This window comes from Tabrizicola sp., from assembly GCF_016793705.1.
Classification (GTDB): Bacteria; Pseudomonadota; Alphaproteobacteria; order Rhodobacterales; family Rhodobacteraceae; genus Tabrizicola.
In genome coordinates this window covers 1-55159 of record NZ_JAEULO010000064.1, presented here as the reverse complement: position 1 = coordinate 55159, position 55159 = coordinate 1, and the positions used below count along the sequence as shown (strand labels likewise).

Sequence of the window (55159 nt, the reverse complement as noted above, 5' to 3'; positions counted from 1 at the left end):
GCCGAGGGTGCGGAAGTCGTAGGAGAACTGGGCGATTTCCTTCGAGGGGAACTGCGCCATCATCACGCTGATTTCCAGGGTGAGGGTCCAGAGACGGGTCGCGTGGATATAGGCCTCGGCGTCGAACTTGCCGTCATGGTGGAAGGTCAGCAGGTTCATCGACGCCAAGTTGCAGGCGGTGTCGTCGAGGAACATGTATTCCGAGCAGGGGTTCGAGCCGCGGATCGGGCCGTCCTCAGGGCAGGTGTGCCAGGCGTTGACGGTGTCGTGGAACTGGATGCCTGGGTCGGCACAGGCCCAGGCGGCGTGGCCGATCTGGTCCCAGAGCTCGCGGGCGGAGACGGTCTTGGCGATCTTGCCGTCGGTGCGGCGGATGAGTTCCCAGGGTTTGTCTTCGCGGACGGCGGTCAGGAAGGCGTCGGTCACGCGGACCGAGTTGTTGGAGTTCTGGCCGGAGACGGAGATGTAGGCCTCGGAGTCCCAGTCGGTGTCGTAGGTGGGGAATTCGATGCTGTCGAAGCCCTGGCGCGCGTATTGCAGCACGCGGTTGGTGTAGGTGTCGGGGATCATCGCCTTCTTGGCGGCCTTGATCGCGGCTTTCAGCGCGGGGTTCTTGGCCGGATCGGTCGCGTCGGCTTCCGCGCCGTCCCACTGGCGGATGGCGGCGAAGATGTCGTTCAGGCGGGCCTCATGCATCTTGGACCCGGCGACGAGGGAGGCGACCTTCTGCTCCTCGATGACCTTCCAGTTGATGAAATCCTCGATATCGGGGTGATCCATGTCGATGATCACCATCTTGGCGGCGCGCCGCGTGGTGCCGCCGGACTTGATGGCGCCCGCCGCACGGTCGCCGATCTTGAGGAAGCCCATCAGGCCCGAGGACTTGCCGCCGCCCGACAGTTTCTCGCCCTCGCCGCGGAGGGAGGAGAAGTTGGTGCCGGTGCCGGAGCCGTATTTGAAGAGCCGGGCCTCACGCACCCAGAGGTCCATGATGCCGCCGTCACCCACCAGGTCGTCCTTGACCGACTGGATGAAGCAGGCGTGCGGCTGGGGGTGTTCATAGGCGGAGGCGGATTTGGTGAGCTTGCCGGTGGCGTGGTCGACGTAGAAATGGCCCTGCGACGGGCCGTCGATGCCATAGGCCCAGTGCAGGCCGGTGTTGAACCATTGCGGGCTGTTCGGCGCGGCCATCTGGCGGGCCAGCATGTAGCGCATCTCGTCGTAGTAGGCTTTCGCGTCGGCTTCGGTGGTGAAATAGCCGCCCTTCCAGCCCCAATAGGCCCAGGCGCCGGCGAGGCGGTCGAAGACCTGCTTGGCGCTGGTCTCGCCCACCATGCGCTTGTCTTCGGGAAGCTGGGCCAGTGCGGCCTCGTCGGGGACCGAGCGCCAGAGGAATTCGGGGACGCCCTTTTCCTTGACCTTCTTGAGCACGGCGGGGACGCCTGCCTTGCGGAAATACTTCTGGGCCAGCACGTCGGAGGCGACTTGGCTCCAGCCTTCCGGCACTTCGACGGCCTCGTTGCGGAAGACGATCTTGCCGTCCGGGTTTCGGATTTCAGAGGTGGTGAGGACGAAACCCATCGCCCCGTAGGCGCCGGTGGCTTCCGTGGTGAACTTCCGCTCGATCTTCATGCCCCTGGTCTCCCGTTTTTGCGGCCCTTGCGGCCGAGAATTGACTAAACCAGGCAGGGACCATGTTCCGGCGCAGCCTTAGGCAAAACGTTTCCGGTCCTGACGGTACGGGCCGCCAAGAGGGTCGCATCCGATTGGGATGCCCTTTTTGTGAAGCGTTCTGCCTGTTGCTGCGGCACTAGATTTTGTGGTTGCCCCTGCCGCTTTGTCAAAGTGTCGTAATCCCGTGGTTCGATCAACGGGAAAATTGCACGCGGAAGCAGATTTTCGGCTTGACGTTTTTTCGGTCACATCACGGGAACGTCAGCACACGCGAGCGGAGCATGTGGACATCCCTGGGGACAGGGTTCGCGCAGTTTGTGAAGAGCGGCGGATTTGCAAGCATTGCGGCCCGCTTGGCGCGCGACCTTCAGCGACCCACAGGAGCGGCCCCTTGTCAACGAAGCGATTCCGCCCGACCGAACCTCAGCGCGTGGCCGGGGCCGGACGGTTGATCAGCACGATCCCGGCGGCGGCCAGTGCAGCGGCGAGGAGAATCGGCAGACCGATGGTTTCGCCGAAGAGGAGCGCACCCAAGAGGATCGCGAGGATCGGGGTCAGGAAGGAAAACGAGGCCACGGTCGAGGCCGGGTAGACCGAGAGGAGCCAGAGCCAGGCGATGAAGCCCCCAGCCACCACGATGGAGGATTGGAAGACCAGACCCACAATATGTAGTGCTTGCAGGTCGCGGATCAGCGGGCCGAAGAGGGGTGCGGCGAGAAGCAGGATCGGGGCCGAGACGAGGACCATCCAGAAGAGCTGCATCTCGGGCCCCTCGGCCCGCATGACCGGGCGGCGCGCGATATAGGCGGTCAGCGCCCAGCCCCAGGCGGCCCCCAGGGCGCAAAGATCGCCCGCAAGACTCGCCTCACCGGTCTTGGGGCGCGAGAGGATCGCCACGGCGCAACCTGCGAAGGCGAGCGCGAGGCCCGCGGCCTTGGTGCCGGTGATCCGCTCGCCCAGGCCGAAATGGGCCAGCAGCGCGAACCAGACCGGCATCGAATACATGATGAGCGAGGAGCGCCCGACAGTCGTCAGGTCGAGAGCGAGGAAGAGAAACAGGAATTCGGCGGCGAAGATCGCCCCCATCAGCAGGCCGCTGCCCCAGGCTTCGCGCCGCAGGCGCGGCGGGCGGCCCTTCCAGACAAGCCAGGCCCAGACGAAGCCGACGGCGAGAAGCGAACGGAGACCGGCGAAGAAGACCGGTTGCAGCCCTGCATTCACCAGCTTGATGATGACCTGGTTGACGGCGAGAAGGCCCTGCACGCCGAGAAGCATGGCGACGCCCACACCGTCGAGTCTCGATTTGCGCATCTTTCCCCCCTGCCCGGCCCCCCTTTTGCATTGACCGGACGGCGGCGGCAAGGAAGGCTGGGTGCTGAACCGAAACCCCGGGGAGGTGCGTGATGAGTCTTGGAAAGACACTGCTGAAAGTCGCGATCGGCGTTGCGATCGTGAAGGGTGTGACGGCCCTGACCAAGGGCGGCGGCGCGGCGGCCGAACCCTCGGGCGGAACCACGACGGCGGGCCGTGGCACGCGCTATGACGGCCAGACCAAGGGCGGGCTTGAGGATATCCTGGGCCAGGTGCTTGGCGGCGCCAGCAAGACCTCGACCGGACGCACATCCGGGACGGGCGACCAGGGCGGGCTGGGTGATCTTCTGGACCAGATTTCGGGCCAGAAGCGGCAGTCGCCGCGCGCGACGGCACCGAAAGGCGGGCTGGACGATCTTCTGGGCGAGCTGACGGGCCGCGGCCGGACGACGGAGCAGAACCGGCCGCAGCAGCCACGCCGCAGCGGGACGGGCGGCAGTTTCGACGGCGGATCGGGCGGCGGGGTCGGCGATCTGCTGGACCAGGTGATGAGCGACCGCAAACCGGGCGGGCCGATCACCCTGCCGGAACCGGAGCGCGAGCAGGAGCTGTCGGCGGCGCTGATGCTGCGGGCTGTGATCCAGGCGGTGAAATGCGACGGCGAGCTGGACGACGATGAGCGTCAGCGCCTGATGCAGGCGATGGGCGAGGCCGACCAGCGCGAGGTTCAGGCGGTGCAGGCGGAACTGAACCGGCCGATGGATGTCGTGGGGCTGGCGCGGTCGGTCCCGGCGGGGCTGGAGCCGCAGGTCTATCTGGTGTCGCTGATGGCGATCAACCTGGACCAGAAGGCGGAAGCCGAATACCTGCACAAGCTGGCCGGGGAACTGGACCTGTCGCCCGACCAGGTGAACGCGATCCACGACAAGGCGGGGGCACCGCGGCTGTATCGGTAACAAATCAGGCATTTCGCTGGGTTTCCTTCGTCGGGCGGGCATTGTAGGCCTTGGCGCTGCCCGCCCTTTTGGAGCCTGCCATGACCGCCCCCGCACCGCACGCGGCCGACAACACCCGCGCCGCGCTGATGATGGTGGCCTCGATGGCGTTCTTCGCCGTCGAGGACCTGTTCCTGAAGCGGTCGGCCGAGGCGCTGCCGCCCGGTCAGGTGCTGGCGCTGACCGGAGGGGCGGGGGCGCTGGTGTTCTGGGCATTGGCTGCCCGGCAGCGCCAGCCCGTCCTGTCGATGGATGCCCTGCGCGGCATTGCCCTGCTCCGCTCGCTGGCCGAGGCGGGCGCGGCGGTGCTGTATATCCTTGCCCTTGCGCTGGCCCCGCTGACGATGACGGCGGCGCTGTTGCAGGCCTCGCCGCTGGTGGTGGTGGCGGGGGCGGCGCTGTTCCTGGGCGAAGAGGTTGGCTGGCGGCGGTGGGCCTCGGTCCTGGTGGGTTTTGTCGGAGTGCTGGTGATCCTTGAGCCCTGGGATGCGGCATTCGACCCGACGGGGCTGCTGACAGTGGCCTGCGTTCTTGTCCTTGCGGTGCGCGATCTGTCGACGCGGGCCATTCCGGCGCGGATCGGGACGTTCCAGGTGGCGACCTGGGCCTATCTGGGGCTGGTGCCCGCCGGGGCCGCGCTGATGGCGGGGATGGGACAGGGTTTCGTCTGGCCGACGCCCGGACAATGGGCGGGGCTTGGCGGGGCTCTGGTCTCGGGCCTCTTCGGCTATTACGCCGTCGTCGCGGCGATGCGGCTGGGCGAGGTGTCGGTGGTGGCCCCGTTCCGCTACACCCGGCTGGTCTTCGCGCTGGTGATCGCGATGATCTTCCTGGGCGAACGGCCTTCAGGATCGACGCTTCTGGGCGCGGCCATCGTGGTGGGTTCGGGGCTTTACGCCTTTGCCCGCGCGCGCAAACGCGCTTCCCTCATGGCCTGAGGCGGGGTAAAGGGGCCGGTGAGAGCACCCATTCGGCCTTGAGGAACCCCCATGAGCACGATCATCGACATTCACGCCCGCGAGATTCTGGACAGCCGGGGCAACCCGACGGTCGAGGTCGACGTCACCCTGGAAGACGGCAGCATGGGCCGGGCGGCGGTGCCCTCGGGCGCATCGACCGGCGCGCACGAGGCCAACGAGCGGCGCGATGGCGACAAGGCGCGCTACAAGGGCAAGGGCGTGCTGGAGGCGGTCGCGGCGGTGAACGGCGAGATCGCCGAAGAGATCGTGGGCTTCGATGCGACCGAGCAGGTCGGCATCGACCGCACGATGATCGAGATGGACGGGACGCCGAACAAGTCGCGGCTTGGGGCGAACGCGATCCTCGGCGTGTCCTTGGCGGTGGCGAAGGCGGCGGCGGAGTTCACGGCGCAGCCCTTGTACCGCTATGTCGGCGGGACCTCGGCACGGGTGCTGCCGGTGCCGATGATGAACATCATCAACGGCGGCGAACATGCCGACAACCCGATCGACATCCAGGAGTTCATGATCATGCCGGTGGGTGCCTCCGACATCCGCGAGGCGGTGCGGATGGGGTCGGAAGTGTTCCACACGCTGAAGAAAGAGCTGCAGCAGGCGGGTCACAACACCGGGATCGGCGACGAGGGCGGCTTCGCGCCGAACCTGAACTCTGCCCGCGATGCACTTGATTTCATTCTGAAATCGGTCGAGAAGGCCGGGTTCAAGCCGGGCGAGGATATCTACCTCGCGCTCGACTGCGCCTCGACCGAATACTTCAAGGGCGGCAAGTATGAGATGAAGGGCGAGGGCAGGTCGCTGTCCTCGGTCGAAAATGTCGAATTCCTGGCGGGCCTGTGCAGCGACTATCCGATCATCTCGATCGAGGATGGCATGGCCGAGGACGACTGGGATGGCTGGAAGATGCTGACCGAGGTGCTGGGATCGAAGATCCAGCTGGTCGGCGACGATCTGTTCGTGACGAACCCGAAGCGGCTGGCCGAGGGTATCCGCAAGGGCATCGCCAATTCCATGCTGGTGAAGGTGAACCAGATCGGCACCCTGACCGAAACCTTGCAGGCCGTCGATATGGCGCATCGCGCGGGCTATACCAATGTGATGAGCCACCGCTCGGGCGAGACCGAGGATTCGACGATTGCCGACCTCGCGGTGGCGACGAACTGCGGGCAGATCAAGACCGGGTCGCTGTCGCGATCGGACCGGCTGGCGAAATACAACCAGCTGATCCGCATCGAGGAAATGCTGGGCGAGACGGCGGAATATGCCGGGCGGTCGGTGCTGAAGGGCTGACGGTCGGGGCCGGAGTTTTCGAAAACTCCGGTCCGGTTTCTTCGAAGAAATCGGCGGGGCGCCTCACGAGGGGCGCCCGTTTCTATTGGAAGCGCGCGGGGCGGAAATCGGCCAATAGTGGGCTTTCCGGGCCGCCGGTGATCTCTTCGGCCAAGAGTTCCGCCGCCACCGGGGCCAGCGTCGCGCCGGAATGCATCACCGCGATCCAGAGGCCCTTAAGCGGCCCCTGCCCCACGACCGGCAATCCGTCGCCCGGCACCGGGCGCAACGCCATGGCCTGATGGGCGAAGTGGATGTCGTGACCGGGAAACAGGGCGCGGAGGCGGGTCAGGGTCGCGTTCACCACCACGGGGAAAGAGCCCAGCGTCTCGGCATGGTCACCCTGATGCCCGGCGGAGGCGGGGGCGATCAGGTGCCCCTTCGCGTCCTGACGGACCTCCTGATCGGGGGTGGCGAGGACGACCGGACAGATCGGCGGCAAGGCATTGGTCGCGATCATCAGTCCGGGACGTTGCAGCATCGGCAGGGTAAAGCCGAGCGGCTCCAGCAGTTCCGGGGTGCCCGTGCCGGTGGCGAGGATCACCCGGTCGGCAGGCAGGGGGCCGAGGTCGGTGAGGACGCCGGTCGCCCTGCCCTTCTTCTCGGTCACGGACTGGACGGTGGCGCGGACCACCGCAGCGCCGGAAGCGGTGATCAGGGCACGGGCCAGGATCGCGGGGTCGGCCACGCCCTCTTCCGGAAAGAAGAGCGCGGTGTCGGGGACGGGTCCGAGGGCGGGAAGGCGGTCGACAATCTGCGACCTGATCAGCCGTTCGACCTTGTAGCCGAGCGCCAGAAGATCGGCGGCGGTTTCTTCCTGCGCGTCTCCGGTCGCTTCGTACCAGAGGCAGCCTTGCCAGGTGGTCGGCAGGCCCGGAAGGGCTTCGGTCAGGCGGCGGTGGGCGGCCATGCCTGCGTGTCGCAGGTGATAGTGTGAGTGATTCAGGAAATACGAGGCATTGAGCCAGCCGAAGCTCGCCGCCGAGGCGAGGCCGCCTTGGGCATGGGTCGAGACCAGGGTCACATCCTCGCCGCGCCGGAAGAGCTGGAAGGCCAGCGCCGCGCCGGTGATGCCGGCGCCGATGATCAGGGTCTGGGTCATGGGGCGGAGGCTGGCATGGGAAGGCTGGGTTGGCAACGGGGGGTGGGCTGCGCTAGGTCTTCGCCATGCTGATCCTTCTGAACAAGCCCTATGACGTGCTCTGCCAGTTCTCGCGCGAGGGGGAGCGGGCGGTGCTGGCGGATTTCGTGGCGGTGAAGGGGGTCTATCCGGCGGGGCGGCTGGATCGGGACAGCGAGGGGCTGCTGGTGCTGACCGATGACGGGAAGCTGCAGGCGCGGATCGCGGACCCGAAGCACAAGCTGGAGAAGACCTATCTTGCGCAGGTCGAGGGGGTGGTGACGGAGGCCGCGCTGGAGCGGTTGCGGGAGGGGGTGGAGCTGAACGACGGGCCGACCCTGCCGGCCAAGGCGCGGGGGGTGGCGGAGCCCGCATGGCTCTGGCCGCGGGTGCCGCCGATCAGGGTGCGGAAGTCGGTGCCGGACGGGTGGATCGAGCTGGTAATTCGCGAGGGGCGCAACCGCCAGGTGCGGCGGATGTGTGCCGCCGTTGGCCTGCCCTGCCTGCGGCTGATCCGCTGTCGGGTGGGCGACTGGACGCTGGAGGGGCTTGCTCCGGGTGAGTGGAGGGAAGCATGAGCGCCGAGGAGATCATCCGCAGGCTGGAGCTGGCGCCGCATCCCGAGGGCGGCTGGTATCGGCAGACCTGGGTCGGGCCATTGGTCGATGGGCGGGCGAGCGGGACGGCGATCCTGTTCCTGCTGAAGGCGGGCGAGCGGAGCCATTGGCACCGGGTCGATGCCGACGAGATCTGGCTGTGGCATGCAGGCGCTCCGCTGATACTGTCGCTGGGGGAGCACTCTGCCAGCGATGTGCGGCTGGGACCGGATGTGCTGGAGGGTGATGTGGTGCAGGCGGTGGTTCCGGCGGGATGGTGGCAGGCGGCGCAGTCCGCGGGGGAGTGGACGCTGGTCAGTTGCACCGTCTCGCCCGGGTTCCGTTTCCAGGGGTTTGAACTGGCGTCTCCGGGCTGGGAACTGAAGTCATGAGGGATCACCGGGAATTTCTGGCCGGCGTTCCGACCGAGTTGCGCGAGGCGATGACCGCCCGCTCCGACAGGGCGGGCCTGCGGCATCTGGCGCTGCATGTGGGGCTGATCCTGCTGGCGGGCGGGCTTATCGCGGCGGGTGTGCCGGGGTGGTGGGCGCTGTTGCCGGTTCAGGGGGTGTTGATCGTCTTCCTGTTCACGCTGGAGCATGAGGCGACGCACAAGACGCCCTTCGCCTCGCTCTGGCTGAACGAATGGGCCGGGCGGCTGGCGGGGTTCCTGCTGCTTCTGCCCTTCGAGTGGTTTCGCTATTTCCATCTGGCGCATCATCGCTGGACGAACATCGACGGGAAGGACCCGGAGCTGGCCAGCGAGAAGCCCGCGACCCTGCGGGAGTGGGGGATCCATGTCTCGGGCCTGCCGTATTGGGGATCGGGGCTGCGGCTGATCGCAGCGCTGGCGCGGGGCAAGGTCGAGGGCGAGTATCTGCCGTTGAGCGCCAAGGGCCGGATCGTCACCGAGGCAAGGGTCATGGTGGCTGGTTATGCGCTGGCGGGGCTGACGCTGGTCTGGACGCCCTTGCTGCTGTGGGTCTGGGTGGTGCCGGTGCTGCTGGGCCAGCCCTTCCTGCGGCTGTATCTGCTGGCGGAACATGGCGATTGCCCGCGGGTGGCGAACATGTTCCAGAACACGCGCACGACCTTCACCAACCGGATCGTCCGGTTCCTGGCCTGGAACATGCCCTATCATGTGGAACATCATGTGTGGCCAGCCGTCCCCTTCCACCGCCTGCCCGAGCTGCACGGGCTGATGCGGCAGGATTTGCAGGTGACGGCCGAGGGCTATGCGGGGTTCACGAAGGAGTATCTGGCGCGGCGGCTCTGAGGCTGCGGCCGGTCGCCGGGTCGGACAGCGCGGATGCGCGCCGCGCGGGGATATTTCGGCAAAGATGAAAGGCGGGACCGATGCGGGATTGTGCGGGGCACAAGAACGAGGTGGTTGTCGGTCGGGGGATTGGGTAGGGGAGAAGCATGAGCGACACCACCCCCCTGCCCCGTCCGACTGCCTCCGGCGGCGACAGCCTCTCGGGCTTTCTCTATGCGCTGGCGGCCTATCTCCTCTGGGGGTTCCTGCCGCTGTACATGAAGGCCCTGGCGCATATCCCGCCGCCCGAGGTGATCGCGCATCGGGTGCTCTGGTCGGTGCCGGTGGCGCTGGTGGTGCTGTGGTGGACGGGGCGGACGGCAGACCTGCGGGCGGCGCTGGTATCGCCCCGGATGCTGGGCATGGGCGCGATGACCGCGGCGCTGATTTCCGTGAACTGGGGCATCTATGTCTGGGCCATCGGGTCCGGGCATGCGCTGGACGCGGCGCTTGGATATTACATCAACCCGCTGTTCTCGATCTTCCTGGGCGCCGTGCTCTTGGGCGAGCGGATGGGCCGGACGCAGATGGCGGCGATTGCGCTGGCGGTGGTGGCGGTCGGCATCCTGACCTGGGATGCGGGGCGGCTGCCAGTGGTCGCGCTGGGGCTGACGCTGACCTGGGGGTTCTATGCCTACCTCAAGAAGCGGCTGCCGATCGGGCCGAACCAGGGCTTCACGCTGGAGGTGTTGATCCTGTTGATCCCGGCGATCGGTTACATGGTCTGGCTGGCGGCGCAGGGCACGTCGCATTTCCGGCAGGGCGTGGTATGGGACGATGCGCTGCTGCTGGGCTGCGGGCTGGTGACGGCGGTGCCGCTGATGATCTACGCCAACGGCGCGAAGCGGCTGACGCTGTCGACCATCGCGATCATGCAGTACATCGCGCCGACGATGATCTTCCTCACCGCGGTCTTCATCTTCGACGAGCCGTTCAGCAAGGTGAAACTCTTGGCTTTCAGCCTGATCTGGGCGGCGCTGGTGATCTATTCGGCCCCGATCCTGGCCGGGCGGCTTAGTCGGGCCGGCTGATCTGGCCGCCTCCGACAAGGGCCGGCGCACCGGTCGTGTCGGGGCTGGAGGTTGCCATCTTGCGCAGGACGCGGACGGCGAGGAAGGCGAAGGCCTGGGCCTCCAGCATGTCGCCGTCGAGGCCCACATCCTCGACCGGCAGGATCGGGCAGGGGATGCGGCGGCGGAGTTCGGCCATAAGGGTGGGGTTGTGGCGGCCACCGCCGGTGACGAGGATGCGGGTCACGGGGGCGGGGAAATGGATTTGCGCGGCGGCGACGCACGCCGCGGCGATGGCGGTCAGCGTGGCGGCGGCGTCTGCGTCCGACAGCATCTCCAGCCGGTCGATCAGGCCGTGGAAATCGTTGCGGTCGAGCGATTTCGGCGGGGGAGCGTCGAACCAGGGGTCTTTCAGGACCGAGGCAACGAAGTCCTCGTCGACCTCGCCTTGAGCGGCAAGCGCGCCGCCCTCGTCGTGGGAGTGGCCGAGCCGGTCGCGCGTCAGGTCGTTGATTGGCGCATTGGCGGGGCCGGTATCGAAGGCCATCAGCGCGCCGGGGCTTTCCGGGCCGGGGGCGGTGGGGTCGATCCAGGTCAGGTTGCCGACACCGCCGAGGTTGAGGAAGGCCAGGGGTTCGGTCGCGCCGATGTGGCGGGCGAGCGCGTAGTGGTAGAAGGGGGCAAGCGGCGCGCCCTGCCCGCCGATGGTGACGTCGGAGGAGCGGAAGTCCCAGACCGTCGGCAGGCCCAGAAGCTGCGCCAGCAGCGCGCCGTTGCCGCATTGGTGGGTGCCCCGGCCCTTCGGGTCATGCGCGAGGGTCTGGCCGTGGAAACCCAGAACTTCGGCGCCGGAGAAGCGGGCGAGGACTTCGGCATGGGCGGTCTCGACCACCTCCGCCGCAGCCTCGACCTGTGGATCGCCGGGCCATTGGCCGAGGGCAGCGCGCAGGGCCTCCTGCTCCTCGGGCGTGTAGGGGCGATAGGCGGCGGGGCCGAAGGCGAAGACCGCGTGGCCATCGGTCTTGATCATCGCGGCGTCGACCCCGTCCAGCGAGGTGCCGGACATGGCACCGAGTGCCCACAGAGCCCCGTCCTTCCGCATCTTCCCTTGGAACCTTCGCACAGATATACCGCGCGCATCCTAGACCGAGGCGGCCATGAACTACCATCCGAAATCTGACTTCATGCGCGTGATGTTCGAGCGCGGCTTTGTTGCCGATTGCACGGATTATCAGGCGCTTGACGAGGCATTGGTGAAGGGTGTGCTACCGGGCTACATCGGCTTCGACGCAACGGCGACGTCGCTGCATGTCGGCAGCCTGATCCAGATCATGATGCTGCGCTGGTTGCAGAAGTGCGGGGGCAAGCCCATCGTGCTGATGGGCGGGGGCACGACCAAGATCGGCGACCCGTCATTCCGTGCGGACGAGCGGCCCCTGCTGACCGATGCACAGATCGCATCGAACATCGAGGGGATCAAGAAGGCGTTCTCGCCTTATGTCCGCTTCGGCGACGGCCCGACCGACGCGATCATGGTCAACAACGCAGAATGGCTGGACGCGCTGAACTACATCGGTTTCCTGCGCGACATCGGCCGACATTTCAGCGTCAACCGGATGCTGTCCTTCGAGAGCGTCAAGTCACGGCTGGACCGGGAGCAGAGCCTGTCGTTCCTGGAATTCAACTACATGATTTTGCAGGCCTATGACTTTTTGGAGCTGCACCGCCGCTATGGCTGCCTGTTGCAGATGGGCGGGTCGGACCAGTGGGGAAACATCGTCAACGGCGTCGACCTGACCCGCCGGGTGATCGGGGGGGAGGTGTTCGGCCTGACCTCGCCGCTTTTGGCGATGAGCGACGGGCGGAAGATGGGCAAGAGCCAGTCAGGAGCGGTCTGGCTGAATGGCGACCTGTTCAGTTCCTACGAGTTCTGGCAGTTCTGGCGCAATGTCCCGGATGCCGATGTAGGCCGGTTCCTGAAGCTTTACAGCGAGTTGCCGGTGGCCGAGTGCGACCGGCTGGGCGCCTTGGGCGGATCGGAGGTCAATGAGGCCAAGATCGTGCTGGCGAACGCGGTGACGACGCTGTTGCACGGGGCCGAGGCAGCTGCGGCCGCCGAGGCCACGGCGCGGGAAGTGTTCGAAAAGGGTGGGATCGGGGACAATCTTCCGACCGTCACGCTGGAGCCCGCCGAACTGGCCGATGGCGTGGGGATCGTGCAGTTGTTCGTGCGCGCGGGTCTTGCGGCGAGCGGCAAGGATGCGAAGCGCCTGATCGCGGAGGGCGGAGCGAAGGTGAATGACGAGATCATCACCGACAGCGGCTTGCGCTATGGCGCGGGACATCTGGCCGAGCCGATGAAGCTGACCGCAGGCAAGAAGCGGCACGCGCTGGTGGTGCTGGGGTAGGACTGCGGGGTGGGCAACTTGCCCACCCCGCTGTTCGCTCACTCCTGAACCGTGACCTTGGTCATCACGTCGGGCGTCGCGGGCGGTTCGCCGCGCTGGATGGCGTCAACGACATCCATCCCCGAGATCACGTTGCCGACGATGGTGTATTGGCCGTCGAGGAAACTTGCATCGCCGAAGGTGATGAAGAACTGGCTGTTCGCGCTGTTGGGGTCATTCGCGCGCGCCATGCCGACGACTCCGCGCTGGAAGCTGGCCTTGTCGGTGAACTCGGCCGGGATGTCCGGCTTGTCCGAGCCACCCATACCCGCCATCGAGGTGTCGGACCCGGCCTTGCCATACTGCACATCGCCGGTCTGGGCCATGAAGCCGTCGATCACGCGGTGGAAGACAACATTGTCATAGGCGCCTTCCTTGGCCAGCGCGACGATCTGCGCAACATGCTGGGGAGCAAGGTCGGGGAGAAGGTCGATCACCACGGTGCCGTTGGCCGCGCCCGCGACCTCGATCGTGAGGTTCGGGCCCGGGCCGTCGGTGGCTTGTGCGAAGGCGGGGGCGGCGAGGGCCGCAAAGGCGGCGGCGAGGATCAGGTTACGCGACATCGGCAGCCACCCGGACAGTGACCATGCGGTCGGGGTTCTGCGGCGGTTCGCCCCGGGTGATCTTGTCGACATGCTCCATCCCCGAGATCACACGGCCATAGACCGTGTACTGGTTGTTCAGAAAATGGTTGTCGCGGAAGTTGATGAAGAACTGGCTGTTGGCCGAGTTCGGGTTCTGCGAGCGCGCGGCGCCAAGCGTGCCCCGGTCATGCGGCAGTTTGGAGAACTCGGCCGGAAGGTCGGGATACTGCGAGCCGCCCGTCCCCGCCCGGCGGGGATTGTAGCTGGGGCTTTCCATGTTGGCGTTCTCCACATCGCCGGTCTGGGCCATGAAGCCGTCGATCACCCGGTGGAAGGCCACGTTGTCGTAAGCCTTGTCGCGGGCAAGCTGCTTCATCCGCTCGGCATGTTTCGGTGCCACGTCGGCGAGCAGCTCGATCACCACTTCGCCGTCCTTCAGCGTCAGGATGATGGTGTTTTCTGGGTCCTTGATGTTGGCCATCGGGGGTTCCTCAAGTTTCGGTCGGGCGTGACCGTAATGGGGGCATCCGCCCAAGGGAAGGGCAAAGCGTCGGAAGCGGTTGACGTAGGCGTGATCCCCGCGCCAAAAGCGGGCAGGCTTACAGAGATGGAGATGGCGATGCCCTGGAAAACGCTCGACGACATGGACCTGAAGGGGAAAGTGGTGCTGGTGCGGGTCGACATCAACGTGCCGATGGAGGCCGGGAAAGTCACCGACATGACCCGGATCGACAAGATCAAGCAGACGGTGGAGGCGATCGTTGCCAAGGGCGGCAAGGTGGTGCTGCTCGCGCATTTTGACCGGCCGAAAGGCAGGGTGGTGCCGGAAATGAGCCTGTCGCATGTGGTCGATGCGCTTGCGGGGTCGCTGGGGCGGAAGGTGGTGTTCGGCTCGGACTGTGTGGGCGAAGCAGCGGCAGCGGCGATCGCCAAGGCGGGACCTGCGGAGGTGGTTCTGCTGGAGAACACCCGCTTCCATCCGGGTGAGGAGAAGAACGATCCCGAGCTGGCGGCGCAGATGGCGGCCCTGGGGCAAGTCTTTGTGAATGATGCGTTTTCGGCGGCTCATCGCGCCCATGCCTCCACAGAGGGGTTGGCGCAGCTTCTGCCCTCGGCGGCGGGACGGCTGATGGAAGCGGAGTTGCGCGCGCTGGAGGCGGCGCTGGGGTCGCCGCAAAGGCCGGTGGTGGCGGTTGTCGGGGGGGCGAAGGTTTCCACCAAGATCGAGCTCTTGGCAAACCTGGTGACGAAGGTCGACCATCTGGTGATCGGCGGGGGGATGGCGAATACCTTCCTTGTCGCCGAGGGGATCGAGGTCGGCAATTCGCTGGCCGAACGCGAGATGGCCGAGACGGCGCGGGAGATCCGGCACCGGGCGCAGAAGGCGGGCTGCCAGATCCATCTGCCGGTGGATGTGGTCGTCGCGCGGGAGTTCAAGGCGGGGGCGGAAGCCCATGTGGTGAGCGTCCACAAATGTCCGCCGGATGCGATGATCCTGGATGCCGGGCCGCAGACGGTGAAGGAGCTGGAGGGGGTGTTCGCATCCGCCAGGACCTTGATCTGGAACGGTCCTCTGGGAGCTTTCGAGATCGAGCCGTTCAATGCGGCGACTTTTGCTGCAGCGCAGGCGGCAGCGCGGTTGACCCGTGAGGGGAGGCTCATTTCCGTGGCAGGCGGCGGCGATACCGTTGCGGCGCTGAATGCGGCGGGGGCGGCGGAAGATTTCACCTTCATCTCCACCGCCGGGGGGGCCTTCCTGGAATGGATGGAGGGCAAGGAATTGCCGGGCGTGAAGGCCTTGATGGGTTAGGCCGCAGGAGCTATGCCAGCACTGACAGTCGGGAGACGGACATGACCAACGCGAAGATGACCGAACAGATGCGCGCCGGGCGGGGCTTTATCGCAGCCCTCGACCAGTCGGGCGGATCGACCCCCAAGGCCTTGAAGCAATACGGAATTTCGGAAGGCGAATATTCCGGCGAAGAGCAGATGTTCGACCTGATCCATGCGATGCGGGCGCGGATCATCCAGTCCCCGGCCTTTACCGGCGACAAGGTGGTGGGGGCGATCCTGTTCGAGCAGACCATGGACCGCAAGGTCGACGGGATCCCGACCGCAACCTACTTGTGGGAGAAGCGCGGCGTGGTGCCGTTCCTGAAGATCGACAAGGGGCTGGAGGCGGAGGCCGATGGCGTCCAGTTGATGAAGCCGATCCCGGGCCTCGATGCGCTGCTGGCCCGCGCAGTGAAGGCTGGGATCTACGGGACCAAGGAACGCTCGGTGATCAATGGGGCGAACCGCAAGGGGATTGCGGCCATCGTGGCGCAGCAGTTCGACATCGGGCGGCAGGTGGCCAGCCACGGGCTGATGCCGATCCTGGAGCCGGAAGTGACGATCTCGATTGCCGACAAGGCCGAGGCCGAGGTCATCCTGCAGGAGGAAATCCTGAAGCATCTGGAAGGGCTTGAGGGTCAGGTCATGCTGAAGCTCAGCCTGCCGACGGTGCCCGACTTCTATCAGCCGCTCGTCAAGCACCCGAAGGTGCTGAAGGTCGTCGCGCTGTCGGGCGGACATTCCCGCGATGCCGCGAACCAGATCCTTGCGAAGAACCACGGGATCATCGCGAGCTTCAGCCGGGCGCTGAGCGAGGGGCTGTCGGCGCAGCAGAGCGAGGGCGAGTTCGACAAGGTGCTGAAGAACGCGGTCGACAGTATCCACGCGGCCTCGATCACCTGAGGCTGCAAGTCGTCAGGGAAAGCACTCTCCCACTCAAGTCTTTGAGCGGGATGCATTTTCAGGATTCACAAGTGATTCGTCTTGTGTCATGATTCGCCACACGCCTCCGGTCCAAGAGAGGCGAGTTGAGGGCGCATGTCGGCAGCAAATTCGCAGCGAAGCTTTGGAGGCCTGGCCTATCTGGTCCTGGTCGTGCCCGTCGGAATTTCCTTCACCTTCGCCGCCGTGCAGGGGGATTATGGCATGTTCGCCCGGGTGGCGATCAACGCCGAGGCGGAAACCTTGCGGGCAGAGCGGGACAAGCTGGCCGCCGATCTGGCGGAGATGCAGAACCTGACACACCGGCTGTCGGACGACTACCTTGACCTCGACCTTCTGGACCAGCAGACGCGGGATGTGCTGGGATATATGCGATCGGACGAGATCGCCATCCGCTAAGGCCTTGCGGACCCTGAGGTAATCCTCCGGATGACAAGCCGTCTTCCTGTCGTCCCTCCATCTTCCTTCCGTCTTTACGCGCGTCTCTGCCATCAGGTGTTAACCTTGGAGGGCGAATCGGGGGGTGATCCGTCCGGGCGGGCCTTTCCTTTTGCGCATGGGTGCCATGTTGCCTGGATGACGCGAGGGCAGGAGAATCCTTTTGACCCAATAAACACCGATGCTGTATGGATGGTTTAACACTAAACCATTTTCTGCAGCTGCAAACACAGCCTGGGAGGAGCCTGATGGCGAAGAAGCCCGACGCGAGACCGAATGTCTCGAAGGACGACTTGCTGAAATACTACCGCGAGATGCTGCTGATCCGCCGCTTCGAGGAGAAGGCGGGGCAGCTTTACGGCATGGGGCTGATCGGCGGGTTCTGCCACCTGTACATCGGGCAGGAGGCGGTGGTCGTCGGGCTGGAGGCAGCATCGAAAGAGGGTGACAAGCGGGTGACGAGCTACCGCGACCACGGGCATATGCTGGCCTGCGGGATGGACGCCAAGGGCGTGATGGCCGAACTGACCGGGCGCATCGGGGGATACTCGAAGGGCAAGGGCGGCTCGATGCACATGTTCTCGAAAGAGAAACACTTCTACGGCGGGCACGGGATCGTTGGCGCTCAGGTGCCGCTGGGGGCCGGGCTGGCCTTTGCCGACAAGTATCTGGGCAACGACAACGTGACCTTCACCTATTTCGGCGACGGCGCGGCGAACCAGGGCCAGGTCTACGAGACCTACAACATGGCCGAGCTGTGGGAGCTGCCGGTGATCTTCGTCATCGAGAACAACCAGTATGCCATGGGCACCAGCATGAAGCGGGCCACCAAGTCCGAGACTTTGTATGGCCGCGGCGTCGCCTATGGCATTCCGGGCGAGCAGGTCGACGGGATGGACGTGTTGGCGGTGAAGGCCGCGGGCGAGAAGGCGGTGGCGCACTGCCGGGCGGGCAAGGGGCCGTACATTCTTGAGATGATGACCTACCGCTACCGGGGGCATTCGATGTCGGACCCGGCGAAATACCGGACGCGGGAAGAAGTCGAGAAGATCAAGACCGAGAAGGATTGCATCGAGCATGTCCGGGACCTGCTGACGCAGGGGGGCTTGGCTTCGGACGAGGAGCTGAAGGCCATCGACAAGGACATCAAGGCGATTGTGAACGAAAGTGCGGAATTCGCCAAGGAAAGCCCGGAGCCGCCGAATGCGGAGCTGTGGACGGACATTTACGCCTGAGGGAGGGGAAATCATGGCAACGCAAGTACTGATGCCCGCGCTTTCTCCGACCATGGAGGAGGGCACGCTGGCAAAGTGGCTGGTGAAGGAAGGCGATACGGTCAAGTCGGGGCAGATCCTGGCGGAGATCGAGACCGACAAGGCGACGATGGAGTTCGAGGCGGTGGATGAAGGCACCGTTGGCAAGATCCTGGTGGCCGAGGGCACGGCGGGCGTGAAGGTGAACACGCCGATTGCGGTGCTGGTCGAGGAGGGCGAGAGCGTGACCGACGCGCCTGCACCGGCGGCGGTGGCCGTGGCAGCAACGGCGGCGGAGGTTCCGGCGACGGTGGCGGCGGCCCCGGTGGCGCCCTCCCCTGCCCCGGCCCCGGCCGAGGTGCGCGGCTGGCCGCATACCGACTTGCCGGCGGGGCCGACCAAGACGATGACGGTGCGCGAGGCCCTGCGCGAGGCGATGGCCGAGGAGATGCGGGCCGATCCGACGGTCTTCCTGATGGGGGAAGAGGTCGGCGAGTATCAGGGGGCCTACAAGATTTCCCAAGGCCTGCTGGACGAATTCGGGGCGAAGCGGGTGGTCGATACGCCGATCACCGAGATGGGCTTTGCCGGGATCGCCACGGGGGCGTCGTGGGGGGGCCTGAAGCCGATCGTGGAGTTCATGACCTTCAACTTCGCGATGCAGGCCATCGACCATATCATCAACTCGGCGGCGAAGACGCTGTATATGTCCGGCGGGCAGATGGGGTCGCCCATGGTGTTCCGCGGCCCGAACGGCGCGGCGGCGCGGGTGGGGGCGCAGCACAGCCAGGACTATGCGGCCTGGTATGCGGCGATCCCCGGGCTGCGCGTCTGCATGCCCTATACGGCGGCGGATGCGAAGGGGCTGTTGAAGTCGGCGATCCGCGATCCGAACCCGGTGATCTTCCTGGAAAACGAGATCCTGTACGGGCGGTCGTTCGAGGTGCCCGCCGAGGGGGATTTCGTGGTGCCGTTCGGCAAGGCGTCGATCCTGCGGCCGGGGATGGATGTGACGGTGGTCTCCTTCGGGATCGGCTGTGCACATGCCTTGGCTGCGGCGGAGGCTCTGGTGGGCGAAGGGATCAGCGCCGAGGTGATCAACCTGCGGACGCTGCGCCCCATCGACTATGACACGGTGCTGGCTTCGGTGATGAAGACCAACCGCTGCGTGACGGTGGAGGAAGGCTTCCCGGTGGGGTCGATCGGGGATCATCTGGCGAGCACGATCATGCAGCGGGCGTTCGATTACCTGGACGCTCCGGTGATCACCTGCACGGGCAAGGACGTGCCGATGCCCTATGCGGCGAACCTGGAGAAGTTCGCGCTGATCACCCCGGCGGAGGTCGTCACCGCCGTCAAATCCGTCTGCTACCGGTGAGGTGAGGACATGGCTACCGAAATTCTGATGCCTGCTTTGTCCCCGACAATGGAGGAAGGGACGCTTGCCAAGTGGCTGATCAAGGAGGGGGACGTGGTCAAGTCGGGCCAGATCCTCGCCGAGATCGAGACCGACAAGGCGACGATGGAGTTCGAGGCGGTGGATGAGGGGGTCGTCGGGAAAATCCTGATCGCGGAAGGGACGGCGGGGGTGAAGGTGAACACGCCCATCGCGGTGCTGCTGGACGAGGGGGAGGATGCTTCGGCAGTTGCGGCGGCTCCGAAGGCGGTGGCTCCGGTGGAGACGGCGGAGAGTCGGGGTGAACCCCGACCTACGGCGGTTGCGCCGGTTGCGGCGGCGGCCCCTGCCCCGGCGGTGGGTGGCGCGCGGGTGTTTGCCTCGCCGCTGGCGCGGCGGATCGCCAAGGAGAAGGGTCTGGACCTTGGGGCTGTGAAGGGCTCGGGTCCGCATGGCCGGATCGTGCGGGCGGATGTCGAGGGCGTGGCTCCGGTGAACCGGTCTGAAGCCCGGCCTACGGCTGTGGTGGAGGCCCCGAAGGCGGCGGCCCCTGCCCCGGCGGCGGCAGCGATGCCCATGGGCATGGCGGCGGAAACCGTCATGAAGATGTATGCCGACCGGCAATACGAGGAAGTGGCCCTGGACGGGATGCGCCGGACAATCGCCGCGCGGCTTACCGAGGCGAAGCAGACCATCCCGCATTTCTACCTGCGGCGGGATGTCAGGCTGGATGCGCTGATGGCCTTCCGCGAGCAGCTGAACAAGCAGCTTGAGGGGCGCGGGGTAAAGCTGTCGGTGAACGACTTCATCATCAAGGCCTGTGCCATGGCGTTGCAGGCGGTGCCGAACGCCAATGCCGTCTGGGCGGGCGACCGGATGCTGCGGCTGAAGCCCTCGGACGTGGCGGTTGCCGTGGCGGTGGAGGGCGGGTTGTTCACACCGGTGCTGCGCGATGCCGACAAGAAATCGCTGAGCGCGCTGTCGGCGGAGATGAAGGACCTGGCCGCGCGGGCGAAGAACAAGAAGCTAGCGCCGCATGAATACCAGGGCGGGTCCTTCGCGATCTCGAACCTGGGGATGATGGGGATCGAGAATTTCGACGCGGTGATCAACCCGCCGCATGGCTCGATCCTGGCTGTCGGCGCGGGGGTGAAGAAGCCGGTCGTGCTGGCGGACGGAACCATCGGGGTGGCGACGGTGATGTCGATGACGCTGTCGGTGGATCACCGGGTGATCGACGGGGCCTTGGGGGCGGAGTTCCTGAAGGCGGTGATCGAGGCGCTGGAGAACCCGATGGTGATGCTGGCTTGAATCGGCGGACGGGGGGCTTCGCGCCCCCCGCACCCCCGCGGGATATTTGTGGACAGAAAATGGGGGGCTTTGGGCTCCCCTTTTTCTATCGGGTCTTGAGCTTGCTGATCAGGGTGAGCGAGCGCCGAAGGATCGTGATCGCGGTCCCTGCGACGACGATCCAGAGAGTCGCCGTCAGGGTCCATTCGCTCGCGTAGAGGGCGGCGATGGCCGTGCCTGCGGTGAGGACAGCCATGCGCTGCGGCTTGGCGAGGGGGCCGGAGAAGTCGGGCGGAAAGCCCTCGGCCCGGCCCAGCTCGCGGATATAGGCGGTGGCGATGGCGAGGACGGCGGCGAGAAGGCCTAGGTCCGGGCGACCAGCAGCTAGGCCTGCGCCGGCGAAGAACAGGAGGTCGGAGACACGGTCGGGGGCTTCGTTCCAGAAGGGGCCGTCCTTGGCTCCCTTGCCGCCTTCGATGGCGACCATGCCGTCGATCAGGTTGCAGACGAGCCGGGCCTGCACGGTGGCGGCGGCGAGGATCAGGCACAGGAATTGGCTTAAGCCGTCGCCCTGGGTGGACAATGCGTAAAGGAAGAAGCCCGCGGCGGCGAAACCCATGGAGGCCTGGGAAATCTGGTTGGGCGTGATCTCGCGCGTCACGGCCCAGGAGGCGAGGCGAGCGGCCCAGGCGGAGTTGCGCGAGGTCAGCGGGCGGCGGTTTTCGGCTTCGCTCATGTGGTTGACCAGACCCAGCGGGTGACGTGGAAGAAGATCGGCGCGGCGAAGATCACGCTGTCGAGGCGGTCGAGAAAACCTCCGTGCCCGGCGATCAGGTGGCCCCAGTCCTTGATGCCGCGGTCGCGCTTGATGGCCGACATCACGAGGCCGCCGAAGAAGCCCATCAGCGTGATCAGGAGGCACATGCCCGCAGCCTGGAGCGGAGAGAAGGGCGTCATCCACCAGAGCGCGGTGCCGACGGCGCTGGCGGTGAGCGCGCCACCGATCAGCCCTTCCCAGGTTTTCGAGGGCGAGAGGTTGGGTGCGACCTTGGTGCGACCGACGAGCTTGCCCCAGACGTATTGCATCACGTCCGAAAGCTGTACTACGAAGATCAGGTAGGCGATGAGAATGACGTTGCGCCCCTCGAATCCCGGAATTTGCAGGTAGAGGAGCGCGGGGACATGGCTGGCGCAATAGACGCAGATCATCAGCGCCCATTGGGTTTCCGAGACGCGGATCAAGAAGTCCTTGGTGGAGCCCCTAAGCGCCGAAACGACGGGGAGGAGGAGGAATGCGTAGACCGGGATGAAGATCGAATACATCCCGTACCAGTCTGTCGCGAGGAACCAGTACTGCAGCGGCAGGATCAGGAAGAAACAGGCGACGAGCGACCAGTGGTCGGCGCGGTTGTGGGTGGTCAGAGTCAGGAATTCGCGGAGAGCGGCGAAGGAGCAGAGCGCGAAGAGAAGGACGACGCCCGGCTTGCCGGCGATGAAGGCGAGCGCGAGGCAGATGACCATCACCCACCACGCGTTGATGCGGGCGGTCAGGTTCTCGATCACCGGGTTCTCGCCCGCGGGCGAGAGGCGCAGCCTGAGGATTTCGCCGATGATGGAGGCAACGATCAGGATGGTGCCGACGCCGGAAAGGAGCCAGAGGAGATGGGGCGAGGTCATGACAGTGCCTGCGGTTTCAGCGCGAGGAGCGCCTGGGTGGCGCGGGCAAGGAAGGCGTCCTTGCTCTCGTCCGGCGTCAGATGCAGGGGGGAGCCGAAGGTCAGGGTGCAGATCAGCGGCACGGGGATGATTTCACCCTTCGGCATCACGCGGTTGAGGTTGGCGATCCAGACCGGGACAAGGTCGACGCCGGGGCGGGTCTTGGCAAGGTGGTAAAGGCCGGACTTGAAAGGGAGGAGGGGCGCGTCCGAGCTGTTGCGCTGGCCTTCGGGGAAGAGGATGAGCGAGGAGCCCTGGTCGAGCGCCGCGGCCATCTGTGCCACCGGATCCTCGGTCCGCGCCTCGGGGCGGCGGTCGATCAGGACAGCGTTGAACACCTCGCGCCCGATGAAGGCGCGGATAGGGGAGGTCAGCCAGTAGTCCAGCGCGGCGACGGGGCGGGTCTGACGGCGAAGAGGCGCGGGGAGCGCGGTCCAGAGAAGGACGAAGTCGCCGTTCGAGCTGTGGTTGGCGAAGTAGACCCGCTGATGCGGCACCGGCTCGATCCCCTGCCAGATGGCGCGGGGCGCGGTCATGAAGCGGGCGAAGGTGGAAATCGCCTGGCCCGTCACCCGGGCGGCGAAGGCGCGGAGAGCGGGGATCATGCCGGGCCGGTCATTCCGCCTTCAGGATCTGGTCCATGGTCAGCGCGGGCTGGGCGCAGCCAGCCTTGCCGACGACGCGGGCCGGGACACCGGCAACGGTGGAGTTCGGCGGCACGTCCTCCAGCACGACGGACCCGGCGGCAATGCGCGAGCAATGGCCGACCTGGATATTGCCGAGGACCTTGGCCCCGGCCCCGATCAGGACACCATCGCCGATCTTGGGATGCCGGTCGCCGTCCTCCTTGCCGGTGCCGCCGAGGGTGACGGAATGCAGCATCGAGACGTTGTCGCCCACCACCGCGGTTTCGCCGATGACGATGGAATGGGCATGGTCGATCATGATCCCCTTGCCGACGCGGGCGGCGGGGTGGATGTCGACGCCGAAGACCTCGGACACGCGCATCTGGACGAAATAGGCCAGGTCGATGCGACCCGCCAGCCAGAGCCAGTGTCCGATGCGATAGGCCTGGACGGCCTGGTAACCCTTGAAGAAGAGGAGCGGCTGGAGGAAGCGGTGGCAGGCCGGATCGCGTTCGTAGACGGCCATGAGGTCGGAGCGGGCAGCCGCACCAATCGAAGGGTCGCTGTCATAGGCTTGATCTGCAATCTCGCGAAGGATCTGCTCGCTCATCTCGCCAGAGGCGAGCTTCAGCGAGAAGCGATAGGCAAGCGCGCGTTCCAGCGTGGAATGGTGCAGAAGGCCGGAATGGATGAGTCCGCCGAGCAGCGGCTCATTGCGGATGGCTTCCACCGCCTCTTCGCAGACACGGTGCCAGACGGGGTCGATGGCTGCGACTTTGGGTTTGGTTTCAAGCATGGCGGCGTCTCCCGATACGCAGTCTTGATACCACATCCAAAGCGGGGGGCGACACGCATTTCTGTATGGTCGTTCATCAATTGTTGAAATGTCCAGGGCGCTTCTGAATCGCCGGACAGGGCAAGGGATTCGTGCGAAGCAACCATGTGTCGGGTCGGGCCATTTCAAAGCCGGGGCTTTGCTGTCACAGCGGATCAAGGAGCCACCTCATTCAGATCTGCACCTCGATCTGCCGGAACGGGCCGGGTCCGTAGCTCATGGAAAGCTGGGCCACCGCAAGCTGGAAGTCGGTGGAAACGCCATCTGACGCCCGCATGGCGCTCGTGTAGGCAAAGGACGGCTGGCTGGTGCCGTACTCCGCCTGGATTTCTCCACCCTCGATCACCCGAACAAGATAGGCTTCGCTTTCTTCGGCGAGCGGAACCTCGGTCGATTGCCAGCTGTCGCCGTCCAGGCGCGTCCGGCGCCGCCAGACAAGCTGGATATCGCCGGAAGCCTGGGTATGCCGAATATGGGCGACGGGATAGGGACGCAGCCCTATCCCGTCGAACGCTTCCGTGCGCAGGATCACGTTCGAGTCATCATAACCCCGCGATGCGGAACCGATCCGGTAGTAGCGCACCAAGCCTCGGGACGAGGCCGACAGCTCTATCTGCATCAGCGCAAGGTCAAGCAGAACGACGGTACTGCCTGCAGGCCAGACATCCGGCATGACGCCGTCGGTTCCAAGCTGGCCGCGAAGGCGGGCCGAAATCTCATAGGTGTCGGGCGCGACAATCTGGGCGTCGGCAAACTGGAAGACCTCCCAGTTGGCCGCACTGCCGTCACCGATGGCCATGGCATTGGCGCCGTTCAGCACGGAGGTCCGGCTGGCGGATGCCAGTTCTCCTCCGGCAATCCTGACGCGAAGCGGCGGGCCTTCGTCCCATATGCCGGGACGGTGGACCGTTATCGGCGATTCCGTGACGCCAATCACCGCCGGAGCAGCGACAAGCCGGTTGAGTTCGTAACCGGCGTCCTCGCCAGACGACCACACCGCGACCGGCCCCGGCCAAGGGTCGGCACCGACCGCCACATGCGGGGCATGGGGGACTTCCTGACCCGTCAGAAGCGGCAGATCAAGAAACACGGGAAGCACCGGAACCGGAGGATTGAACGGGCGCAGGGACGAAACCTCTTCCGATTTCTCCGAGGGGAGATAGATACCGGGCTCGACCCGGGTGGCTTCCAGGAGTTGGCTTTCCGATTGCTCGACCCGATCCACCCGGTAGCGACCATCCGCTATCCGGACGACATCGCCGGCTCCGATCGAAAGTCTGGACTTCGGCAGCGCGAACCTGGCGGTATCTCTTGCCACCCGCGCTTCCGCCAACCATCGCTCGACCGCGCCCAGACCCTCCGATTTCGTCAGGGCCAGAGGCAGATCGGTCTGGGAAACGCCGACGGATTCCTCATCGGGAAAACGCGTTTCGACCGACCGAAGCTCGTAGCTGGATTGCGCATCGACATAGCCGAGACGAACCTGACCCGCTGTTTCGGCATCCGAGCTTCGCGTCACCTCGATCCGTCCGTCGAGGTCCGGCACAAGCGCGACCTCGTCCCCGGCAAGGTCGGCCAGCACATTTGCGGTGCGATTGCGAAATACCAGTTGCCCGTCACGCTCGAAGACATCAAAGCCGAAGGCGAGCATGAGGGGCTGCAAGGCCGACCGAACGGTGGCAATGTCGGTTTGCTGATAGCCGCGAACCAGCCCGAACAGAGCACTCAAATCAAGCGCCTCCACCCCGGATTTCCGGCACAACTCGCGCACGACGGCGGACAGCGGCTGGTTCGACGCCCGCCCGTTCAGCCAGTGCCCGCGCGCGTAGTTCGCACCGTCACTCCAGACTTCGGTCTGGCCGGGAAATTCCGGAAAAGGGCGCGCATCCCAGGCCCAGGCATAGGCATGACTCATGTCAACCATCGCAGCGCCGTAAATGCCGGAAACCGGATTGTTCCGGGAATCGGTCCAATGCGCTGCCATCGCCAGCAGATACTGCATCTGGATCAGATCATCGCGTCGTCCATTGGACCAGGCGGGCAGCCCGGACTCCGACGATTTCGCGTCGACGAAACGGTTCGGCTGGTTGGTCCCCTTGTCGATGGCCGCACATCCATATTCCGTGAACCGGATCGGCTTCGACGCCGGAACCCAATCGGTCGGCGACGCCGATCTGACGCCGTCGAGCCGGTCATGATGCCAACTCGACCACCAGGATTTCAGGTCCTTGACGCGAAAGATCCAATCCTCGCCATATGCGGTGTCGATGATCGGCAGGCGTCGTTGCGCAAGCGCTCCCTCCGGGCTGTCGTAGTACCAGTCGAACCCTTCGCCTCCCGCGATGTTCGCAAGCAGGTATTGCGGATTGTAGACCGAGCCGAAGGCGGAATCGGCGTGACATTCGCCATCGCGCCAGTCAGAGAGCGGCATGTAATTGTCGATGCCGATGAAGTCGATGTCGGGATGCGACCACAGCGGATCAAGGTGGAAATAGACGTTTCCGTCGACATGATAGCCGAAATACTCGGACCAGTCGGCCGCATAGCTGATCTTGACCTGGGGCCCTACGATTGACCTGACATCAGCCGCAAGGCGCCGCAATTCCTGGACAGCAGGAAAGCTGTCGCCGACGCCTCGAACCTGCGTCAGCGACCGAAGCTCCGACCCGATGCAGAAGGATTCCACGCCCCCCGCAGCCGCGCAAAGATGGGCGCAGTGCAAGATGAACTTGCGGTAGCCCCAATCTGCGGGCCCGGAATAGCTGATCGTCTCGCCGCTCACCGAAAAATGCGCCGGCTCGGCAACCCCGAAGAAGGCGGCGACTTCAGCCGCCGCGCCTGCGGTCCGGTCCGCACTGCCAGGACGTCCCGGCGCGGTCGTCAGGGTGATGCGACCCCGCCAGGGCAGCGCGAGTTGCGTGGCGGCGCCCGTCCAGGGGTCTGGCAAGATGTTACCCGCGACCTGGTCCATCAGGATGAAGGGATAGAACATCACCTCCTTGCCGGCGTCCCGCAGGGCCCGGATCGCCTCGATCACCGAAGCATCCGCCGGCGTTCCGCCATAGATCGATGCATTGTCGACCTTCGGAACCTCCTGCGCCGCAGCCCGGTTGATGCCACCCGCGCGCCAGGGCATGCCGACCCCATCCCGGAGCTTCTGTTCCACCTTCGGGCGGACCGTGCAGGACGAACACCGCAGGTCGTTACCGAACCAGGAGACGACAACCGACACTACACCCGACTCCGGCAGTTCCTGGCTCAGCTGGTCCAGGCTGGTCGCGAAATCGGTCTTTCCCGATGGCGAATGGACGTTCGCCGTGCGGTTCCGGCCCAGCGCCTCGGCATAGTGAACCGGCGTCGTTGCCAACCCGTATTCGCCGGTCCCGGGAATCAGCGCCACACCCCGAACCGCGCCGCCCAGCGTCGCCGCCCGGTCCACAGCCGGACCCTGCGCCGCCCGCACCACTTCGAAACTGAACTGTGGGACGCGATTGCCGTAAGCGGCAAGCTCCAGATCCTCGATGACAACATAGGCCAGGCCACGATAGGCCGGGGCCTTGCCAACCCCCTCGACTGCTTCGATCAAGGGATCGGGCAGCTGGTCTTCGCTGCCGCTGTAGACCCGCATGCTGAGATCGGTCGCCGGGATCTCGTTGCCATCGGCCCAGATCCTGCCGACCCGAAGGATTTCGCCTTCGCAAAGCCCGATCGCCAGGCTGACCGAATAGCTGTATTCGTTCACCTTGGGCTTCGGCGCACCCTTCCCTGTCCGGCGACGACGGACCGTTTCGGTGAACTCCGTGGCCCAGACCACCTGCCCGCCAACCCGCATTCGCCCCCAGACCTGCCCGATGGCCGCCCCCTCGCCCGCACCCGTAAGGCGCAACCGGTCGATCCGGCCTACATCCACCGGCTCCGACCCCCCGCCCAGGATACGCTGGTCGATTGCCCGTCCGATCGTCGCCCCGATGGCGCGCCCGATCACAGCACCGGAGAGGCCCAGAACAGTCCCGCCGACACCGGCACCGACCATCGCGCCCGCGGCCGAAAGCAGCAAAGTGGCCATTCACTTGGTTCCTTCTGGAAAGGCAAAACGCGCCGCAATCCGGCGCTCCCACGGGGCCGAAAGCGAGCTTTCGATCACGCCATGGCCTGTGTAGGCATGGATGAACCGCGGATGCGGTCCGGTCTCGGACTGAAGCCCCAGATGCTTGGCGATACTCCCCTCCCGCATGCGGAACAGGATCACGTCGCCGACTGCGGGCTGAGCACACGACTTTTCCCGAAGCCACCGCTCGGCCGCTGCAAACAGGACCTCCTCGTTCGATGGTTCCGCCCAATCGTCCGTGTAGACGGGCACCGGCTCCGGCTCGTCACCCAGAACCGCCCGCCAGACGCCGCGCAGCAACCCGAGGCAATCCGTTCCGGCCCCCCGGACACTCGCCTGGTGAAGATAGGGTGTCCCGACCCACAGCCGCGCCTCGGCAACGATCTGCGCGCCGACTGTCATGCGCCACCGCCATCGGACCGCCGGGCCCCGCCATTCGACCGGCCCGGAACCGGATACGAGGCAAGCCAGTCCTCCCCCGGAACATGCGGAAACCCCCGGAAGTTCAGGAAGTTCGCGAACTTGATGCGGCAGGCGGTCGCAGACTTGTCGCAACCCGCCTCGATGCGAACCAGGTCACCGGCCGCAATCGGAGCCCGCAGCGACTGCCAAAGTTCGACCCGGCGGTTCGCCCCCTCCTGCCGGTCGATCTTCACGACACCCATCAGCCCCACCGCTGCCCCGCTGATGACCGTGAAGCGCCCATCCTCGAACCAGCTCCGCTCGAAACTCGCGAAGTCGGCAAAGGTGAAGACCCTGCCCTCCTCCACCGCGTCCACCGCCACCTCGACGAAATATCCCGGCTGGGTCAGCGCGAAGCGGCAGCGACCGTCGCCCAGCACAGCCGAACACCCCGGTGTATAGGCCATGCCTTGCGGGCGGTTCAGCAGCTCGGTCAGGCCGCGCAGTTCGGCCTTGAAGCTGCCGTCAACACGAGAGATCTCGCCCAGGCTGCCGCAGAACTGAAGGACAAAGTCTTCCGGCGCCACCCAGTTGACCAGATAGGCCCGAACCTCCGCGCCGTCGAAGCGACCGACGGTCAGGTCATCCTCGGTGATCGCCGCCGCGCTCAGCGCGCCGAAGGCCTCACTGTTGTCAACTGAAAGTCCGGTCGTCTGCTGAAGCGCGCGGGCGGTCATGCCCGTGTCTGCACGGCAGGCCACTCCATCGACCTGAAGGTCCTGGTCGTGGTCGGTGAAACCAAGCACCAACCCGTCCCGGCTCCGCACCGTCCAGGCGCGGCAAACCGTGGTAGAGCCGGTCGCAAGATGCGAAAGCAGGGCGTCCTTGCTCACAGCCGCACCTCCACGATGGGCACATTGGGAACATCCCCGGCCCGGAACGACGCGACCGAGGTCTGGATCGCATCGGTGTCGAAGCGGACCGGCACGTCGAATTCGAACCCCGCCGTGACGCGGGTGCCCAGGTCCGGCGCAAGGGTGAAGCTCACCTCACCGGTTTCCGGGTTCACCGTGAACTCCAGCGACTCGATCTTCTGATCTCCGGCCACGGCGACCAGCACCGTGCCGAGAACCGGCTTGCGGATCGGGCGGGAATATTCCTGCAAGCCCGACACATAGGTCTTCCGCAACGGAAAGACCTTCGTCTCCCCGTCGCCGGTTCCGATCAGCTGATCGTCAGGAGCCGGGGTCGCAAGCGGCGCGCAGGACTTGAAGTCCGACCAGTCCTTCCAGCGAAAGCCGTGCAACTGCCCGGCGCGGGCCTCGAAAAAGGCGATCAGCGTCTCGACGTCGTTCAGCGACCGCAGCCCCACGCCCGCATCGTAGCGTCGGCGCGAATGCGCCCAGGGGCTGTTCCGCTCTTCGAACCCGTTCGCCAGGGTGACGATCTCGGTCCGCCGTTCGGGGCCGCCGACCGACCCGAAGCTCAGGTTGGCCGGGAAGCGTATCTCGTGAAATGCCATTTCATCCCTCACCGGTTACGCTGGCCGCGCGACAGGGCGCGGCTGACCTGGGCCGCAACCTGCGATTGGCTGCGCTGGAAGCCCTGGACGTCCGGCGTCGTGATGTTCATCACCACGCTGACCGCCCTGCCCCCGCCCGCCTGCACTCCCAGCCGACCGTCCGGACCCCGCGCCAGCGGCATGATCGCCTCGGGTCCCGCCTCGCCCATCAAGCCGCGCCCGCCCCGCATCGGAAAGGTCGTGGGCGCGCCCACGATTCCGCCTTTGGCAAAGGGCATCACCTTCCCCTGGCTGAAGGCCCCGCCATTGGCAAAGGGCATCCCCGCCCCCATGACCCCGGCCACACCCTGCGCCAGCAGGCCGCCCAGCGCGCCCGTCACCGGCTTGATCGCGATGGAATAGACCGTATCGACGATGGTGTTCGCGACCGACTTCAGCGCGTCGTTCAGCTTCATCCCGTCGAAGACCAGCCCGTCGAAGGCCTTCCGCAGCCCCCCGCTGATCCCGCTCGACAACGTGTTCACCTCACGACCGGTAAAGGCCATCGTCTCCCGCATCCGCGAAAGCTCACCGTCGAACGCCGCCACCATCGACACCGACGACCCCATCTGCGCCTCAAGCGCCTGGAGCTGCTCCTGCATCGTTCCGATATCCGCCATCGCGCTTTTCCTTCCTCACATCCGGGAACGCCGCCGCCAGTTCCGCCAGGCGCGCGCGTGTCAGGGGCGGGACCAGACCCTCCCGCCCCAACATGATCTTCAGCTCCACCGGCGTGAGCCGCCAGAAGACCGCCGGTTCCAGCCCCAACCCATGCAGGCCCGCCTGCATCAGCCCGCGCCAGTCGATTCCGCTCATGGCTCTTCCGGCAGCGCGAAGGCCCGCGCCAGCAACTCAGCCGCCGCCCGCGCCGCCTCGACCGGCCCGCCGCCGATCTCGACCCGCAACAGGTCCGCAGCCGACCCCTGCCACCCGCCGCCGCGCAACCCCGCGACGATCAGCGCCAGGACATCCCGCGTCGAGAATCGCCGTTCCTCGAACCGCTGCACCAGGTCCAGAAGCGACCCCGTCTCCAGCGCCTCCTCCAGCTCGGCCAGCGCGCCCAAAGTCAGCTTCGCCGCATGCAGCTCACCATCCAGCCAGATCGCCACCTCACCTGCCCAGGGGTTCGCCATCTCAAAGCGCCGTAAAGGTCAGGGCACCCGCCGAGGCCATCGCCATCTCGTAACTCGCCTCGTCGTTGTGGCTGCCCGAATATTCGATGCTGGTGATCTGGAACGGCCCCTCGATCACGCCAAAGCTCGGGATCACCACCTGGAAATCCGGGATCTCGCCGGTGAAGAACACCTGCCGCGCCCGCTCGTCGGTGTTCTCGTCCCGGAACACGCCCGACCCCGAGATCGCGGCCGACTTCACCCCCGCCCCCGCCAGCAGCTCGCGCCAGCCGCCCTGGCTTTCCAGGCTGGTGACATCCACCGATTCCGTGTTGAAGCTGATCCGCGTCGCCCGCAGGCCCGCAATGGTGACGAACTGGCCGTCCCCCGTCTGGTCGATCTTGATCAGCAGATCCTTGCCGCTTTGCACAGCCATATTCGCTCTCCGTATGAAGGGTGTTGGGCGGGCGCTAAAGCTGAACCCGTGCCCGGAAGGTGAGGTCGATCCGCCGCGTCTCGCCCTCTTCGATCCGCCGCGCCGAGGCCCGGACGAAGAACAGGCTGACCAGCGCGCCCCGCGACAGCGACAGGGGAGCCCCGATCAGCGCTTCCGAGATATCGGCACCGATGGTCTTGATCGACAGGAACCCGGTCGCATCGGTGATCACGCTGATCACCAGCTGATGCTCGGCCCCCGCGCCCGACTTGTCGGACTGGTCGCGCGCCTCCTCGGGGCCGATCAGAACGAAGGTCCCGGTCACGTTCGGCGGCACGGCGTCGTAGATCGCCACGCCCGCCAGGGCCGGCCAGTTCGACAGCCGCTGAAACACCGCCGTCTGCAGGGCGGGTGCTGCACCATAGCTCATTTCGGCACCTCCTCGCGGGCGAAACAGGTGAGATAGCGACCGAATTGGTCCCGCTCGGTCACCGCCTGGATCAGGAACAGCCGCACCCCCTCGCGGAACCGCTGCCCCGCCTTGGGCCGCGAGGGCGAACCGACCGCCGCACCTCGCACCGTGATCCGGTAGGGCACCGCCGACAGCATTCGCTCCTCGCCCAAGGTATCGCTGCCCGATCCCGGCAGCACCTCGGCCCAGAGCGTGCCCAGAGCCGTCCAGGCCGACGTGAAACCACCCGCGCCGTCCGGTGTACGAAACACACCCTCCAGCACCAGCGCCCGGTTCAGATGGGGCGCGTTCATTTCTTGCCCCCGCCGAGGATGCGCACCGTCCGCCAGCGCTCGATCAGCGTCACCACGCCGAAGGGCAGCCCTGCGGCCTGCGCGCCATCGTCGTGGCGATGCTCGTAGAACTCCCCCGCCAGCAGCAGCACCGCCTGCCGCAGGTCGACCGGAATGTCGGTCCAGGCCGCGCCGAAGCCCGCATCGAACACCACCTTCACCACCCCCTCACCGGGGATGGTGGGCAGCGCCCCACCCTTCCCTGCCAACCGCGGGCGATGCAGGTCCTTGACCAGCCGATAAGCGCCGACTGGCACCACCACCTCGCCCCCCGCCGCATCGACCAGCGTCACGCTCACCACACTGGACACCGGGGCCACAGGCATTGCTTGTTCTTCATCCCGCCAGCACTCCAGCACCCAGAGGAACCGGCGCTGGAACAGCATCTTGCCGATCCGCCCCTCGATCGACGCCAGGGCGGCGCGAAGGTAGGTCTCGATCAGCCCGTCCTGCAACCCGTCATCGGCAAAGCCGCTGCCCATCCGCAGATGGTCCTTCAACTCTTCCACCGGCAGCGCCGCCAGCGGCACCGGGGTCTCTTCGGTCAACATCATGATCAGCTCTCCGCCCGGACCGGGCCGTTGCGATACGCGAGGGGCAGGAAAGGCCCGCCCCCGCAGGGACCGGGCCGGAACGTCACGACACCGCGATCTTCAGAAGCTTGATCGCCGCATAGTCGGTGATGTCGCCGCCCACGCGCTTGTTGGCGTAGAACAAAACGTTGGGCTTGGCAGAGAACGGATCGCGCAGGATGCGCAGGTCCGGGCGTTCCGCGATGGTATAGGCCGCGCGGAAGTCGCCGAAGGCCACTGCATAGGCGTTCGCCGCGATGTCGGGCATGTCCTCCGACACCACCACCGGATAGCCCATCAGCCGCGAAGGCTCGCCCGCCGCTAGCCCGTCCGACCACAGGAAGCGACCGTCGGCGTCCTTCATCTTGCGCACCGCGCCCACGGTCTTCGAGTTCATCACGAAGCTGCCGTTTGCCCGGTAGTCCGCGCCCAGCGCATAGACCAGGTTGATGATGCAATCCGCCGCATTGGTGGTCGCAAAGTCGGCCGCCGCCCCCGTGGGGATGTAACCGATATTGCCCCAGGTCCAGGACGCGTTCGCCACCTTGGTGGGCAAGAGAATGCCCTTCGGCTTGTCGACGCCATCGCCGTTGATGAAGGCCGCCGCCTCGGCGCGGATGAAGCGGGTGGCGATCTTCTCGGCCAGCCAGCCTTCCACGTCGAAGGCGCTGTCATCCAGCAGGCGCTGGCTGGCCTTCGGCATCGCCGCCAGCTCGTGCAGCTTGATCGAGATGCGCTCGATCACCGGCGTCGCCGTCTCGGTGGTGGCCGCGGCCTCGGTCGCCCAGCCCGACCCCACTTCGCTGCGATCCACGATCACGTCGAACGAAGTCGCCTCGACCTGCACCACATTCGCCACTGACCGCAAGCTGGAGGTAGACAGCAGCAACGACTGGATGCGGTCCGAGGTCTGCGGGTCGACCAGGTAGCCGCCGTCTGCCGCCACGGCGGAAGACATCGCCTTGCCTTCCAGGATCAGGCCGCGCAGGCCATCGTCATCGCCCGACCGCAGATAGGCGTTGAACGCCTTCTGATGCGGGGCTTCCACCTCCGCGCGGGCCGAAAGCGCCGGGCGGCCATAGGACATCGTCTTTGCGTTCAGCATGGTCAGTCGCTCTTCCTGATGTTTCAGCGTGGATTTCACTTCGCCCTGAAAGCTGCTGAATTCTTTCAGGAAACCGGCCATCGCGGCCTTGGCCTCTTCGGCCGGCGAATGGGCCGGGGACAGACCTTCCCCGGCCCGAGACTTGGTCTCGGTCATCTTTCTTCCCTTCCGTTTCAGTATCGAGAGCGCGGTCGTCACCCGCGCCTCCCCTCCCCCTCGTGGGGAGGGGATGGGGGTGGGGGGCTGTTCAGCCCGTCCGGTGGTCGGCCAACGCCCGCCGCGCGTCCTCGAAGACCGCCGCGATATGTCGCCAGCCCTCGTCCAGCACCTCCGCCTTGGCCGCAACCCGCGCTTCGGGCAGCATCGGGAAGGTCACCAGCGACACCTCCCAAAGCTCCAGCTCCGACAACAGGCGCTGGCCCTTGCCGTCGCGCTCCGCCCGGACGGTGCGATAGCCGATGGACAGCCCGTCGATGGCCCCCGCCTGGACCAGGGCCGCCACCTCGCGGCCCCGCTCCACCTCGGTCAGGATGCGCCCCTTGACCCACAGGCCCGTCGCATCCTCGCGCACCTCGTCCCACACCCCGATGGGCTGGCCGGGGTCGTGCTGCCACAGCATCTTGACCCGCCCCTGCCGCGCCGCCAGCCGCTTCAGGCTCGCCGCATAGGCGCCCTTCTGCACGATGTCGCCGCCCTGGTCGGTCTTGCCGAACAGCGAGGCATAGCCCTGCATCACATGCCCCTCGCTCACCACCAGCCCCGCCTCGGGCCGGTGGAACTTGCGCTCGGGCGCTCCAGATTCGCTCATTCCCTCACCTCATCGAAGCCTGGATGACCGTCTCGGCCATCTGTGCCAACAGGAACGCCGCCACGCCGTAGACGCCGACCCAGATCCGTTTCTCCAGCCGCTCCAGCGTCGCCTCGATCAGCCCCAGCCGGTACTCCAGCCCCGCCCAGCGCTCATCCGCGACCCGCTCGTTCGCCTCGATCCGCGCTGCCGCTGCGTCGAAACTGTCGTACAGGAACCGCGAACCGCCTTCAGACCGCCGCGCCGTCATTCCCCCCCCGCCAGCTTCGGCAGGCCCAGGAGCATCCGCTTCTCGGCCACCGTCAGGAAATCCGCCGCCGCGACCCGCGCCCATTGCTGATCCCGCTCGCTCGCCAAGGCAGGCACCTGGTCGAGATCGGGCTTCAGGTCGACCGCCTCGCCCGCGAAGCCCGACAGCCAATGCGCCAGATCCGCCATCACCTTGGTCGCCAAGGGCAGCACCGTCAGCCGGTAGAGCGCCCGGTTCGCCTCCTGATAGTTGGAATAGGTCGCGTCCCCGGGAATCCCCAGCAGCATCGGCGGCACACCGAAAGCAATCGCGATCTCCCGCGCGGCCGCCTCCTTGGTCTTCTGGAACTCCATGTCCGAAGGCGAAAACCCCATCGGCTTCCAGTCGAGCCCGCCCTCCAGCAGCATCGGCCGCCCGGCATTCCGCGCGCCCTGATGATGCGCCTCCATCTCGCTCACCAGCCGGTCATACTGGTCGGAAGACAGCGAGGCCGCCCCGTCCGCGCCCTTGTAGACGATGGCCCCCGAAGGCCGCGCCGCATTGTCCAGCAGCGCCTTCGACCAGCTGGAGGCGCTGTTGTGCACGTCCACCGCCACCGCCGCCGCCTGCATCGGCGAGAACCCGTAGTGGTCATCCTGCGGGTGGAAGGTCTTGAGGTGGCAGATCGGGCTCATCTCGCCCGTCACGTCATAGCGATGCGTCCGCCCCCCGACCGTGTAGTCATAGGCCACCGGCCAACCATCCGCCCCCGGCACCAGGTTCATCCGGTCCGACCGCAGCACATGCAGCTCGCCCGGCACCGAGCCCGCCCCCGGCACCGCCTCGACATAGGCGTTCCCGGACAAGAGCAGATAGCCGTAAACCGCCTCCAGGAACTCCGCCCGCCCCTGAGCCCCATTCGGACGCCCGATCAGCTCCAGCACCGGATGCGTATCGAACCGCTGGTCGGCAGTCTGGCACACCAAAGGCAGCGCCGCCGCCGCCTCGGCGATCAGCCGCACCACACGGAAGCCGACCGGATTGCCCTGGAACCCCGTCCGCGTCAGGCTGGCCGTGTCCCGCGGGCTCCAGGCCACGCGGCCCGCGCTTCCCCAGGCGATCACCCGGCCGACCGCCGAGGCCTTGCGCTCTGGCACCGCCTGCACCGGCGCCTTCCGCAGAAAATCGAACACCATCTTGCGCTCCTTCATGCCCCGGGCAAATCCCGACCATCCGGGCTGCCTGAAGCGCCCGGCCATATGACCTGCCAATTCCCTAAATCCGCTAAAGCGACCGAACGCTCGGCCGCAGCCCATGCAACGGGGTCAGCATCAGGTCGGTCAGCGCCCAGACCAGCGCATCCAGCCGGTCGGGCGAGCCCGAACCCTGCCAGCCCGTAGCCGTCATCCTGCCCAACTGCTCTTCCAGTGTGCCGAGGCCCCGCACATGCCGGACCCGGCCCTGCTCATACAGCGCGGCGACCGGCTCCGCCCGAAGCATCTTCGACCGCGTCGCATGAACCGCCCGGAACGGGACCAAGGGGTCGATCATCCTGACCAGCCGCTCCACCAGGTCACCGCCCTGGTTCACCTCGGCCACCAGCCGGTCCGCCCCATGCCGCTCCATCGCCGCCAGCGCCGCCCGCGCCCAGCCCTCCGGGGTCGCCCCCTTGACCGAGGCATCCTCCAGCACCACCGCGCGCCAATCCTTCGGCTCGCCCCGTGTATCCGCGCCGACCACCACGATTCCGCATTCGTCGCTCGACTTCATCGACGTGACCGGCGGGTCCACCGCCACCACCACCCGGTTGAACACGGGAACCTCGTCCACCCTCGCCGCCTCCAGCATCGCGGAACTCCACAAGGCCCCCTCCGCCTCCTCGACCAGCACACCCTCCAGCTCCTGCCGCCCGAACTTGGTCCCGCCATAGCGCGCCTGCACCTCGGCCAGGAAGCTCTCCGCCAGATAGGCCCGGTTCGCCTCGGTCGGTGCATGCGTCACCACCGAGGACGGGTTCTTCAGGATCGCCTTCAGCACCGCCACGTTGCGCGGCGTCGTCGTGACCACCGCCTGCGGGTTCTTCCCCAACCGCAGCGCGAACTGCAACTGGTCCCATGCCTCGCGGCCCTTCTTCCACTTGCCCAGCTCATCCGCCCAGGCCGCGTCGAATTGCGGCCCCCGCATCGCCTCGGGCTCATGGGCCGAGAACACCTGCGCCATCGCCCCGTTCGGCCACAGAAGCTGTCCCTTAGACGATTGCCACTCCGGCTTCCGGTCCGGCGGCGAGCAGGCCACGATCCCGCTCTCGCCCAGCACCATCACGTCGCGCACCTGATCGACCGTCTCGCCGACCAGCGCCACCCGCTTCGCCCGGCCCGGATCACCCGGCCCCGCCCCTTCCACCTGCGACCGCACCCATTCCGCCCCGGCCCGAGTCTTGCCCGCGCCGCGTCCGCCCATGATCACCCAGGTTTTCCAGGCCCCACGCGGCGGCAGCTGATGCGGCAGCGCCCAGAACTCGAACACCCAAGGCAACGCCAGCAACGCGTTCTGGCTCAGGCCCGACAGAAACTCATCCACCTCCTCCGGCGTTGCGGAGGCAAGCCAGGCGGCGCCCGATCTCAGCTCGGGCCTCGTCAAGGTCGAGCACGCCTCCGGCTCCGACGTGGTCGGCAATCTGTTTGCGGAGTTGGTCAACTTTGCCCCTTTCCTGCAGCACCAGTTGCGCCGTCGCGCGAAGATCGCGGATCGCCGCCTGTGCCGCCTTCACTTCGTTGAATTCCCCGGCGCTCAGCGCGTCGATGGTGCGTTCCAGCTCCATGATCGCCAGGCCGTAAAGCTTCTCCGTGGCCCCCAGAACCGCTTCTGGAGTGGGGCCATCCCCCGTGAACCTCACTGTCATCTAGGCACGTCCACCCCTCATGCCGCCCCCGCACGAGAGAAATGCAAAAGCGGCCAACGGGGAGCCACCCCGGGCCGCTTCGACACTTCTTCTAGCATGTCACAAGGTCTACATCAGACCGCGCGCCAAGTCAAGATAAAACGAAGCAAGATCAATATGTTGATGCGCGCCGGCTTTACCATCCGTTAACCGTCACTCGCCCTGAACGCCGCCCTCTTCCGCCGCGCCCTGCGCCGCCTCGATGGCCCGCCACTTGGCGACATTCTCGTTGTGCTGTTCCAGCGTCTCGGCAAAGGCGTGTCCGCCGGTGCCATCGGCGACGAAGAACAGGTCGTCCGTCTGGTCGGGGTTCACCGCCGCCTTGATCGCCTCGACGCCGGGGTTGGCAATGGGCGTCGGTGGCAGCCCGTCGATCACATAGGTGTTGTAGGGTGTCTCCCGCCGCAACTCGCTCTGCCGCAAGCCCCGACCCAGCACGCCCTCACCCTTGGTGATGCCGTAGATCACCGTCGGGTCGGTCTGCAACCGCATCCCCTGCTGCAAGCGGTTGATGAAGACGCTCGCCACCCGGCCCCGCTCATCGGCGATGCCGGTTTCCTTCTCGATGATCGAGGCCATGATCAGCGCCTCCTCCGGCGTGTCATAGGGCAGCCCGTCGGCCCGCGCGGCCCAGGCCTCCGCCAGGATCGCAGCCTGCTTCTCGGTCATCTCGGCGATCAGCGTCCCGCGTTCCGTCCCGCGCTCCACCTCATAGCCGCCCGGCGCAAGGCTCCCCTCCGGCGGCACCGTCTCCGGCGCGCCTTGCAGGAAATCCGCCTTCTTCAACGCATCCACGATCTGCCAGCTGGTCACGCCCTCGGCCACCGTGATCCGGAACACCAGCGCCGGATCGTCCGACACCTCCAGGTATTCCGGCGGCAAAGGGTCAACTCCCGCGTCGAACCGCGCAACCTCGGTGTAGCTGTTGCTCGCGAGGTCCAGTTCGCTCAGCACCACATCCGACTTTGTCACCCCGATCCTGTAGTTCAGGTCTCGCCCGCAGGTCGACTTGCCGCTCGCCGTGATCGCCTCCAGCACTTCCGACATGCTGGCGCTGGCCGGGACCATGTAGCTTCCGAACTTCAGGTCATCCGCCCGGTCGGCATATTCCGCCCCGATCCGGAAGATACGGGCATCGGTGATCGCGCCGCGCTCCTCCAGGTTCCGGCTCACCGCCGACAGGCTGGCGCCCCGCTCCACCTCCAGGCAGATCGGCTGGGCCAACGGTCCCGCGGCAAAGAACTCGTTTCGCCCCCACGCCACCAGCGCTGCCATCGCGATCAGGATCACGATGAAGAACGTCAGCGCGTTCGAGGCGACGGACCGCCACATCGCTCAGCGCACCTTGCCGAGGACGAGGCTGGCATTGGTGCCGCCGAAGCCGAAGCTGTTCGACAGCGCCACGTCGATCCGGCGCTTCACCACCTTGTTCGGCGCCAGGTCCAGCTTCGGCTGAACCGCCGGATTGTCCAGGTTGATCGTCGGCGGCGCCACCTGGTCGCGCAGCGCGAGCACGCAGAAGATCGCCTCGACCGCGCCCGCCGCTCCCAAGAGGTGCCCGATGGACGACTTGGTCGAGGACATGGTGGCATTCGGGGCATGGTCGCCCAACAGCCGCTCCACCGCTCCCAGCTCGATGGTATCGGCCATCGTGGAGGTCCCGTGGGCGTTGATGTAGTCCACGTCCTTCGCCTCCAGCCCCGCCCGCTTCAGCGCCGCCGCCATCGAACGGTATCCGCCATCGCCATCTTCGGACGGCGCGGTGATGTGGTAGGCGTCGCCCGAAAGCCCGTAGCCCAGCACCTCGCAATAGATCTTCGCGCCGCGAGCCTTGGCGTGTTCGTATTCCTCCAGCACAACCACCCCGGCCCCCTCGCCCATCACGAAGCCGTCGCGGTCGGCGTCATAGGGGCGGCTGGCCTGCTCGGGCGCATCCGTCCGCTTGGTCGACAGGGCCTTGCAGGCGTTAAACCCGGCGATCCCGATTTCCGAGATCGGGCTTTCCGTCCCCCCCGCCACCATCACGTCGGCATCGCCCCACATGATCAGCCGCGCCGCGTCGCCGATGGCATGCGCGCCGGTCGAGCAGGCGGTAACGACCGCATGGTTCGGCCCCTTGAAGCCGAAGCGGATCGAGACCTGGCCCGACACGAGGTTGATCAGCGCCCCCGGGATGAAGAAGGGCGAGACCCGCTTCGGCCCCTTCTCCTTGATCAGCACCGCCGTCTCGGCGATCGAGTTCAGCCCGCCGATGCCCGAGCCGATCATCACCCCGGTCCGCAGCTTCTCCTCCTCGCTGGGGTTCTCCCACCCGGCATCCCGCACGGCCTGCACGGCGGCGGCCATCCCGTAGATGATGAAATCATCGACCTTGCGCTGCTCTTTCGGCTCCATCCAGTCGTCGGCGTTGAACGTGCCGTCGCTGCCGTCGCCCATCGGGATCTCACAGGCGTACTGGGTTACGACATTCGAGGTGTCGAACTTGGTGATCGTCCCCGCACCGGACTGGCCGGCCAGAAGCCGCGACCAGGTCTCCTCCACCCCGCAGGCCAGCGGAGTGACCATCCCGAGACCAGTGACCACGACACGACGCATTCGTTTCCCTCCCAAGGATCAGGCTTTTCCGGGTGATACACGGCCCCCCTTTCCCGTGCAACCATGGGGCACGGGGATCGGCGGCGGCGCGAAGTGTCCACGGTGGGTATTTTTGCAATATCTACCAGAATCAATCGCTTGGTCCTGGACGCTCATGAATCCTTAACGTCTACCCCTGCCGCGCCACGATGCCCATCACCGCGGCCAGAAGCTGCGCCGCCACCGCCGCCCCCTGCCCGTCGATGTCGCGCTCGGGCATGAACTCCACCATGTCGAAACCGACGATCCGCGCCTTCTCGGCCACGCCCGCGATCAACTCCAGCACCTGCCAGTAGCCAAGGCCCCCCGCCGTCCGCCCGATCACCGCCGGCATCACCGCAGGGTCCAGCGCGTCGAGGTCGAGGCAGACGATCACCTCTGCCCCCTCGGCAACCGGGTCGAGCGCCCGGTCGATCCCGTAGCGCGCCACCTCGCCCGCCGGAACGAAGCCCACGCCCCAGCTTTCCGCATCGAGCACGTCCTGCACCCGGGCCGAGCCGATGCCGCGCTGGCCGACCTGGATGATCGCGTCGATGTGGTCCATCTCCGACGCCCGGCGCATGGTGGAGGAGAGACCCAGCCGCTCTCCCTGCACCTCGTCGCGCCAGTCGATATGGGCGTCGATCTGCAGGATGGTGAAGCCCCGCCCCCGCGCGCCGTAAGCCTCCAGCATCGGGATCGGCAGGCTGTCGTCGCCGCCGATCAGCATCGGCACCCCGCCCCGGTCGAGGATCTGGCTGACCGCCCCGAAAATGCGCGCCCGGTTGCCCGCGGGATCGGCCTCGGTCTGCTCCAGGTCGCCCGCATCCACCGCCGAGACGCCGCCGGGGAAGATCGGGCCGCCGAGGTCGAAGTTCATATGCGCCAGGTTCGCCGCATAGGCCGCCGCCGCCGCGCGGATCGCCGCAGGCCCGCCGGCGCAGTAGAAGCCGACCGAAGGATAGGGCGTACAGCCATTCGCCCCGATCAGGGCCATCTGCGCGGTCAGGCGCGACAGGTCACGGCAGCGCGGCAGGCCCATGAAGGTGTCCACGGAGGCCGCGCCGAACATGGTGCCAAGGGCGGTGTTGCCGGACATGGGTGCCTCCTGTGCGATGGGATCAGAGTGGCGGGCAGAGGGTGGGCTGGCAAGGCGGCAGAGTGGTTGTGGCGAGGGATTGCCGAGCGTGTTTGGTGGGCAGATTGCCCACCCTACTCCCCTCGGCCCCGCCGCCGCCTCGTAGGGTGGGCAATCTGCCCACGCTGCATGGCGATTGGCCCCCCAAACGCAAAAGGCACCCCGAAGGGTGCCCTGCTGTCCCGAAGGGGACGAATGCGCTTACGCAGCTTCCGAGATGAACTTCACCGCGTCACCGAAAGTCTGGATGGTCTCGGCGGCGTCGTCGGGGATCTCGATCCCGAACTCTTCCTCGAAGGCCATGACCAGCTCGACCGTGTCGAGAGAATCCGCGCCCAGGTCGTCGATGAACGAGGCCGATTCCGTCACCTTGTCGGCTTCGACGCCCAGGTGCTCGACGACGATCTTCTTCACGCGATCAGCGATGTCGCTCATGTCCATTCCTCTATACTGCGGCAGGAATTGCCCCTGCCTTTTTCGCTTAGCCCGGTCCGGGCGTCAATCCTGCGCGCCTATAGCAAGGGTCGCAGCCTATGGCAAACGCTTTAACCCGACTTGCACCGCTTCGGTTTCAGACCATGTCCATCCCGCCGTTCACATGCAGCGTCGCCCCGGTGACATAGGCCGCTTCGGGCGAGGAAAGGTAAAGGACGGCGGCGGCGATCTCCTGCGGGTTGCCCATCCGGCCTGCCGGAACGGCGGCAAGGATCGTCGCGCGTTGCTGGTCGTTCAGCTTCCCGGTCATCGCGGTCTCGATGAAGCCCGGCGCGACGCAGTTCACGGTGATGCCGCGGCTGGCCACTTCGGCGGCCAGCGATTTCGACAGGCCGACCATCCCGGCCTTGGAGGCGGCATAGTTCACCTGCCCCGCATTGCCCGTGGTGCCCACGACCGAAGAGATGTTGACGATCCGGCCCCAGCGCGCCTTCATCATCCCCCGGATCGCGGCACGGCAGAGGCGGAAGGTCGCCGTCAGGTTGACGTCGATCACCGACTGCCAGTCCTCGTCCGACATGCGCATGACAAGGCCGTCCTTCGTGATCCCGGCGTTGTTGACCAGGATGTCGACTGCACCCATCGCTTCCGTGGCGCGCTTCACAAGCCCTTCCACCTCTTCAGGGTTCGAGAGGTTGCAGGGCAGGACATGCGCGCGGCTGCCAAGCTCGGCGGCCAGTGTCTCCAAGGGTTCAACACGGGTGCCCGAAAGGCCGACCGTGGCCCCGGCAGCGTGAAGCGCGCGGGCGATATCGGCGCCGATGCCACCGCTTGCGCCGGTCACGAGCGCGCTTTTTCCTGTCATATCAAACATGAGCGGTCCTTTCAGGCCTTGAGGGCGGCGATGTCTTCGGGCGTGGCGATGGCGCGGGTGGTGGCGCCTTGGGCGATGCGCTTGATCATCCCCGACAGCGCCTTGCCCGCGCCGATCTCCCAGAATTCGGTGACGCCGGCCTTTTCCATCCAGAGGACGCTTTCCCGCCAGCGGACCGAGCCCGTGACCTGCGCGATGAGAAGGTCGAGGATGCGGTCCGGCTCCATCACCGCTTCGGCGCGGACGTTGACCACGACCGGCACCTGCGGTTTGGCGATCGGCACCGCCGCCAGCGCCTCGGCCATCACATGCGCGGCGGGCTGCATCAGCGCGCAGTGGAAGGGGGCGGACACCGGCAGCAGCAGCGCGCGCTTGGCGCCCCTGGCCTTGGCGATCTCGACCGCGCGCTCCACTGCGGCCTTGTGGCCGGAGACGACGACCTGCGCAGGGTCGTTGTCGTTTGCGGCCTGGCAGACCTCGCCCTGCGCGGCCTCGGCGGCGACGGCGGTCGCGGTCTCGAAATCAAGGCCCAGCAGGGCCGCCATCGCGCCGATGCCAACCGGGACGGCCTCCTGCATCGCCCTGCCCCGGATGCGCAGAAGCCGCGCGGTGTCGGACAGCGTCAGCGACCCGGCGGCACAAAGGGCGGAATATTCGCCCAGGGAGTGCCCGGCGACGAAGCTCGCCTGATCCAGCCCGAAGCCTTCCGCCTCCAGCGCCCGCAGCGCGGCGATCGAGGTCGCCATCAGCGCGGGTTGCGCATTCTGCGTCAGCGTCAGCTCGGCGATGTCGCCCTCCCAGATCAGGGAGGAGAGCTTTTCGCCAAGGGCGGCGTCGACCTCGTCGAACACGGCCTTCGCAGCCGGATAGGCCTCGGCCAGTGCCTTGCCCATGCCGATGGTCTGGGCGCCCTGCCCCGGAAAGACGAATGCGCGGCTCATGTTCCCCCCTTGGTTTCCTTGGGGATAGCGCGACGAGGCCGGTTCTGCAATGCGGTCAGACGCTGCGGGTGATGCCGCCGTCGACGCGCAGGTTCTGGCCCGTTATATAGCCCGCGCCGTCCGAGGCGAGAAAGGCGACCGTCGCCGCGATTTCCTCGCTGCGGCCATAGCGGCCCATCGGGACACTTTGGCGTCGTTCTTCGGTGGCGGGCAGGCTGTCGATCCAGCCGGGCAGGACGTTGTTGATGCGGATGTTGTCCGGCGCATAGGTGTCGGCATAGATCTTGGTGAAGGCGGCCAGGCCCGCACGGGCGACGGCCGAGGTCGGGAACATCGCCGAGGGCTCGAAGGCCCAGGCAGTGGAGATGTTGACGATCGCGCCGCCCTTCTGCGCCTGCATGATCGGCGTCACCAGCCGGATCGGGCGGATGGCGGACAGGAAGTAGACGTCCATGCCGCCCTGCCAGTCGGCATCGGTCAGCTCCAGGATCTGCTTGCGCGGCCCGTGACCGGCGCTGTTGACCAGCACGTCCACCCGGCCCCATTTCGCCATCACCGCATCGACAACCCGCGCCACATCGTCCGGGTTCTGGTTCGACCCCGTCACGCCCACGCCGCCCAGTTCCGCCGCCAGCGCCTCGCCCTTGCCCGAGGAGGACAGGATCCCCACGCGGAAGCCATCCGCCACAAGCCTGCGCGCCGCCGCCGCGCCCATGCCCGACCCGCCCGCCGTGACCAGCGCCACCTTGTCCGTCGTCATCATGCTTCCTCCTGCCGCATCGGGATGGCGCAAGCCCCCGGTTGTCCCGGGGATAGCACCGACCCGCAAGCGCCGCCATGCCGAAACGGACCACCCGGCTGCTCCGACCTCCGCCCCGGGACCGACATGGCCCGAGCGGCTGGCCTCACCGGCGTAGCTCGCCCGCCCCCGTGCCCGCCGTCGGATGAAACAGGATGCCGGCGACCGATCGAGAATCTCGGCGCCTGGCGCGTCATGGTGTCAGCTCATGCGGCGCTCTCGCGGCGTCACGATGGGGCATCGCTCGGCATGTGCCTGCAAACCGCTCACGCCCGCCCGATTGGAAACGGACTGCGGTCGGCAAGGCTGGTCATCAAACGCGAGAGCCGCTCGAAGCAAGCGGATCGCAGGCTGGCATGTGCAGGGTCATCGACAAGGTTGGACATTTCGTCGGGGTCATTCTCAAGATCGTAAAGTTCAGCCCAATCGGTATCGTCATAGATGGAAAGACGGTGCCGCGCCGTCATGAGCGTTCTTACCCGGACCGGCGCGGAAAATCCCATGCCGGTCTCGTGTCCATCCTCTTCGATCAGAAGCGCGTCATGGCCGGCGGCTTCGGGATCGGCGAGGCTGGGCGCCATGTCGCGCCCCTGCATGCCCCAGAACGGCGCAATGCCCGCGCGCGCCAGAATGGTCCGACCGAAATCCAGAGTGCTGTGCAAGGCTCGCGTCGGATGTCCAGGCGCGGCCATGCCCGGCTCGGACCAGATGAATGGCACGCGTACCAGACCCTGGTAATGCAGCGCGGACTTGAGCATCAGCCCGTGGTCGCCCATGAAGTCCCCGTGATCGCTCATGAAGATGACGATCGTGTTTTCAGCAAGGTCGAGTGCCTGCAACCGCGCCATTATGCGTCCGACCGCATCGTCGATCATGGCGATCATGCCGTAGCTGAGGGCGATAGCCTCGCACGCTTCGCGCGCGTCGACGATGAAAGGCGTGGTGCCCTGCCTGTTCTCGCCACCCGCAAGATGGCGCGCGCGCATGTGGTCGAGCACCGGCGAGGCCGGGCATTCGCGGGCGGCAAGGCTTGACGGTGGCATGATCTCGTCCGGATCATAGAGGTCCCAGTAGTGCCCCGGCGGCGTGAAGGGGTGGTGGGGATCAGGGAACGACGAGACCAGGAAGAACGGTTTGGACCTGTCGTCCGCACAGGACTCGAGAGCGGCAACCGTGTGCTGCTCGACAAAGGTCGTCGGATAATACTCCTCGGGAAGCCTGGTGCGGTAGCCCTGCGGAACGGTGTATCGCTGGTCGGGCGAGGCATTGGCCGGTCCGATCAGAGCGGCAAGATCAGGCAGCATCTGCCCCGCCCACCGACGCCACTCGCCCCCGACCACATCACCATGCATGGTGCAGAGCCTCACCTTCTCGAAACCGTAATAGGGCAGGTCAAGCTGGTGGGCGGGGTTGTCTTGCCAGAGAGCGGTATTCTCCTGATCATATCGGCCATCGCGCCACAAACCCAGCCAGGCCTCGCGATGCGACTCGGGGGGGTGACGCAGGCCCGACGGGCAATTTCGCTCCATCGCCGCCGGTCGGCCGGTCATGTTCTGGAGATGGACCTTTCCGACCAGCTCGGTGCGATAGCCGTCGCACCGCAGCAGCTCGGTCAGCGTGTTGGCGGACAGGGCGAGCGGTGCGCCGTTGCAGTGCGCCCCATGCAGCGACGGCATCCGGCCGGTGAAGAGCGTGGCCCGGTTCGGCATGCAGATCGGCGTCGAGACGTAGAATTTTTCGTAACGCCTGCCACGCGCGGCGATGGCGTCGATGTTCGGCGTCCGCAGGACGGGATTTCCCATGCAGGAAAGATGATCCGCACGATGCTGGTCGGTGATGAAAACGAGGAAGTTCGGCCTTGTATCAGCCATGTGCGGTAGTTCCTGCATCTATCGCGCCTGAAGCGCCGGGTTCTTCGGCAGTCGTGTCACTGCTCATGCTTGGTCCAGGGGACGAGGTGCGTCTGAAGCAGGCGGAGCGCCATGTCGACGGCCAGCGCGATTGCAGACATCAGCAGCACGCCAACCATCGCCACGTCCGTAGCGCCCCGGTTCGTTGCAGCGATGACCATCCAGGCAATGCCTGACTCCGACGCGATCATTTCGGCGCCGATCAGTGCCGCGAAACATGCCCCGAAGGAAATGCGCACACTCACGAGTATTGCTGGCAGGGCGGTCGGGAAATAGAGCTGCGCAAGCGTTTGCCAGGGGCCAACGCCCATCGAACGGAAGGCTTCGACGCGCTCTGGCCGCACCGCTTGCAGCGCGGTCATCGTGCCGATCATCACCGGAGGCAGGCCCGCGAGCACGAGAAGAGTGATTTTCGATGTCTCGCCAACACCCAGCCAAAGCACGATGAGGCTGAGGTAGGCGAGGGGCGGGAGTGGTCTGTAGAAGGCAAGCCACGGCATCACCGCATCACGCACGACGGCTGAGGCGTTCATCGCAAAGCCGAGGATGACGCCAAGCAGGATGCAGACGCTCCAGCCCAGGGCGATGCGTTGCAGGCTGATCTTGATGCTCTGGCCGAGAGGCGAGCCGAGATAGCCTTCGCGGACGATGCGCTGGAAGGCCGCGGCAACCTGCTCGGGTGACGGGAAAAGAGCGGCGCCTGTCGCATTCCGGGTAAGCAGGAACCACATGACGATGACGAGGGAAAAGCTGATCGCGGCTCCGACGACCGGGTTCAGAATCTCATCGAGGGGGCGAAGGTGGACAGGTCGCTTTCGGTTCATGCCTTGCCGACCCATGGCGTCAGGCGCCGGTAGAGAAGCCGAAAGCCGAGGTCGGCAACGATGCCGGTAAAGCCCATGACGATCAGGCCAATGACCAGCACCGAAGATTCCGCGTACTGGCCCGCCTGATAGGTCATCCAGCCAAGACCCGAATTCGCGGCGATCATCTCGGCGGCGACAAGCGTGGTGAAGCACAATCCAAAGCCGATCCGGGCGCCGGTGATGATTTCCGGCAGGCAGGACGGCAAGATGACAATCATGAGGATCCTTATCGGAGAAAGCCCCATGGACCGCGCCGCCTCGACACGGTCCTGGCGCACCGTTGCAGCAGCCTCTCTTGTCGCCAGCAGGACGGGGGGCAGGCCACCAAGCGTCAGCACCGCGATCTTTGACGCCTCGCCCGTTCCGAGGGCCAGGACGAGCAGCGTGAAATAGGCCAGTGCGGGCAAGGGTCGATAGACTTCGATCAGCGGATAGATCAGGTTGGAAATGACCCTGTTGCGGCCCATGGCGATACCGAGCGTCGTGCCGATGACGACCGCAAGACCGAAGCCTTCTGCCAGCCGCAGGAGGCTGACTCCGTAGTTTGTCCAGAAGGAAACACCGGCATAACCCTGCGAGAAGAGGATGCCGGCGACGCGCCACATCTCGGACGGCGGCGGCAGGAGGATCTTCGACAAGAGCCCGCTCGATGCGATGGCGGCCCAGGCGCAAAGGCCAGTGACGACGGAAACCACGCTCACGGTGGGGAATTTCCCGGCTGTAAGCGGTCCTCTTGGTTGCCGACGCCTGCGTTCCCGGGTCGCCATCTGCGGTCTCACTTGAGGAACTGCGTGTCGAAGGCGGCGTCGATCACGGCCTGGTCGGGTGCAGTCGTGACCGCGCCCTGGTCGAAACTGAACTGCCAGACGTTGGCCAGAAGCTTCGACAAGGCACCGGGCGCCGAACCGTCGCCCATCAGATCCGGCGACAACTGTTCGGATGCCAGGAAGAACTGTTCGCCCCTGATCTGCTGGGCCGCCTGTTCGTCCGAAACCGCGCCGAACTCATCCTTGAACTCTGCCGCCACCTCTTCGGTGTTCTCGTGGATATATTGCGTCGCGCGGTCGATCGCGCGCACATATCCCTTCACGATCTCCGGGTTTTCGGCGGCGAAACTCGCAGAGACGACGTGGAAGTTGACGATCTTGTACTTGCCTCCCGTCGCGTCAGAAAGCTGGCCGATGGTCTGAAGCACCGTTCCGCCATTGGCGGCGAGGCGGGACAGGATCGGATCCCAGACATAGGATGCCTGGATTTCGCCGCGCTCCCATGCAGCGGCCATGGCCGGCGGGGCGATGCCGACGATCGAAACCTTTTCGGCGGGCACACCGGCCTCGATCAGGGCCGCGCGCAGCCCGTAATCGGAGGTCGTACCCGCAGTCACGCCCACCGTCTTGCCTTCTAGATCGGCGACCGACGCAATTCCCGCGTCACTCTTGACGACGAGACCCTCGGTACTGACTTCGTTGTCCGACAGCATGAAGATCGACACTTCCGCGTCACGGGCGAGCAGCGAGACAACGCCGGTCGAGCCATATTGCGCGATGTCGAGCGAGCCGGACAGAAGAGCCGCGGTCTGGGACGGGCCATCTTCGTATTGCTGGATCGCGACCGTTACGCCAAGTTTCTCCATCTCTTCATCAAGCCAGCCCTTCTTGATCGCCAGATTGACGGGCAGAAAGCAGACGCACCCCGTATTGGTGACGCGCAGCTCCTTCGCCGTCTGCGCCTCAGACAGCGGTGACAGTGCCATGGTCGCAAGAAGTGTAGCCGCAAACGCAAGCTTGTTCATTTCAGTCTCCTTCCGATGGGGCCGTTTTTCCAGATGATGCAGCCGTGAGCGTTTCATAGAGTTCCTCTTCCGCCTCCGCGAATTCAGGGCTGGCGCGGACATGCGAGTCGGCTCCGGCCAATGCTGAGCGGTTGAAGTCGAATTTCTGCTGCCGGATGATCCTGCCGGGTCGGGCCGACATGGAAATGACGTCTGTCGAGACATAGACTGCCTCCTCGACGCTGTGCGTGATCATCACGAAGCAGGTATGCGTCTCATCCCACAGGCGGATGAGAAGGTCTTGAAGGACAGCGCGTTGCAGGGCGTCGATCGCACCAAGCGGTTCGTCTAGCAGAATGACCTTGGCTTCGGTCGCCAAGGCCCGGGCGAGCGCAAGTCGTTGCCGCATGCCGCCGGACAGCTGATAGATCGGGTGATCGTCGAACCCCGCCAACCCGACCATGTTGAGGTAATGGCGCGCACCTTCGCGCGCGGCGGCCTTGGGCTGGCCGCGCGCCGTCAGGGCAAGCGCCACGTTCCTCGCCGCACTGAACCAGGGCAAAAGCGCGGTGCTCTGCTGGTGAACGACCATTCGCTCGGGGCCAGGGCCGACGATTTCGGTCCCGTTCATCCGAACCGTGCCCGACGAGGGTTTATGGTAGCCGGCGATCAGATTGAGCACCGAGCTTTTTCCGCAGCCCGATGGGCCGATGATGCTCAGAAAGCAGCGCTGCGGGATCGCGAGCGAAAACTTGTCGACGGCGAGCACGGAACCTGGGCCGGCGCCATACCGCACGGTCACGTCCGACAGCTCGATCAGCGGCTCCGGTAAGCCCCCTCCCCCCGTGCCATCCGGGCGTACCGGCTCTGGTCCCGATTGCTGCATTCCCTGTCCTGCCTGTTAACCTGTCTGCGAAGTGAACCGAACTGCCCGGCCCGGGCAACAGCATCTTCCGCGAGTTTCATTTGCGTGAACGACGAAAAAAATTCCGCAGAATGGAATAGAGCAGATGCCGGGCCTGACAGGCATGCCGGGTGATCTCATCATGTGATGCGGACGGTGATCGTCTGCTGCTGCGAACAGAAGTTCAGGCTCGAAACGCCGAACTGCTCCCCCACGCCGGATATGCCGACACCGGACAGCGGGCTTCCCAGATCCCGGATCTGCCATGAATTGATCCAGACATGGCCGACACGCAGGCGTGGCGCCACCCGCAGGCAGCGGTTGATGTCCTGGCTCCAGATCACGGCGCCAAGACCATAGTCGCTGTCATTCGCCCGCGAGATCACTTCTTCCTCGTCGTCGAAGGGTGCGACATGGATCACCGGCCCGAAAGTCTCTTCGCGCATCAATCGTGCCCGGTCGGACAGGCCGGTGATGATCGTCGGTTCGTAGAAGGCGCCGCCATCTCGCGCATCGCCGAATTCGGGTATCCGACCGCCGGTCTCGATCTTGCCTCCTTCAGCCGCCGCCGAATTGACAAGTTCCATGACTTTCGCCCGGTGGACGGTGGAAATCAGCGGCCCGATGCTGAAGCCGTCGTGGTGCGGCTGTCCGATGACAATGGCCCGCGCCGCCGTGACAAGCCGCTCGAGGAACTCGTCAAGGCGTGATCGATGGACATATGCCCGCTCTGTGCAGAAGCAGATCTGGCCACAGTTGAAGAATGCCGAACGCAGCGTGCCCTCGATGGCCGCATCCATGTCGCAATCGGAAAACACCAGAGCCGCGTTCTTGCCGCCAAGCTCCATGGCGACCTCGCGCAGACCTGTCGCCGCCGCCTTCATGATCGCGCTGCCTGTCCCTGGCTCGCCGGTAAAGGTGATGGCATCGACGCCAGGGTGGGAAGTCAGCATCTCTCCAGTGGAATTGCGGCCGAACCCGTGCAGCAGCGAAAAGGCGCCATCGGGAATATCGGACTGGGCAATGACCTCGGCGAGGATCGTCGTCGACGAGGGAGTTTCCTCGGACGGCTTCGCAATGGCGGCATTGCCCATGACCAGCGCCGGAGCGAGCTTCAACGACATCATGAGGAGCGGAACATTCCAGGGCGCGATACAGGCGATGACACCCTTGGGGCGACGGTTCGTCATCCAGAGGCCCCGGAAACCGCCTTCACCCTGAAAGCCGTTGGTTCTTCCTTCAAGCCCGATCGCCAGATCGCAATAGGTTTCAAAAAGCGTGGTGGCGCGCTTGCCATCGAAGTTGCAGGCCTGCCAGTAGGATCGGCCGGTATCGGCCATGTCGGCCTCGATCAGGTCGTCGACCCGCCGTGCGAGCTTCGCGCCCATGTCCCGTATGATCGCTGCCCTCTGACGGACTGCCATCGCCCCCCATTCGCCGAGCGCCGCGGACTTGCCCGCCGCCACGGCTGCATCGATCATCTCCCGTGTGGCCTCGTTCACTCGTGCCACCGGGCGACCGTCAAAGGGGCTGGACTTGACCCAGGTCCTTTCCGAACCCAGCCAGGTGCCCGCGACGAGGTTCCTGATTTCCTTCATTTGATCTCTCATCTTGCAGCGGTTCGCCTAGAGCCCGAGAACAAGGCGATCCCCTTGCGCCCGCGAGCAGCAGGTCATCATTCGCGTCCCTCCGGTCCGCTCTGCGGGGCTCAGCACCTTGTCACGATGATCGATCCCGCCTTCGATGACGGTAGCCTCGCAGCTGCCGCAAAGCCCTTCGCGGCAGTCGCACGGCATGTCGATGCCCGCCTCGGCCAGCGCATCAAGCACGGTCTTGTCGGCCGCAACCGTGATATCCCGACCGGAATCGGCCAGATGTACCGTGAAGGCATGTTCCCGCGCAGGATCAAGCGCCGTATCGGTGCCCGAGAAACTCTCGGTCGTCAGCCAGCCGGGCGGGCCCTTGGCGCCCAGCTCCTGCAATGCCGCAAGCAGCCGGTCGGGACCGCAGGCATAGATCCGGCCCTCGTCGGGGAATTGCCGTAGCTCGGTGCCCAGATCCATCCGGCGGCCGTCCTCGCCCACAAAGATCTCTGCCGCGTCGGCATGATCACGCGCCACCCTGTCGACGAATGCCATCGCGTCCCGGTGGCGGCCCGCGTAGAGAAGACGATAGGATTTCCCGCTCGCCTTGAGCCGGTCGGCCATGGCAAGGATCGGCGTGATGCCGATGCCACCGGCGATCAGAAGATAACACCCGGCGGCCTCGTCCAGCCGGAAGTGATTTCTCGGGCCCGCCGCCAGCAGGATCTGCCCGACCCGCATCTTGTCATGGAAATGGCGCGAGCCACCACGACCCTGGGGCTCAAGCTGGATGGCGACACGGAAACTGCCCTCGTCCCCCGCCCCGCCGCAAAGGGAATACTTGCGCGTGTAGCCGTGGGCCACCAGATCGACATGACTGCCCGCACTCCATTCCGGCAAGGGGCGGCCGTCGGGATCGACAAGCTTCAGGTGCAGTATCCGGCCGCCCTCCGAAATCGCCTCGGCAACCATGAGCCGACGTTGAATTTCAGATCTTTCGGGCGGGCCGATCGGGAAATCGCGGGCAGCCGCCGATGGGATGGCGCGCGCGCGCGTCGCGTCCGCATCCCATTCGACCCAAAGCTCGCTGGGGCCGCGGAACGAAATGTTGGGCACATAGGTGTAGCTCTGTTCCGCAAGCCGCAGCTCCGGGAGACGCCGGGACAATTCCTCGATGAATATCCGCATCTCGAGACGCGCGATATTCTTCCCCATGCACTGATGCGCGCCGTAGCCGAAGGTCAGATGGTCCGATGCATTCTCTCGGTAAAGGTCAAGTTCTTCCGGCCGTTCGAAATGGCGTTCATCCGTGTTGGCCGATGCCTGGACGATGAGAATGCGTCCACCCTTCGGAATTGCGACCCCGCCGACCACCGCATCTGAAGTCGCGATCCGCCGCCACGCAACGACCGAGCCGGCGATACGCAGGCATTCCTCGACCGCGTTCGGAATGAGGCCTGGATTGGCGACAATTTCCTTCCAGGCGGTAGGGTCAAAGAGCAGTGCACGAACCGCATTCGCCGAGGCATGTGCAGTCGTCTCGTGCGCGGCCACAAGGATCGCCATCATCATCGAATGCAGATAGCTGTCGGTGACGATCTCCGGATGCAGCGCGTTCTGCCGAATGCTGTCGAACATCCAGCCGGTGCCGGTTTTGGTCCTGCGCATCTTTTCCAGGATCCGGCCCGACGCCTGCCAGAACCGGCCGACCGACTCAGCGACATGGAGCTGTTCTTCGGGCTTCGGCTTTCCCCATGTGTTGACCGTGTGGGCAACCGAGAACGACTTCAGCTCGGCAATATCGTTGCTGTCCACACCGAGAAATCGCAGCGCGACTTCCATCGGCACTTCCCAGAAAAGCTCTTCGACAAGGTTCGCGCGGCCCCTGGCGATGAAGGCATCGACCCGTCTGGTTGTCAGGTGCCGGATCATCGCCGTATGGCGTTCAAGATTGGCCGGCAGGAAGGCGTCGATCAGCAGTCGCCGACGCAGCATGTGGTCGGGTTCGTCCTCGTTGACCATGGTGCGCCGGAGCGCATAGCCATAGTGTTCCAGGATCCGGCCCGCTTCCTCGGGGGCGGGGGTGACTTTTTCAAGGGCAATCGAGGCGGAAAAAAGAACCGGATCACGGAAGACGCTCTTCACATCCTCGTAGCGCGAGACGACCCAGTATCCCATCGTTTCGCTGTAGAAGACCGGTTCCTCGTCGCGGGCCCAACGCAGCGCGTCTCCCGGACTGGCCTGGAATGCGGGGCCGAAGGGATCGAATGTGCGTGCCCTGGCCGAGAAGGGACAGCCTGATTGACGCCCGGGCGCCATTTCGGGTTTCGACATCTTCCTCCCCCATTCGGTATGTGGCGAGCAGCACGATCCGGCTGGTTGCCCGATCCTGCCGCCGCCGAGGGCTTTGTCACGGACCGGATCGAACTGTTTCCCCGAAGTGCAGAGGCGGCAATCGCAATCCGAATGAGTTCCACACTGCGGAATATCTCGCTATGATCCACTTTCGTATCAGGGTGATGGGACAGGGCGATCCGAAGATGCAGAGCTTGATGCGGGGGCTGGATGTCATTCGAAGCGTGATGGACCTGGAGCCATGCAGCCTGCAGCAGCTGCACGATGCGACGGGCCTGCCCAAGCCCAGTCTTCTGCGCATCCTCGAAACGCTCGAGACCGCAGGAATTGTCTTCCGCCCGATCGACGACAAGCGATACCGGTTGAGCGCGAACAATTTTCTCATGCGCAGGACACCGGACCTGCGCGTCGCCCTTCAGGAAGTGTCGGTCCCCGTTCTGAGCAAGCTCTGCCGTGACGCCGTCTGGCCAAGCGATCTCGTCATTCCGGACGGGAACAGGATGGTTGTCATATCTTCCAACAGAATGCTCAGTCCATTTGCGATCAAGCCATCGGCGCACGGCCATCAGCCGGACATGCTGCTCACGGCGGTCGGACGCGTCTACCTGGCGTTCAGCGCCGAGCATCGCCGGAGCGAGATCATCGGAGCGATCCGCAGCGAGAACCCAGGCCACCGCATGCTCCGGGACGAAGATGCACTCTCCAGGCTGCTGCTGGACACACGCCAGCGCGGTTACGGCATCCGAAGCGAACACAAGGCAGATGGTTTCGGCGCGATTGCCGTTCCAGTGCTTGTCAGGAACGATCCGATCGCGTGCCTGAATCTCTTCTATTACAAGAGCGCCATCTCGCAGGACAACGTCGTCAAGGAGCACCTGTCAAAACTCGTGGCTGCCGCTGACGAGATCGTGAAACGCTTGACGGCAAGTTCCAGTGACCTGTGACTGGAGGTGGAGATGGGATCGGTTCGTGCGGTTGCCGCCTGTTCTGGTCTGGCGTTGACCGGCCTGGCCCAGAACGCCAAGAGCCCCGCGTTTGCGGGGCTCTTGGCAGTTCGGTGACGATGGTTGCGGGAACAGGATTTGAACCTGTGACCTTCAGGTTATGAGCCTGACGAGCTACCGGGCTGCTCCATCCCGCGACACTTGGTTTGCGCGACCGCCTTTCGGGGGTGTTTTTGCGCGATCATCGTTTGTGAGTGAGTT

56 protein-coding genes and 1 tRNA gene (1 of these 57 cut by a window edge) are annotated in these 55159 nt (G+C 65.7%); 15 read left to right on the top strand and 42 right to left on the bottom strand.

Features of this window, described 5'->3' with window-relative positions; all coding sequences use genetic code 11:
* A protein-coding gene (locus JNJ68_RS16245; RefSeq protein WP_294983796.1) for a vitamin B12-dependent ribonucleotide reductase crosses the window boundary here: on the bottom strand, positions 1–1632 show its 5' portion. It extends 2058 nt beyond the left edge of the window; only the first 1632 of its 3690 coding nucleotides appear in the window; it begins with the start codon at positions 1630–1632; its stop codon lies beyond the left edge, outside the window.
* Positions 1633–2097: 465 nt separating this feature from the next.
* Positions 2098–2985, bottom strand: a complete 888-nt coding sequence (locus JNJ68_RS16240) for a DMT family transporter (RefSeq protein WP_294983793.1) — start codon at positions 2983–2985, stop codon at positions 2098–2100.
* Positions 2986–3077: 92 nt separating this feature from the next.
* Here JNJ68_RS16240 and JNJ68_RS16235 point away from each other — a divergent pair, with 92 nt between their 5' ends.
* From JNJ68_RS16235 to eno, 3 genes are all read left to right on the top strand, one after another.
* A complete protein-coding gene (locus JNJ68_RS16235; protein ID WP_294983791.1) occupies positions 3078–3941 on the top strand; it encodes a DUF533 domain-containing protein in 864 nt (287 codons plus the stop codon).
* Positions 3942–4021: 80 nt separating this feature from the next.
* Positions 4022–4918 (top strand): DMT family transporter, encoded by an 897-nt coding sequence (locus JNJ68_RS16230; RefSeq protein ID WP_294983789.1) that lies wholly within the window; start codon positions 4022–4024, stop codon positions 4916–4918.
* Between the two features lie 51 nt (positions 4919–4969).
* Positions 4970–6247: a phosphopyruvate hydratase gene (gene eno / locus JNJ68_RS16225; protein ID WP_294983787.1), complete on the top strand. Its 1278-nt coding sequence runs from the start codon at positions 4970–4972 to the stop codon at positions 6245–6247.
* Between the two features lie 82 nt (positions 6248–6329).
* On the opposite strand, the gene JNJ68_RS16220 is transcribed toward eno, so the two are convergent.
* Positions 6330–7388 (bottom strand): FAD-binding oxidoreductase, encoded by a 1059-nt coding sequence (locus JNJ68_RS16220; RefSeq protein WP_294983785.1) that lies wholly within the window; start codon positions 7386–7388, stop codon positions 6330–6332.
* A gap of 65 nt (positions 7389–7453) precedes the next feature.
* Between JNJ68_RS16220 and JNJ68_RS16215 the strand changes: the two genes are divergently transcribed.
* From JNJ68_RS16215 to rarD, 4 genes are all read left to right on the top strand, one after another.
* A complete protein-coding gene (locus JNJ68_RS16215) occupies positions 7454–7984 on the top strand; it encodes a pseudouridine synthase (protein ID WP_294983782.1) in 531 nt (176 codons plus the stop codon).
* Positions 7981–8394 (top strand): cupin domain-containing protein, encoded by a 414-nt coding sequence (locus tag JNJ68_RS16210; protein WP_294983781.1) that lies wholly within the window; start codon positions 7981–7983, stop codon positions 8392–8394. The genes JNJ68_RS16215 and JNJ68_RS16210 overlap by 4 nt, the downstream gene beginning before the upstream one ends.
* Positions 8391–9278, top strand: coding sequence for a fatty acid desaturase (locus tag JNJ68_RS16205; protein ID WP_294983778.1), 888 nt, complete (start codon positions 8391–8393; stop codon positions 9276–9278). Before JNJ68_RS16210 ends, JNJ68_RS16205 begins: the two co-directional genes overlap by 4 nt.
* A 146-nt stretch (positions 9279–9424) precedes the next feature.
* Positions 9425–10348, top strand: a complete 924-nt coding sequence (gene rarD, locus JNJ68_RS16200; protein WP_294983776.1) for an EamA family transporter RarD — start codon at positions 9425–9427, stop codon at positions 10346–10348.
* Here rarD and JNJ68_RS16195 read toward each other — a convergent pair.
* Entirely contained in the window at positions 10332–11429 is a 1098-nt protein-coding gene (locus tag JNJ68_RS16195) for an anhydro-N-acetylmuramic acid kinase (protein ID WP_294983773.1), read from the bottom strand. The genes rarD and JNJ68_RS16195 overlap by 17 nt on opposite strands.
* 55 nt (positions 11430–11484) lie before the next feature.
* On the opposite strand from JNJ68_RS16195, the gene tyrS reads away from it, so the two are divergent.
* Positions 11485–12735, top strand: coding sequence for a tyrosine--tRNA ligase (gene tyrS, locus JNJ68_RS16190; RefSeq protein WP_294983770.1), 1251 nt, complete (start codon positions 11485–11487; stop codon positions 12733–12735).
* A 38-nt stretch (positions 12736–12773) separates the two neighbouring features.
* Here the strand turns inward: tyrS and JNJ68_RS16185 are convergent, their stop codons facing one another.
* On the bottom strand, positions 12774–13337 hold the full coding sequence (locus tag JNJ68_RS16185; RefSeq protein ID WP_294983767.1) for a peptidylprolyl isomerase: 564 nt from the start codon (positions 13335–13337) through the stop codon (positions 12774–12776).
* A complete protein-coding gene (locus tag JNJ68_RS16180) occupies positions 13327–13839 on the bottom strand; it encodes a peptidylprolyl isomerase (protein ID WP_294983764.1) in 513 nt (170 codons plus the stop codon). Before JNJ68_RS16180 ends, JNJ68_RS16185 begins: the two co-directional genes overlap by 11 nt.
* A 138-nt stretch (positions 13840–13977) precedes the next feature.
* Between JNJ68_RS16180 and JNJ68_RS16175 the strand changes: the two genes are divergently transcribed.
* The 6 genes from JNJ68_RS16175 (at position 13978) to JNJ68_RS16150 (ending at position 20531) form a co-directional block, all read left to right on the top strand.
* Entirely contained in the window at positions 13978–15168 is a 1191-nt protein-coding gene (locus tag JNJ68_RS16175; RefSeq protein WP_294983761.1) for a phosphoglycerate kinase, read from the top strand.
* Between the two features lie 41 nt (positions 15169–15209).
* Entirely contained in the window at positions 15210–16094 is an 885-nt protein-coding gene (locus JNJ68_RS16170) for a fructose bisphosphate aldolase (protein WP_294983758.1), read from the top strand.
* A gap of 135 nt (positions 16095–16229) precedes the next feature.
* Positions 16230–16532 (top strand): septum formation initiator family protein, encoded by a 303-nt coding sequence (locus JNJ68_RS16165; RefSeq protein ID WP_294983756.1) that lies wholly within the window; start codon positions 16230–16232, stop codon positions 16530–16532.
* A gap of 287 nt (positions 16533–16819) precedes the next feature.
* Positions 16820–17806 (top strand): pyruvate dehydrogenase (acetyl-transferring) E1 component subunit alpha, encoded by a 987-nt coding sequence (gene pdhA / locus JNJ68_RS16160; RefSeq protein ID WP_294983753.1) that lies wholly within the window; start codon positions 16820–16822, stop codon positions 17804–17806.
* A 13-nt stretch (positions 17807–17819) separates the two neighbouring features.
* A complete protein-coding gene (locus JNJ68_RS16155) occupies positions 17820–19202 on the top strand; it encodes a pyruvate dehydrogenase complex E1 component subunit beta (protein WP_294983750.1) in 1383 nt (460 codons plus the stop codon).
* 9 nt (positions 19203–19211) lie between these two features.
* Positions 19212–20531 carry a pyruvate dehydrogenase complex dihydrolipoamide acetyltransferase gene (locus tag JNJ68_RS16150; RefSeq protein WP_294983747.1) on the top strand — a complete coding sequence of 440 codons (1320 nt, stop codon included), beginning with the start codon at positions 19212–19214 and terminating at the stop codon, positions 20529–20531.
* A gap of 85 nt (positions 20532–20616) precedes the next feature.
* On the opposite strand, the gene JNJ68_RS16145 is transcribed toward JNJ68_RS16150, so the two are convergent.
* The 35 genes from JNJ68_RS16145 to JNJ68_RS15975 form a co-directional block, all read right to left on the bottom strand.
* Complete coding sequence (locus tag JNJ68_RS16145; RefSeq protein WP_294983744.1) at positions 20617–21246, bottom strand: CDP-alcohol phosphatidyltransferase family protein; 630 nt, start codon at positions 21244–21246, stop codon at positions 20617–20619.
* Positions 21243–22187, bottom strand: coding sequence for a phosphatidate cytidylyltransferase (locus JNJ68_RS16140; RefSeq protein WP_294983742.1), 945 nt, complete (start codon positions 22185–22187; stop codon positions 21243–21245). Before JNJ68_RS16140 ends, JNJ68_RS16145 begins: the two co-directional genes overlap by 4 nt.
* Positions 22184–22831, bottom strand: coding sequence for a lysophospholipid acyltransferase family protein (locus JNJ68_RS16135; RefSeq protein WP_294983739.1), 648 nt, complete (start codon positions 22829–22831; stop codon positions 22184–22186). Before JNJ68_RS16135 ends, JNJ68_RS16140 begins: the two co-directional genes overlap by 4 nt.
* 10 nt (positions 22832–22841) lie before the next feature.
* On the bottom strand, positions 22842–23648 hold the full coding sequence (cysE, locus tag JNJ68_RS16130) for a serine O-acetyltransferase (RefSeq protein WP_294983737.1): 807 nt from the start codon (positions 23646–23648) through the stop codon (positions 22842–22844).
* A gap of 211 nt (positions 23649–23859) precedes the next feature.
* Positions 23860–27753 (bottom strand): glycoside hydrolase/phage tail family protein, encoded by a 3894-nt coding sequence (locus tag JNJ68_RS16125; protein WP_294983734.1) that lies wholly within the window; start codon positions 27751–27753, stop codon positions 23860–23862.
* On the bottom strand, positions 27754–28197 hold the full coding sequence (locus JNJ68_RS16120) for an NlpC/P60 family protein (RefSeq protein ID WP_294983731.1): 444 nt from the start codon (positions 28195–28197) through the stop codon (positions 27754–27756).
* Positions 28194–29090, bottom strand: a complete 897-nt coding sequence (locus JNJ68_RS16115; protein ID WP_294983728.1) for a DUF2163 domain-containing protein — start codon at positions 29088–29090, stop codon at positions 28194–28196. The genes JNJ68_RS16120 and JNJ68_RS16115 overlap by 4 nt, the downstream gene beginning before the upstream one ends.
* Positions 29087–29719, bottom strand: a complete 633-nt coding sequence (locus tag JNJ68_RS16110; RefSeq protein WP_294983726.1) for a DUF2460 domain-containing protein — start codon at positions 29717–29719, stop codon at positions 29087–29089. The genes JNJ68_RS16115 and JNJ68_RS16110 overlap by 4 nt, the downstream gene beginning before the upstream one ends.
* 8 nt (positions 29720–29727) lie before the next feature.
* The gene (locus JNJ68_RS16105) at positions 29728–30378 is read right to left on the bottom strand and encodes a phage tail tape measure protein (RefSeq protein WP_294983722.1); all 651 of its coding nucleotides are present in this window, start codon (positions 30376–30378) and stop codon (positions 29728–29730) included.
* Positions 30335–30574 (bottom strand): rcc01693 family protein, encoded by a 240-nt coding sequence (locus tag JNJ68_RS16100; RefSeq protein ID WP_294983719.1) that lies wholly within the window; start codon positions 30572–30574, stop codon positions 30335–30337. Before JNJ68_RS16100 ends, JNJ68_RS16105 begins: the two co-directional genes overlap by 44 nt.
* The gene (locus JNJ68_RS16095; protein WP_294983716.1) at positions 30571–30891 is read right to left on the bottom strand and encodes a gene transfer agent family protein; all 321 of its coding nucleotides are present in this window, start codon (positions 30889–30891) and stop codon (positions 30571–30573) included. The genes JNJ68_RS16100 and JNJ68_RS16095 overlap by 4 nt, the downstream gene beginning before the upstream one ends.
* A gap of 1 nt (position 30892) precedes the next feature.
* On the bottom strand, positions 30893–31306 hold the full coding sequence (locus tag JNJ68_RS16090) for a phage major tail protein, TP901-1 family (RefSeq protein ID WP_294983713.1): 414 nt from the start codon (positions 31304–31306) through the stop codon (positions 30893–30895).
* A 34-nt stretch (positions 31307–31340) separates the two neighbouring features.
* On the bottom strand, positions 31341–31736 hold the full coding sequence (locus JNJ68_RS16085) for a DUF3168 domain-containing protein (RefSeq protein WP_294983711.1): 396 nt from the start codon (positions 31734–31736) through the stop codon (positions 31341–31343).
* Positions 31733–32071, bottom strand: coding sequence for a head-tail adaptor protein (locus JNJ68_RS16080; protein ID WP_294983708.1), 339 nt, complete (start codon positions 32069–32071; stop codon positions 31733–31735). The genes JNJ68_RS16085 and JNJ68_RS16080 overlap by 4 nt, the downstream gene beginning before the upstream one ends.
* Positions 32068–32664 (bottom strand): hypothetical protein, encoded by a 597-nt coding sequence (locus JNJ68_RS16075; RefSeq protein WP_294983705.1) that lies wholly within the window; start codon positions 32662–32664, stop codon positions 32068–32070. Before JNJ68_RS16075 ends, JNJ68_RS16080 begins: the two co-directional genes overlap by 4 nt.
* 82 nt (positions 32665–32746) lie before the next feature.
* Entirely contained in the window at positions 32747–33943 is a 1197-nt protein-coding gene (locus tag JNJ68_RS16070; RefSeq protein WP_294983703.1) for a phage major capsid protein, read from the bottom strand.
* 91 nt (positions 33944–34034) lie between these two features.
* Positions 34035–34595: an HK97 family phage prohead protease gene (locus JNJ68_RS16065; RefSeq protein ID WP_294983700.1), complete on the bottom strand. Its 561-nt coding sequence runs from the start codon at positions 34593–34595 to the stop codon at positions 34035–34037.
* Between the two features lie 4 nt (positions 34596–34599).
* The gene (locus JNJ68_RS16060; protein ID WP_294983697.1) at positions 34600–34845 is read right to left on the bottom strand and encodes a hypothetical protein; all 246 of its coding nucleotides are present in this window, start codon (positions 34843–34845) and stop codon (positions 34600–34602) included.
* Positions 34842–36020: a phage portal protein gene (locus JNJ68_RS16055; protein WP_294983694.1), complete on the bottom strand. Its 1179-nt coding sequence runs from the start codon at positions 36018–36020 to the stop codon at positions 34842–34844. Before JNJ68_RS16055 ends, JNJ68_RS16060 begins: the two co-directional genes overlap by 4 nt.
* An 88-nt stretch (positions 36021–36108) precedes the next feature.
* Positions 36109–37404, bottom strand: a complete 1296-nt coding sequence (locus JNJ68_RS16050; RefSeq protein WP_294983691.1) for a terminase family protein — start codon at positions 37402–37404, stop codon at positions 36109–36111.
* Positions 37397–37726 (bottom strand): hypothetical protein, encoded by a 330-nt coding sequence (locus tag JNJ68_RS16045; protein ID WP_294983688.1) that lies wholly within the window; start codon positions 37724–37726, stop codon positions 37397–37399. The genes JNJ68_RS16050 and JNJ68_RS16045 overlap by 8 nt, the downstream gene beginning before the upstream one ends.
* 192 nt (positions 37727–37918) lie before the next feature.
* Entirely contained in the window at positions 37919–39097 is a 1179-nt protein-coding gene (mltG, locus tag JNJ68_RS16040) for an endolytic transglycosylase MltG (protein WP_294983685.1), read from the bottom strand.
* 3 nt (positions 39098–39100) lie between these two features.
* A complete protein-coding gene (fabF, locus tag JNJ68_RS16035; protein ID WP_294983683.1) occupies positions 39101–40360 on the bottom strand; it encodes a beta-ketoacyl-ACP synthase II in 1260 nt (419 codons plus the stop codon).
* 169 nt (positions 40361–40529) lie between these two features.
* Complete coding sequence (locus JNJ68_RS16030) at positions 40530–41477, bottom strand: arginase family protein (RefSeq protein ID WP_294983680.1); 948 nt, start codon at positions 41475–41477, stop codon at positions 40530–40532.
* Between the two features lie 240 nt (positions 41478–41717).
* A complete protein-coding gene (locus JNJ68_RS16025; protein ID WP_128515501.1) occupies positions 41718–41951 on the bottom strand; it encodes an acyl carrier protein in 234 nt (77 codons plus the stop codon).
* 136 nt (positions 41952–42087) lie between these two features.
* Entirely contained in the window at positions 42088–42825 is a 738-nt protein-coding gene (gene fabG, locus JNJ68_RS16020; protein WP_294983678.1) for a 3-oxoacyl-[acyl-carrier-protein] reductase, read from the bottom strand.
* Positions 42826–42836: 11 nt separating this feature from the next.
* The gene (gene fabD, locus JNJ68_RS16015) at positions 42837–43766 is read right to left on the bottom strand and encodes an ACP S-malonyltransferase (RefSeq protein ID WP_294983675.1); all 930 of its coding nucleotides are present in this window, start codon (positions 43764–43766) and stop codon (positions 42837–42839) included.
* Between the two features lie 55 nt (positions 43767–43821).
* Positions 43822–44526 carry an SDR family oxidoreductase gene (locus tag JNJ68_RS16010; protein ID WP_294983844.1) on the bottom strand — a complete coding sequence of 235 codons (705 nt, stop codon included), beginning with the start codon at positions 44524–44526 and terminating at the stop codon, positions 43822–43824.
* 305 nt (positions 44527–44831) lie between these two features.
* Positions 44832–46454 (bottom strand): sulfatase-like hydrolase/transferase, encoded by a 1623-nt coding sequence (locus JNJ68_RS16005; RefSeq protein WP_294983673.1) that lies wholly within the window; start codon positions 46452–46454, stop codon positions 44832–44834.
* A 38-nt stretch (positions 46455–46492) separates the two neighbouring features.
* Positions 46493–47299, bottom strand: a complete 807-nt coding sequence (locus tag JNJ68_RS16000) for an ABC transporter permease (RefSeq protein ID WP_294983670.1) — start codon at positions 47297–47299, stop codon at positions 46493–46495.
* A complete protein-coding gene (locus JNJ68_RS15995; RefSeq protein WP_294983667.1) occupies positions 47296–48042 on the bottom strand; it encodes an ABC transporter permease in 747 nt (248 codons plus the stop codon). Before JNJ68_RS15995 ends, JNJ68_RS16000 begins: the two co-directional genes overlap by 4 nt.
* Before the next feature lie 74 nt (positions 48043–48116).
* Positions 48117–49133, bottom strand: a complete 1017-nt coding sequence (locus JNJ68_RS15990; protein ID WP_294983666.1) for an ABC transporter substrate-binding protein — start codon at positions 49131–49133, stop codon at positions 48117–48119.
* Position 49134: 1 nt separating this feature from the next.
* On the bottom strand, positions 49135–49998 hold the full coding sequence (locus JNJ68_RS15985) for an ABC transporter ATP-binding protein (RefSeq protein ID WP_294983664.1): 864 nt from the start codon (positions 49996–49998) through the stop codon (positions 49135–49137).
* Positions 49999–50156: 158 nt separating this feature from the next.
* Positions 50157–51614, bottom strand: coding sequence for an aldehyde dehydrogenase family protein (locus JNJ68_RS15980; RefSeq protein ID WP_294983661.1), 1458 nt, complete (start codon positions 51612–51614; stop codon positions 50157–50159).
* Positions 51615–51641: 27 nt separating this feature from the next.
* Positions 51642–53933: a cytochrome P450/oxidoreductase gene (locus tag JNJ68_RS15975; RefSeq protein WP_294983659.1), complete on the bottom strand. Its 2292-nt coding sequence runs from the start codon at positions 53931–53933 to the stop codon at positions 51642–51644.
* 161 nt (positions 53934–54094) lie between these two features.
* On the opposite strand from JNJ68_RS15975, the gene JNJ68_RS15970 reads away from it, so the two are divergent.
* On the top strand, positions 54095–54898 hold the full coding sequence (locus JNJ68_RS15970; RefSeq protein WP_294983657.1) for an IclR family transcriptional regulator C-terminal domain-containing protein: 804 nt from the start codon (positions 54095–54097) through the stop codon (positions 54896–54898).
* Between the two features lie 120 nt (positions 54899–55018).
* Here JNJ68_RS15970 and JNJ68_RS15965 read toward each other — a convergent pair.
* A tRNA-Met gene (locus tag JNJ68_RS15965) sits at positions 55019–55095 on the bottom strand.
* Between the last annotated feature and the right edge of the window lie 64 nt (positions 55096–55159).

What these genes read in the sequence shown, in the direction of transcription:
- JNJ68_RS16240 (WP_294983793.1), bottom strand. Translation starts at nt 2,985, where the DNA reads ATGCGCAAATCGAGACTCGACGGTGTGGGCGTCGCCATGCTTCTCGGC.
- JNJ68_RS16235 (WP_294983791.1), top strand. Translation starts at nt 3,078, where the DNA reads ATGAGTCTTGGAAAGACACTGCTGAAAGTCGCGATCGGCGTTGCGATC.
- JNJ68_RS16230 (WP_294983789.1), top strand. Translation starts at nt 4,022, where the DNA reads ATGACCGCCCCCGCACCGCACGCGGCCGACAACACCCGCGCCGCGCTG.
- eno (WP_294983787.1), top strand. Translation starts at nt 4,970, where the DNA reads ATGAGCACGATCATCGACATTCACGCCCGCGAGATTCTGGACAGCCGG.
- JNJ68_RS16220 (WP_294983785.1), bottom strand. Translation starts at nt 7,388, where the DNA reads ATGACCCAGACCCTGATCATCGGCGCCGGCATCACCGGCGCGGCGCTG.
- JNJ68_RS16215 (WP_294983782.1), top strand. Translation starts at nt 7,454, where the DNA reads ATGCTGATCCTTCTGAACAAGCCCTATGACGTGCTCTGCCAGTTCTCG.
- JNJ68_RS16210 (WP_294983781.1), top strand. Translation starts at nt 7,981, where the DNA reads ATGAGCGCCGAGGAGATCATCCGCAGGCTGGAGCTGGCGCCGCATCCC.
- JNJ68_RS16205 (WP_294983778.1), top strand. Translation starts at nt 8,391, where the DNA reads ATGAGGGATCACCGGGAATTTCTGGCCGGCGTTCCGACCGAGTTGCGC.
- rarD (WP_294983776.1), top strand. Translation starts at nt 9,425, where the DNA reads ATGAGCGACACCACCCCCCTGCCCCGTCCGACTGCCTCCGGCGGCGAC.
- JNJ68_RS16195 (WP_294983773.1), bottom strand. Translation starts at nt 11,429, where the DNA reads ATGCGGAAGGACGGGGCTCTGTGGGCACTCGGTGCCATGTCCGGCACC.
- tyrS (WP_294983770.1), top strand. Translation starts at nt 11,485, where the DNA reads ATGAACTACCATCCGAAATCTGACTTCATGCGCGTGATGTTCGAGCGC.
- JNJ68_RS16185 (WP_294983767.1), bottom strand. Translation starts at nt 13,337, where the DNA reads ATGTCGCGTAACCTGATCCTCGCCGCCGCCTTTGCGGCCCTCGCCGCC.
- JNJ68_RS16180 (WP_294983764.1), bottom strand. Translation starts at nt 13,839, where the DNA reads ATGGCCAACATCAAGGACCCAGAAAACACCATCATCCTGACGCTGAAG.
- JNJ68_RS16175 (WP_294983761.1), top strand. Translation starts at nt 13,978, where the DNA reads ATGCCCTGGAAAACGCTCGACGACATGGACCTGAAGGGGAAAGTGGTG.
- JNJ68_RS16170 (WP_294983758.1), top strand. Translation starts at nt 15,210, where the DNA reads ATGACCAACGCGAAGATGACCGAACAGATGCGCGCCGGGCGGGGCTTT.
- JNJ68_RS16165 (WP_294983756.1), top strand. Translation starts at nt 16,230, where the DNA reads ATGTCGGCAGCAAATTCGCAGCGAAGCTTTGGAGGCCTGGCCTATCTG.
- pdhA (WP_294983753.1), top strand. Translation starts at nt 16,820, where the DNA reads ATGGCGAAGAAGCCCGACGCGAGACCGAATGTCTCGAAGGACGACTTG.
- JNJ68_RS16155 (WP_294983750.1), top strand. Translation starts at nt 17,820, where the DNA reads ATGGCAACGCAAGTACTGATGCCCGCGCTTTCTCCGACCATGGAGGAG.
- JNJ68_RS16150 (WP_294983747.1), top strand. Translation starts at nt 19,212, where the DNA reads ATGGCTACCGAAATTCTGATGCCTGCTTTGTCCCCGACAATGGAGGAA.
- JNJ68_RS16145 (WP_294983744.1), bottom strand. Translation starts at nt 21,246, where the DNA reads ATGAGCGAAGCCGAAAACCGCCGCCCGCTGACCTCGCGCAACTCCGCC.
- JNJ68_RS16140 (WP_294983742.1), bottom strand. Translation starts at nt 22,187, where the DNA reads ATGACCTCGCCCCATCTCCTCTGGCTCCTTTCCGGCGTCGGCACCATC.
- JNJ68_RS16135 (WP_294983739.1), bottom strand. Translation starts at nt 22,831, where the DNA reads ATGATCCCCGCTCTCCGCGCCTTCGCCGCCCGGGTGACGGGCCAGGCG.
- cysE (WP_294983737.1), bottom strand. Translation starts at nt 23,648, where the DNA reads ATGCTTGAAACCAAACCCAAAGTCGCAGCCATCGACCCCGTCTGGCAC.
- JNJ68_RS16125 (WP_294983734.1), bottom strand. Translation starts at nt 27,753, where the DNA reads ATGGCCACTTTGCTGCTTTCGGCCGCGGGCGCGATGGTCGGTGCCGGT.
- JNJ68_RS16120 (WP_294983731.1), bottom strand. Translation starts at nt 28,197, where the DNA reads ATGACAGTCGGCGCGCAGATCGTTGCCGAGGCGCGGCTGTGGGTCGGG.
- JNJ68_RS16110 (WP_294983726.1), bottom strand. Translation starts at nt 29,719, where the DNA reads ATGGCATTTCACGAGATACGCTTCCCGGCCAACCTGAGCTTCGGGTCG.
- JNJ68_RS16105 (WP_294983722.1), bottom strand. Translation starts at nt 30,378, where the DNA reads ATGGCGGATATCGGAACGATGCAGGAGCAGCTCCAGGCGCTTGAGGCG.
- JNJ68_RS16100 (WP_294983719.1), bottom strand. Translation starts at nt 30,574, where the DNA reads ATGAGCGGAATCGACTGGCGCGGGCTGATGCAGGCGGGCCTGCATGGG.
- JNJ68_RS16095 (WP_294983716.1), bottom strand. Translation starts at nt 30,891, where the DNA reads ATGGCGAACCCCTGGGCAGGTGAGGTGGCGATCTGGCTGGATGGTGAG.
- JNJ68_RS16090 (WP_294983713.1), bottom strand. Translation starts at nt 31,306, where the DNA reads ATGGCTGTGCAAAGCGGCAAGGATCTGCTGATCAAGATCGACCAGACG.
- JNJ68_RS16085 (WP_294983711.1), bottom strand. Translation starts at nt 31,736, where the DNA reads ATGAGCTATGGTGCAGCACCCGCCCTGCAGACGGCGGTGTTTCAGCGG.
- JNJ68_RS16080 (WP_294983708.1), bottom strand. Translation starts at nt 32,071, where the DNA reads ATGAACGCGCCCCATCTGAACCGGGCGCTGGTGCTGGAGGGTGTGTTT.
- JNJ68_RS16075 (WP_294983705.1), bottom strand. Translation starts at nt 32,664, where the DNA reads ATGATGTTGACCGAAGAGACCCCGGTGCCGCTGGCGGCGCTGCCGGTG.
- JNJ68_RS16070 (WP_294983703.1), bottom strand. Translation starts at nt 33,943, where the DNA reads ATGACCGAGACCAAGTCTCGGGCCGGGGAAGGTCTGTCCCCGGCCCAT.
- JNJ68_RS16065 (WP_294983700.1), bottom strand. Translation starts at nt 34,595, where the DNA reads ATGAGCGAATCTGGAGCGCCCGAGCGCAAGTTCCACCGGCCCGAGGCG.
- JNJ68_RS16060 (WP_294983697.1), bottom strand. Translation starts at nt 34,845, where the DNA reads ATGACGGCGCGGCGGTCTGAAGGCGGTTCGCGGTTCCTGTACGACAGT.
- JNJ68_RS16055 (WP_294983694.1), bottom strand. Translation starts at nt 36,020, where the DNA reads ATGGTGTTCGATTTTCTGCGGAAGGCGCCGGTGCAGGCGGTGCCAGAG.
- JNJ68_RS16045 (WP_294983688.1), bottom strand. Translation starts at nt 37,726, where the DNA reads ATGACAGTGAGGTTCACGGGGGATGGCCCCACTCCAGAAGCGGTTCTG.
- mltG (WP_294983685.1), bottom strand. Translation starts at nt 39,097, where the DNA reads ATGTGGCGGTCCGTCGCCTCGAACGCGCTGACGTTCTTCATCGTGATC.
- fabF (WP_294983683.1), bottom strand. Translation starts at nt 40,360, where the DNA reads ATGCGTCGTGTCGTGGTCACTGGTCTCGGGATGGTCACTCCGCTGGCC.
- JNJ68_RS16030 (WP_294983680.1), bottom strand. Translation starts at nt 41,477, where the DNA reads ATGTCCGGCAACACCGCCCTTGGCACCATGTTCGGCGCGGCCTCCGTG.
- JNJ68_RS16025 (WP_128515501.1), bottom strand. Translation starts at nt 41,951, where the DNA reads ATGAGCGACATCGCTGATCGCGTGAAGAAGATCGTCGTCGAGCACCTG.
- fabG (WP_294983678.1), bottom strand. Translation starts at nt 42,825, where the DNA reads ATGTTTGATATGACAGGAAAAAGCGCGCTCGTGACCGGCGCAAGCGGT.
- fabD (WP_294983675.1), bottom strand. Translation starts at nt 43,766, where the DNA reads ATGAGCCGCGCATTCGTCTTTCCGGGGCAGGGCGCCCAGACCATCGGC.
- JNJ68_RS16010 (WP_294983844.1), bottom strand. Translation starts at nt 44,526, where the DNA reads ATGACGACGGACAAGGTGGCGCTGGTCACGGCGGGCGGGTCGGGCATG.
- JNJ68_RS16005 (WP_294983673.1), bottom strand. Translation starts at nt 46,454, where the DNA reads ATGCAGGAACTACCGCACATGGCTGATACAAGGCCGAACTTCCTCGTT.
- JNJ68_RS16000 (WP_294983670.1), bottom strand. Translation starts at nt 47,299, where the DNA reads ATGAACCGAAAGCGACCTGTCCACCTTCGCCCCCTCGATGAGATTCTG.
- JNJ68_RS15990 (WP_294983666.1), bottom strand. Translation starts at nt 49,133, where the DNA reads ATGAACAAGCTTGCGTTTGCGGCTACACTTCTTGCGACCATGGCACTG.
- JNJ68_RS15985 (WP_294983664.1), bottom strand. Translation starts at nt 49,998, where the DNA reads ATGCAGCAATCGGGACCAGAGCCGGTACGCCCGGATGGCACGGGGGGA.
- JNJ68_RS15980 (WP_294983661.1), bottom strand. Translation starts at nt 51,614, where the DNA reads ATGAAGGAAATCAGGAACCTCGTCGCGGGCACCTGGCTGGGTTCGGAA.
- JNJ68_RS15975 (WP_294983659.1), bottom strand. Translation starts at nt 53,933, where the DNA reads ATGTCGAAACCCGAAATGGCGCCCGGGCGTCAATCAGGCTGTCCCTTC.
- JNJ68_RS15970 (WP_294983657.1), top strand. Translation starts at nt 54,095, where the DNA reads ATGATCCACTTTCGTATCAGGGTGATGGGACAGGGCGATCCGAAGATG.